The following is a 55,526-nucleotide window of genomic DNA, read 5'->3' on the forward strand; positions in this document are numbered from 1 at the left end:
CGAGTGCGGTGCCGCGCTCGCCGGGCGCGGTCCGGGCGATCAGCAGGAGCAGAGCGTTGAGGTCCCGGCGCAGGGTGCGGACCGCGTCGTCCTCGGTCCGGATGCGGGTGCCCGTGGCGGGCACCGGCGCATGCGGCAGATGCATGGTGAGGGTGTCCGCGCGCCCGGCGCTGCGGGCGTTGAGCAGCAGCATGCCCAGCCGCTCGGCGGCGATCTCGGCCTCCGCGACACGGCGCTGCACCAGCCCGGCCGCGGCCTCGTCCCGCGTTCCCTCCTCCAGCAGGCCCTGGATCATCAGCGCCGCCTCGTGCAGCCGGGCGGTGTGCCGCCGCAGGTCGTCGAGGACCTTTTCCAGCTCGTCGGGCTCCACGTCCAGCAGCAGCTGCTGGGTGGCCAGCAGCTGGGCGAGGCGGGCCCGGAAGGCCTCGCGCAGCCGGCCCAGGGTGCGTTGCGGAGTCTGCGGGACGACGGCGAAGCGGACGAGGGCGCTGCACCCGAAGGCCACGGCCAGCGTCAGATACAGCACCGGCAGGGTGGCGACGCTCGCGTGCACGAACAGCGAGATGAAGTAGACCTGGAATCCGATCAGGCCGAGTGCGGTGCCGCGGTCGCCGAATCGGCGGGAGTAGACGGCGCCGAAGATCAGCAGCACGAAGAACACATCGCCGGCGACGACCAGGGCGTGCAGCAGCGCGCCCAGCGACATCGCGGCGAGCGCGACCGGAAGTCCGAGCGCCAGCGTGACCGCCTGACCGCGGACCTCCTTCTCCTTGATCGCGAAGGTGGACACCATGGACACCATGGCGCCCGCGACCATCAAGGGGACGCCGGTGCCGAGCAGTGCGAGGACCAGGAGGGTGAGCACGATCGCGCCGACCGTCCGCAGTCCCGCCATCAGCCGCAGCAGCCCCGGGTCGGACGCCGCGAAGCGGTCCCAGGTGTTCGTACCAGCCCGTCGTATCGCTGCCACCACGCTGCCGTACGCTCCCACTTCTTGCCATGATCCCCGGTGCCCCAGCATCGCACGTCCGTCCGGACCGGCTTCAGCCGCCTCGTGCCCGGCCACCGGCGCACCACACCGCACACCACCTGCGAAATCCCGTGCCGGCAGCCGTTCTGCCGCTCCCCGGCCCGCTCGGCCCCTTTGTGCGTTTCGGGCGTTAGTGAGGCGTTAGTGAGGCATCAGTGGGAGCGCCCAGGGTGGGTGGCGCGGAATCGAACAACCCACCGCCGGGACCGACGGTCCTGTGGTGGCGCCCGCGGGGCACCCTGCCCGGTGCTCCGCGAGCGCACCGCGGCGCCGTGCGGGACCGGGTGGGCGAGAACACCACCATCTCCGGATACCGGAGAAGAGGGAGTTGATGACTGATGACCATCCGTGGTCTGCGTACCGCTGTCACCACCACCGCCGCTGTCGTCCTCGCAGCGGGGGCGAGTGCGGGCATCGCCGCCGCGGCAGGCACCGGCGGACCGGGTGCGGCGGCCGCCGGCGCGTGCGCTCCGGGGACGCTGAAGGTCACGACCACCACCGCGGGTTCGGGCCAGGCCGGGATGAACCACGAGGGCACCTACCTGCGGGTGACCAACACCGGCACGGGCACCTGCGCGATATCCGGCTACCCGGGACTGGCGCTGGAGGCCGCCGGGCACTCGGCGATCAAGACCACGGTGCACCGCGGTGACACCTACTTCGCCAAGGACCCGGGCGCCCACCGCGTCACCCTCAAGCCGGGCAAGAGCGCTTACGCCGACCTCGTCTGGTCCCATGCCGGACCGTCCGTGAAGGCCAAGTACCTCCAGGTCTCGCCGACGGGCGGCAACGCCCACGGCATCCTGCCCTTCGCCAAGGACGTCGACGGCGGGTCCCTGTCCGTGACCGCCTGGTCGGCGACCCCGCCCAGCGCCTCCTGACCGCTGACGCACCGACCGGGGGCCGGCGCATCGTGCGCCGGCCCCCGGTTCCCGTGCGTGCGTCCGCCCGGGGACCGCAACCTCCCCTCGCACCCGCTCAGTTCCGCGTGCCCGCCAGCAGCGCGCGGTACCAGTCGAGTGTGGTGTCGAGCGTGGACTCCAGCGGAGTCGGGCGGATGCCGAAGGTCCGGGCGAAGGCCGAGGAGTCCACGATCTGCGGTTCGGTGTGCTGGTAGAACATCTCCGCGTACTCGTGCATGAAGGTCTCGTCGAACGGGCCGAAGGGGCGGGGCTCGGTGAGGATCACCCGCTCCAGGGGGCGGCCCACCCGCTCCTCGATCATCGAGTGGATCTCGCGGGTGGTGCGGGCGGGGGCGGTGGGCAGATGCCACACCCGGCCGTCGCCCGACGGGTCCTCGCCGAGGGTGGCCAGTCCCCTCGCCACGTCCTGGATGGCCGTGTAGCTGTGCGGAAGGTCGATGTCGCCCAGCCCGAGGACCTCGTCACCGGTCAGTGCGGGCGGGAACACCGTGCCGCCGAGCGTCGAGTTGAGCACGCCGGGCCCGACGAAGTCGGCCGCGCGGCCGAGGACGACCCGGGCCCGCCCGGCGCGGTGCGCGGCGAGATAGGCCTCGTCCAGCCGCGCCCGCATCACGCCCTTGCGGCTCGTCGCCTGCCAGGGGCTGCCCTCCGTCATCACCTCGCCGTGCGTGCGGCCGTAGGGGTAGAGCGTGTCCAGGACGACCAGCCGCGCGCCGGTGGTCCCGACGGCGGCCAGCACCGCCTCCTGGACCCGGGGCATCACCTCGACCTGCAGGTGATAGGCGACGTTCACGCAGTGGTAGACGACCTCGCCGCCCTCGACGGCGGCCAGTGCCCCCTCGGGGGTGCTCACATCGGCGGCCCGGCACTCCACGCCTTCGGCGGCGCGCTCCGGCACCGAGCGGCTGACCAGCCGGACGGCGTGCCCCCGGCGGACGAGTTCGGCGGCGAGCGTGGTGCCGGCCGGACCGGCACCCAGGACGACGTGGAGCGAGCGTGCGGCAGCAGACATGGCGATTCCTTCTCTGTGGAGCGGCGGGATGGCGCCGGGCGAGGAGCGGATGAAGGCGGGTGAGGGGCGGTGCGGCGGGTTCCCGTTGCTCCCTCTCGCTTCTGTTAGAGACCATAACTCTAGTGATGATGCATCGCAAGAGGGGTGGTGGATACGATGCGCGAGGGCGGCTCACACTCGCCGTCCCGCCCCGCCGCGACGCAGGAGGAGAACATGGCCGCCGAGGTACGAAGCCCCCGGGCGCGCTACCGCGAGCAGAACCGTGCGGAGATCAAGGCGGCCGCACTGCAGCAGCTCGCCGAGGGCGGCGTGCAGGCCGTGGCGCTCACCCGGATCGCCAAGGACATGGGGCTCTCCGGGCCGGCCCTCTACCGCTACTTCGCGGGCCGGGACGATCTGCTGGGCGAGCTGATCCGGGACGCCTACGACGACGTCGCGCAGGTCACCGAGGAGGCCGGCGGCGCGGCGTCCGCCGGGGACGCGCGAGCCGCCCTGCACGCCCTGGCCGAGGCCTACCGGGGCTGGGCCGTCGCGCAGCCGCACCGCTACCTCCTGATCCAGGGCGCCCCGCTCCCCGGGTACGTCGCTCCGCCCGACACCCTGCTGCGTGCCCGGGCCGCCCTGGGGCCTTTCCTCACGGTGTTCGCGGCGGGCGCGCCCGCCGAGGCGATGCGGCCGGTCGTCGCCGAAATGGCCGCCTGGGTGCGTGAGGGCGACGGCATCGCCGACTGGGTGGCGCGGCACACCGGGCTGTCGCCGCGGGACGAGGCGGCGGGTGTCGCCCTCGCCGGCGCGGTGCTGGCCTGGTCGCAGCTGCATGGCACGGTCGGCTTGGAGGTGTCCGGTCAGTACGCCGGGATGGGTCACCGGGCGTCGACGCTGCTCGTCGCGCAGATCGACACCCTGGCGGACTCTTTCGGACTCCGGGGGGCGGGCGCCCGCACGGCCTGACCGCCCGCCAGGAGGTGTGCGGCTTGGTCGAGTTGCCTCCGCCGTGCAGTGCCCGGCGGCGCTTCCGGGGCTTCGGTCCCGCAGGGGGGCGCGGCGTCCTGAGGGCGCCCCGCGGGCATTACGTGCGTGGCGCACGCTACTCTGGAGGTATGGACAACGAGATGGGGCACGCGGTCGCCGAAGCCCTGGGCGACCTGCTCAAGCGCACCCTGCGGGCCAACCTGTACCAGGCCCTGACCGAGAACATCGGCGAGGGCGTCGACGAGGTCACCTATCCGGTGCTGAGCGGACTGGCCAGGACGGGGCCCCGCAGCGCCGCCGATCTGGCCGGTGAGGTGGGACTCGACCGGTCCGGCGTCAGCCGGCGCGCCTCACGTCTGGAGGCGGCCGGTCTCGTGCGGCGCGCACCGGACCCCGCCGACCGGCGGGCCGTGTTGCTGACGCTCACCGATCAGGGCGCCGAGACGGTGGCGGTGATGCGCGAGCGCCTCGCCGCGCGTATCGAGGAGTCCCTCAACTCCTGGCCGGAGGGGGAGGCGCGGTCCTTCGCCCGGAATCTGCGCAGGTTCCTCGACGAGGGGCCCTTCAAGGACGTGCAGTAGCGCCCGGCGGTGTGCCCGTGGACCCGGCTCAGTATCCGGACGGGCGTATCAGCCCCGTCTCGTAGGCGAACACGGCGGCCTGGGTCCGGTCGCGCAGACCCAGCTTGACCAGGATGCGGCCGACATGGCTCTTCACGGTCTGCTCCGCCACCACCAGCCGCTCCGCGATCTCCCCGTTCGACAGGCCCTGGGCGATCAGTGACAGGACCTCGGTCTCCCGTTCCGTCAGGGTGCCCACCCGGTCCTTGAGCGGCGTGCGCGGGGCGCTGGTCACCCGGGAGAACTCGGCTATCAGGCGCTTGGTGATGTGCGGCGCGAGCAGGGCGTCGCCGGCCGCCACCACCCGTACCGCCTGGGCGAGTTCGGCCGCCGAGGCGTCCTTGAGCAGAAAGCCGGACGCGCCCGCCCGCAGTGCCTCGTACACGTACTCGTCGAGGTCGAAGGTGGTCAGGACCAGGATCTTGACGGCGGCGCCGGCCGGCCCGGTGAGGCGGCGGGTGGCCTCGATGCCGCCGAGCCGCGGCATCCGGACGTCCATCAGGACGACGTCCGGGGCGAGTTCGGCGGTCTTGGCGAGGGCGTCGAGGCCGTCCACGGCCTGGCCGACGACCTCGATCCCGGGTTCGGCGTTGAGCAGCACGGTGAACCCCTGACGGACCATCATCTGGTCGTCGGCGATCAGCACGCGGATGGTCGTCATGGGGTGTCCTCGCCGGTCTCGGCCGGTTGTCTCGCGGGGGCGGGCAGGAGGGCGGCCACCTCGTAGCCGCCGTCCGGGGTGGGACCGGCGGCCAGTTCGCCGCCGAGCATCGCGGTGCGTTCGCGCATGCCCAGCAGCCCGTGTCCGGAGCCGGGGGAGGGTGGGGCGGGCCCGTCCGGCGCGGTGTTGGTGACGTGGAGGGTGAGGCCGTCGGGAGCGTAGCCGAGCCGCACCCGCACCGTCGCGCCGGGCGCGTGCCGCATCGCGTTGCTCAGCGCCTCCTGGACGATGCGGAACGCCGACAGTTCGGCCCCCGGCGACAGTGCGTGCGGCTCGCCGGTGGTCTCGGTGGTGACGGTCAGTCCGGCCGTCCGCACGTTGTCGAGCAGTTCGTCCAGCCGGTCCAGGGTGGGTTGCGGGGCGTGCCGCACGCCCTCCGCCGCGAGGTCTTCGGAGCGCAGCACGCCGAGCACGCGGCGGAGTTCGCGCAGCGCGTCGACGGCGTTCGCGCGGATGCCCGCGAGGTTCTCCGTCAGCTCGTCGGTGGGATTCGGGACGAGATGGGGGGCGACCTGCGCCTGGATGGAGATCACCGACATGTGGTGGGCGACCACGTCGTGCAGCTCCCGGGCGATCCGGTGGCGCTCCTCCAGCAGGGTGCGCCGGGCCCGCTCCTCGGCGGTCAGCTCCTCCTGCTCGACGAGCTGGGTACGGGCCACCCGGCGGCCGCGCAGGGCGGCCCCCAGCACCGTCGCGATGAGCAGCAGCGGGACCGCCTGCGTCACGTTCTGGTGGTGCTCCGGGCCGAGGAACGTCAGACAGCACAACCCGGCCAGGACGTGGAGCCCCAGTGCCTCGGCCGCCACCCGCGGGCGTACCCGCAGCGCCAGCAGGAACACCGTCGCGGCCTGCGCGAGGAGACCCGGTTCGGTCCACGGGAAGCCCTCCGACCCGGGGAACCCGTCGCCCGCGGCCCGCGCCGCGACCACCATCGCCGCCGTCGACACCCACCAGGCCGGTATCGGACGGAACATGGCCGCGAACAGCCCGAGGGACTGGCACAGCGCCAGCAGCAGCGCCAGGCCCGTCCCCAGCCCGTAGAGATGGATGAGGTAGTCCGTGTTGAGGATCGCCGTCGCGTAGACGAGGACGCCGATCACCACATGCGGCAGCCGGGCCAGCAGGCGCGGCCCCCGCATCCTCGGCAGCGGATCGGCCGCCACGGTCCACAGATCGTCGCGCAGCGTACGCGGCACCGCCAACAGCACCGCCCGCAACCGCGGTTCCCCACCCGCCCCGCCCCCCGTGACCATGCGCACCACCCTAGACACGACGGGTCGCCCCCGGCAGGGCGGGGCGCCGCCGGGAGCGCCCGCGCCGCCCCGCGCGGCCCTGTTCGTAGGCGCGGAAGGCGGCCAGGCACACCAGCAGCGCCAGCCCGAACACCGGCAGCCAGGCCAGCCGGGCGAGTACCCATTCCGCGCCGTCGGGGGCGGTGTGCAGCCCGGGGAGCGGCCGGCCCGCGAGCAGGCCGAGCGCGGTGACCGCCACCATCGCCGTCTGGTGCCACAGGAAGACCGTCATCGCCGCGAGGTTCAGCAGCGCCACCGGCGCCCAGACCAGGGGGCGCCGCAGTACCCGCCGCAGCGGACCGAGCAGCAGCAGGGCCGCCCCGCACTGGGCCAGACCGAAGGTGACGGCGGCGAGGGTGGGCGGGTTGAGATTGGATATCGCGGCGCCCGGCACCCCGACCATGGAAGCCGGATATCCGGCCCACCCGACGAGTACGGCGGTGGCGGCGCCGCCACCGAGCAGCAGCGCCCAGCCGGTCGAGCGGCCGGCCAGCCGTCCGCGCGCCCAGGCCGCGCCCAGGCAGTACGGAACCAGCCAGCCCGCCGGCACATTGAGCCAGCCGAGCCACGCCGGACCCCCCAACCCGAAGCGGAACAGGTCGACATGGAGGACGACGGCCAGCGGCCACAGCGGGTGCAGCCGGGCGACCAGCGGGGTCGCCGCCGTCAGCGCGGTGAACACCAGCAGGAACCAGAGCGGTGAGCACACCAGGGTGCCCAGGGTGGCGACGGTCCCCACCCCGGCCCCGGAGGCGAGCAGGGCGAGGGCCACCACTCCCCAGAGCACCAACACCGCCGCGACCGGGCGCGAAAGCCGGGCCGTACGGTCACCGAGCCACCGCCGGTAGCTCTCCCCCCTGGCGCGCGACGAGGCATGACCGCGCGCCGCCACCCGGCCACCGACCAGGAAGAAGACCGCCAGGGTCTGGAAGACCCAGGAGACCGGCGTCAGCTGCGGCAGGAAGTGCAGCGGGCTGGCGCCGTGCACCGCACCGCTGTCCGTGACCAGGGCGGTGACCAGCCAGTGCCCGAGCACCACCCCCAGGATGGCGAGCGCGCGCAGGGCGTCGACGCCGCGGTCGCGGCCCTGCGGGGTGGCGGCGGCGATCCGCCGGGCGAGTTCACGCATCACGGTGCCCCTCGGCCGGGGTCCGTCCGGAGACGATCCGGGCGATGTTGCGCAGGGCGACGGAGCCGGGCGCGAGATAGTCGCTGTGGCCGCCGGCCCCGGCCGCGAAGACGCGCGCCCCGAACGCGTCCGACATCGGATCGGTGCCCAACCCGACGGTCACGAAGGGCAGCCGCAGCCGGCCGTGCGGCACGTGGGCGATCCAGTCGTCCGCGCCCCGGCCGGCCCAGACCGCCGCCCGGGTGTGCAGGGCGGAGGCGCTGTCGGCCCCCGCGCCGGGGCTGCCGTACAGCACGAGGTTCGCCACCGACAGCCCCGGCGCGGCGCGGCCGCAGACCACCGACCCGTAGGAGTGGCACAGCACGGAGATCCGGGCCGCGGGCCGCAGCGCCGCCATGTCGCCCAGGTACGAACGGAGTTGTGGCGCGGCCGAGTCGGCGAGCCCGGTCGTCAGCACGTCGGGGCTCACCGTGCCCGGCGTCGGGTACCCGAGCCAGGCGACCACGACGGTGCGCGCGTCCAGCGTCCGGCGCAGCGCCGTCGCGCCCTTCAGGAACCGCCCGTAGGTGTCGAGGTTGGTGTCCGAGCCCGGTACCAGGACGGCGATCCGCGCGGCCCGTGCCAGATCGCCGAGGACCTCGACGGTGCGGCCCCCGCCGCGGCCGTCGAAGGACAGGAACTGCCGGTTCGGGCCGGCCATCCGGCGCAGCGCCCGGGCCCGTGCCCGGTCGCCGTGGCCCTCGGCCATCCGGGCCGCCGCGCGGATGCCGGCACGGTTGAGGGCGTAGCGCCCGGCGAGGGCACCGGGCCCGGCGGCGGTCCGCAACGGGGCGAGGGCCACCGGCGCGGGCGCCGGGACGGCCGCGGGGCGGGCCGCGCCGGACACGGGCACGGCCACCGAGACGGCGACGAGCGCGGCGAGCAGGGTACGCAGCGGTCGGCCGCTGCGCGGGCGGGACACCATGGGGATCGGTCCTTCCGTCACGGAAGCCGTCGTGCTTCCGTGACGCACGCTATGAAGCGCACCGGTTGGTCCACGTCCCGCCCCGGAGCGCACTTCCCGCCTGGCTCTCAGGTACTGGGGGTAGGGGGCGGCGGCCCCCGAACGGACTGCGCACGGCGACCCGGTACGCCCCGGCCGCGCCCCGGGACCGGTACCCGCGGACGGAGGCGGCTGCCGCCGTTGGTGTCAGACGGGCCCGGCGCCTTGCGTGGTGTGTGGAGTGAGCGGGCGGGGGAGTGCAGGGTCGGCGTGGGCATCGGTGCGGTGCCCGGCCGGAACACCACGGCCGTCCCCGGCGCCGCCGGGACGGACGACGGGGCCGGGGCGGGACGGCGAACGGCGGAGCGCGAGGCGAAGGGCGTAAGCATGGGTGTCGGATCCCCGCAGGAGACGGCCTCGGTGCCGGCCGCGGCGTCGGCGGTGCCGGAACGCGTGGTGCTGGCCGCCCGCCCGCAGGCGTCGCTGCGGCTCTACGCCCTGCCGCCCGCCGGAGCGGGTCCGGAGTGCTATCTGCGGTGGGCGCCGCTGCTGCCGCCCTGGGTCGAGCTGTGTTCCGTGGCGCTGCCCGGCCGCGGCACCCGCGCCGGGGAACCGTCGCTGACCGACCCCGCCTATCTGAGCGCCCGGCTGGCCGCGGTGCTCGACGACTGGACCGACCCCCGGCCGTTCGCGGTCTTCGGCCACAGCGCGGGCGCGCTGCTGGCCTACGAGGCGATCCGCCATCTGCGGCGCACCCACGGCCGTCCGCCCGCGCTGCTGGCGGTCTCCTCCCTGTCGGCGCCGCACCTCGACGCCTACACCGCTGACCTGCCGCCGCGTCTGACGGCCGGTCTCGCGGGCCTCGACGAACTCGTCGGCCCGATCCCCGAGCAACTGCTCGCCGACGCCCGCCTGATGGCCGCGGCCTGCACCCCGCTGCTGGCCGATCTGCTGCTGCTCCTGCACTACCGGCACCACCCGGAGCCGCCCCTCGACGTGCCCCTGGTGCTCTACGGCGGCGAGCACGACCCCGTCACCGGTCCACGTCAGCTCCAGGCCTGGAACGACCTGGTCACCACCCCCGCCGACGTACATCTCTTCCCCGGCGGCCACAACTACCCGCAGACGGCGGCCAAGGAGCTGATCGGGCACCTCACCGGCGTCCTCGGCACGCTCACCCGGCACCCGGTGGCCACGGCATGACGGCCACCGGGCGGGCCGGCGCCGCCCGGCGTACGGGCGCGGCCGCCGTGGTGTGCCTCGGGCTGTTCATGCTCGGCCTGGATCTGACCGTCCTCAACGTCGCCGTCCCCGGCCTCCAGGGCGACCTCGACACCTCCACCGCGCAGGTGCAGTGGATCGTGGACGGCTATGCCGTCGTCCTCGGCGGAACGGTGCTGGCCGTGGGCGCCTTCACCGACGCCTGGGGCCGGCGCCGCTCCTTCGTCTGCGGAGTGGCGGTCTGCGCGGGCGCCTCACTGGGTGGCGCGCTGGCCGCCCACCCCGGGCAGGTGATCGCCGCCCGCTGCGTCATGGGGGCCGGGGCCGCGCTGCTGATGCCGGCGACCCTGGCGGTCCTCCACCACCTGTTCCCCGAACCCCGGCTGCGCGGCCGGGCGATCGCCGCGTGGGCCGCGGTCGGCGGCATGGGCGGCCTGTGCGGGCCGGTCATCGGGGGCTGGCTGGTGGAGCACTACTCCTGGCGCGCCGCGTTCTGGATCAATCTCCCGCCGGCCGGCGTCCTCGTCGTCCTCGCCCTGCTGCTGGTGCCGGAGTCCTGTACGAAGCGGCGCGCAGGCTTCGACGTGCCCGGTGCCGTCCTGTCCGCCGCGGGGCTGCTGGCGCTGGTGTGGTCCCTCACCGAGAGCCCGCACCGCGGCTGGACCAGCCCGGCGGTCCTGACCGGATTCGCCGCCGCCGTGCTGCTGCTGGCCGCCTTCGTCGTCCGGCAGCAGCGCACGCCCGCCCCCATGCTGCCGCTGTCCCTGCTGGGGGTGCCGGGCATCGGTGTGGCGGCTGCGGCCCTGGCGCTGATGTCCTTCGCCATGTTCGGGGCGCTGTTCGTACTGACCCTCTATCTGCAGGGAGTGCTCGGCTTCAGCCCGTGGCAGGCCGGTCTGCGGACGCTGCCGCTGCCGGGCGGACTGGCCCTCGGCGCCGGGTGCGCCGTGCCCCTGCGGAACCTGCTGGGCGGACGCGTCCCCGTCGTCGCCGGACTGACCCTGGTCTCGGCCGGCTTCGCCGTCCTGGCCACCACCACCTCCGACTCCGGCTATCCGCACTGCGCGGCCTTCCAGCTGGTCGCGGGCGTCGGCGCGGGGCTCGTCGCGGCGGCGGCCACCGAGTCGGTGATGGGCTCGGTCGCCACCGAACGGGCCGGACTGGGCTCGGCCATCAACGATGCGACCCGCCAGGTCGGCTCCGCCCTCGGCGTGGCCGTCCAGGGCTCCCTGCTCGCGGCCGTCTTCACCGCCCGGTTCCGTACGTCCCTGACGGACCTGCACGCCCCCGCGGGTGTGACGGCGGCGGCCGAGCACAGCATGCTGTCCGTCCCCGCACAGGCGCGGCGGCTTCCCCCGGCACTGCGCGATGGCGTGCTGTCCGCCGCCCGCGGCGCCTTCACCGACGCGATGACGCTCACCGCCGTCGTCGCCGGAGCCGTCACCCTGCTCACCGCCGTGGCGGCAGCCCGCTGGCTCGGCCGGCCGCCCCGCCCCCGTGACACGGACGCGGCCACACCGGCAGCCGCCCCGCCCGCCCTGGCCGCGGACCGGTGACGCACACCCGCGCCACCGGGCGCGGCGCCACTCGTTCGGCGGTGCCTTCACGCCCGGCGCCCGGGGGCACGGTCGGCGACAGTGGAAGGCGCGCTGCCCGACCCCCGCGCACCGCCCGCGGTGCCGCCCGCCCGTCCGGAGCCGTGATGCCGCACCCCGTCCGCATCCCCCCGGCCCCCCGCGCCTGCGCACGGACACCGGAGGCCGGCCCGCACCGGCGTCCCGCGCCCGGCGGCACCGCGGACGGGACCCGCGGCCGGCCCCACCCCGTCCACCGAAGGAGTCACCCGTGCCCACCAGTACCGAGCTGATCACCACCACCCTCACCGAGACCTTCGACCTCGACCCGTCCGACGTCACCCCCGAGCGCACCTTCGAGGAACTGGGCCTGGACTCCCTCGCCCTGGTCGAGATGGGGCTGATGCTCCAGGAGCGCACCGGCGTCGCGCTGGAGGACGTGCCGCTGCACACGACCATCGGCGGGCTGGCGGCCCTGCTGGACCGCGCCGGCGCCGACGGGGCTCTGACGGCCGCACCGCACCGCACCCGCTGATGTCCGGCCCCTGCCGCGAGGTCGCCGTCACCGGGCTCGGCGTCGTCAGCCCGGCCGGCATCGGCGCCCGGGCCACCTGGGACGAGCTGCTCACCGGCCGGTCCACCGCCGCCCGGGACCCGGAGCTGGCGGGGCTGCCGGTGGACCTCTCGTGCCGGGTGCCGGACTTCGACACCGCGCGGCTGGTCGGCCGGAAGTCCGGCTGGCGGCTGGACCGCTTCGTCGCCATGGCCCTCCTCGCCGCCCGGCACGCCGTCGCCGACGCCGGCCTGGTCCCCGGCGAGTGGGACGCCGCCCGCGTCGGCGTGGTCATCGGGACGGGAACGGCCAGCATGGAGCGCTACGTCGGCGAGTTCGCCAAGCTCGCGGCCGGCCGGCCGCTGGACATCTCGCCGCTCGCCGTCACCCGCAGCGTGCCCAACATGGCCGCCGCCGAGATCGCCCTCGACCTGACGGCCAGGGGCCCCAACTTCGCGGTGTCCACCGCCTGCGCCTCCGGCAGCAGCGCCCTCGGAGTGGCCCGCGATCTGCTGCGCGCCGGGAGCTGCGACCTCGTGCTGGCCGGCGGCGCGGAGTCGGCCCGTCACCCCATCCCCGCCGCCTGCTTCCACCGCATGGGCGCCCTGTCCGCACGCCTCGCCGACCCCGCGGGCGCCTGCCGCCCGTTCGACGCCGCCCGCGACGGCTTCGTGCTCTCCGAGGGCGCCGCCGTCCTGGTCCTGGAACGCCCCGAGTACGCCCGGGCCCGCGGCGCCCGCCCGCGGGCACACCTCGCCGGCTACGGGGCGACCTGCGACGCCTACCACTACGCCGCCCCCGACCCGGACGGCCGGGGCGCCGCCGCGGCCCTCACCGCCGCCCTGGCGGACGCCGGTCTGACGCCGGGGGACATCGACCACGTCAACGCGCACGGCACCGGCACCCGGCTGAACGACCTGGCCGAGGCCAGGGCGCTGCGCACGGTCTTCCCCGCGCCGCCCGCCGTCACCTCCCTCAAGGGCGCCCTGGGTCACGCCATCGGCGCGGCCGGCGCCATCGAGGCGGCCGTCACCGTCATGAGCCTGCAGGAGTCCTGCATCCCGCCCACCGCCAACCACGAGGACCGCGACCTCGACATCGATCTGGACATCGTGACCAAGGCCCCGCGCCGCACCCCGCTGTCCGCCGCGGCCAGTACGTCCTTCGGCTTCGGCGGCCAGAACGCCGCACTCGTCTTCCGGGCCGTCTGACCACCGCTCAACCCCGCCGCACTGCCCCGCTGTTCCGCCCCTCCGACCTACCCGCCGCACCCGAAGGGAGCGTCGCATGAGAGCCGTCCCGGGCCGCACCGACCACGTGGTGGTGGTCGGAGCCGGGCTCTCCGGGCTGTCCGCCGCCCTGCATCTGCTCGGCGCCGGCCGCCGGGTGACCGTCGTCGAGTGCGCGGAGCGGCCCGGGGGACGGGCCGGCCGGATCGAGCGCAACGGCTACCGCATCGACACCGGCCCCACCGTGCTGACCATGCCCGACCTCCTCGACGAGGCGTTCGCCGCGGTCGGCGAACGCCTCACCGACCGGGTCACCCTGCGGGCACTGCACCCCGCCTACCTCGCCCGCTTCGCCGACGGCAGCGAACTGGCGGTGCACACCGACCCGGAGGCCATGGAGGCCGAGGTCGAACGGTTCGCCGGCGCCCGGGCGGCCCACGGCTACCGCCGGCTGCGCCACTGGCTCCGGCAGATGTACGACGTCCAGCGGCACCGCTTCATCGACACCAACTTCGACTCGCCGCTCCAGCTGCTCCACCCCGACCTGGTGCGGCTCGCCGCCCTCGGCGGATTCGGCCGCCTCGACGCGCGGATCGGCCGCTTCCTGCCCGACCCGCGGCTGCGCCGGGTCTTCTCCTTCCAGGCGCTGTACGCCGGGGTGCCGCCCGCCCGCGCCCTCGCCGCCTACGCCGTCATCGCCTACATGGACACCGTCGCCGGGGTGTACTTCCCCCAGGGCGGCATGCACGCCGTGCCCGAGGCCATGGCCGGGGCCGCCACGGACGCCGGCGCCGCCTTCCGCTACGGGCAGCGGGTAACGCGCCTGGAGCGCGCCGGCGACCGGATCACGGCGGTGGTCACCGCGCACGAGCGGATCCCGTGCGACGCGGTGGTGCTCACCCCCGATCTGCCCGTCGTCCACCGCCTCCTCGGCCGGCGGCCGCGGCGCCCGCTGCCGCTGCGCCACGCGCCGTCCGCGGTGATCCTGCACGCCGGCACCGACCGGACCTGGCCGCAGCTGGCGCACCACACGCTCTCCTTCGGCGCGGCCTGGGAGCGCACCTTCGACGAACTCACCCGCACCGGCCGGCTGATGAGCGACCCCTCCCTACTGCTCAGCCGCCCCACCGCCACCGACCCGCAACTCGCCCCGCCCGGACGCCACTTGCACTACATCCTGGCGCCCTGCCCCAACACCGAGACCGGCCCCGGCGCCCGCACCTGGCACGACCTGGCCCCCCGCTACCGCGACAGTCTGCTCGCCGTCCTGGAGCGCCGGGGGCTCACCGGCATCGGCGCCGCCATCGAGGAGCAGCACCTGGTCACCCCGGCCGACTGGACCGCCCAGGGTCTCGCCGCCGGCACCCCGTTCTCCGTCGCCCACACCTTCGCGCAGACGGGGCCCTTCCGCCCCCGCAACCTCGTGCGCGGCACCGAGAACGCCGTGCTCGCGGGCTGCGGCACGACCCCGGGCGTCGGCATCCCCACCGTCGTGCTCTCCGGCAAGCTCGCCGCGGCCCGCATCACCGGACTCCGGCCGCCCCGCCGCGCCACCGGCCCGTTTCGCCCCGCGAAGAGAGGCATCCCGGTATGACCGACCGCGAACTGGACGCCGCAGGTATCACCGACCCCCTCCTGCGCGACGCCTACGCGCACTGCCGCCGGCTCAACGCCCGGCACGGCAAGACCTACTTCCTCGCCACCCGGCTGCTGCCCGTGGCCCGCCGCCCGGCCGTCCACGCCCTGTACGGCTTCGCCCGCTGGGCCGACGACCTCGTCGACGAGCCCGCGGCCGGCCGCACCACCGCCGGCCGCGCCGCCGCGCTCGACGCCCTGCGGCAGTGTCTTCAGGACGGCCTGCGCGGCGCGCCGACCACCGAACCCGTGGTGCGCGCGGTGGCGCACACCGCCGCCCGGTACGGCATCGACCACCGCCACTTCCTGGACTTCATGGCGTCCATGCGCAGCGATCTGACGGTGACGGACTACCCGACCTACGCCGACCTGCGCCGCTATATGCACGGCTCGGCCGCGGTGATGGGGCTGCAGATGCTGCCGGTGCTCGGCACGGTCGTCCCGCAGGAGGAAGCGGCGCCGCACGCCGCGGCCCTCGGCATCGCCTTCCAGCTCACCAACTTCCTGCGCGACGTGGGCGAGGACCTCGACCGGGGCCGGATCTATCTGCCCGCGGACCTGCTCGCGGCACACGGCGTCGACCGCCACCTGCTGCGCTGGAGCCGGGACACCGGCGCACGCGACCCGCGCATCACCGCGGCCCTGATGGCCGCCGCCGACCTCACCCACGGCGTCTACCGCGAGGCGGCGCCGGGCCTCGCCCTGCTCGAACCGTCCGCCCGCCCGTGCATCCGCACCGCGTTCGTCCTCTACCGCGCCATCCTCGACGCCGTACGCGACGACGGCTACGCCGTGCTGCACCGCCGCGCGGTCGTCCCCCGCCGGCGCCGGGTGGCCACCGCCGCGGGCGGTCTGGCCCGCCTGGCCGCGACCCGCCTCACCGCCGGGCGGCCCGCCGCGCAGCCCGGCGGAGCACCGCGGCCCGCTCCGGCGCACGCGTCGGTGCCGGTGCCCGGGGAGACCCGGTGAGCCGGGCACCCCGCCCCCGTCCACGCCTCCCGCTGCGGCTGCGACGGCCGCAGCCCTGGGCACAGCAGCGCCCCACCTGGCGGGACGCCCGGCCCGCGGTCATCGCCGACGCCGTGCAGGCCGCGCTCGCCCGCCCCTCCGGCAACTGGTTCGTCCTCGGTGCGGCCCGCGACATCACCGCCGGCCGCGCCGTCGGCCGCACCGTCGCCGGCGTCGAGGTCGTCGCCTGGCGCGACGCCGCAGGGCGCCTGCTCGCCGGCCCCGGCGCGTGCCCCCACCTGGGCGCGCCGCTCGCGCTCGGCCCGGTGCACTGCGGCATCCTGCGCTGCCGGTGGCACGGACTCGCCCTGGACGGCGCCCCGTTCGCCGGCTGGGAGCCGTTCCCCGCCCACGACGACGGACTCCTGGCCTGGGTGCGGCTGGACGAGGCGGGCGGCGAACTCCCGCTGCCGGAGCCGGTCCGCCCCGTCCGGCCGCGCCCGGCGGGAACCGTCGCCGCCGTCCACACCACCACCGGCGTCTGCGAGCCCGAGGACGTGGTGGCCAACCGCCTCGACCCGTGGCACGGCGCGTGGTTCCACCCCTACTCCTTCGCCGACCTCACCGTGGCCGGCTCCCCGGCCGGCGGTGAGCCGTCCGAAGGCTTCACCGTCGAGGTCTCGTTCCGGGTCGCCGGCCGGGCCGTCGTGCCGGTCACCGCGCGGTTCACCGCCCCCGAGCCGCGCACCGTGGTGATGCACATCGTGGCCGGTGAAGGGCGCGGCTCGGTGGTGGAGACCCATGCCACGCCGCTGGGCCCGGACGACCGGGGGCGCCCGCGCACCGCCGTCGTCGAGGCGATCGTCGCCACCTCCCGCCGCCCCGGATTCGCCCTGGCCCGCGCGGCCGCGCCCGCCCTGCGGCCGCTGATACGCGCCGCCTCGGCCCGGCTGTGGCGCGACGACCTGGCCTACGCCGAGCGCCGCTGGGAGCTGCGCAGCAGCGGACGCTTCCCGGGCTGAGGCGCCGCCCGCCCGGCGCGCGACGGCCTGCCCGGTTCACCGTCCGGACTGCCGGGCCGCCCACCGCAGCACCGCCGAACGCCCCCTGCCCGGCACGGTCCACAGCGTCTGGCCGCGCACGCCCCAGCGCGCCAGCAGGGCGTTGGCCGCGAGGAACCCGGTCGTCGCGGCGCGCTCCATCAGTGCCACCGGCAGCGTGGTGCGCACCGCGTCGCCCGCCACCACCAGCCGCGGGTCGGGGGTGTGCACGGTGGGCCGGTCGCCGTAGCCGCCCACCGGGAACAGCGGGCAGTCCGCCCGCCACTCGTGGCGACCGTCCACGATCCGGGTGTCGCGGGTCTCCGGGTAGAGGGCGTGCAACTGGCCTACCAGGAGGCGTTGTTCGCGGTCCCGGTCGGCGTCCGGGGACACCGCGTAGGCGTGCAGTTCGAGCACCGAGCCGCCGGTACGGGCGGACCAGCGGGCCGCCTCCCCCTCCCAGCGCTCCAGCACGCTGACGTTGTCCAGGGAGCCGTAGCCGCTGGTCCCCAGGAAGCCGGGCCGGTCGGCGTACACCCGCCGCTCCAGCCACAGCCGGGACACCAGGAAGGGCGGCGCGGTCCGCAGCCGCCCGATCCGCGCCCGCCAGGCGGCGTTCCCCAGCCGGGGCGAGGCGGCGACGAGCCGGCGCAGCCCACCGGGGTCCAGCGCGAGGACCACCGCCTCGAACCGGCGCTCCGCGGGCTCCCCACCGCCGGCGACGCACAGCCCGCCGTCCGCCGCCGGCTCCACGCCCGCCACTTCCGTGTCCGTGTGCAGGGCCACCCCGTGCCCGGTGAGATACCGGCCGAGGGGCTCCCACAGGGCCTGCGGGAAGGGCTCGCCCGGCACATCGAACAGCAGGCCCTCGCTGGAGCCGAGGAAGTAGATGTGGAACATCAACGCCAGCTCCGCGGCGGACAGTTCCCGCGGGTCGGCGAAGAAGCTCCGCGAGAACACCTCGAACGCGAGGTGCCGGGCGGCTTCGGGGAACCGGATGCCGTCGAGGAAGTCCCAGGCGCTGGTGCGGTCCAGCCGCTCGTAGACCTGTGGCACCCGCACATCCAGCAGCGGCAGCGCCGCCCCCGGGGACATCCGCGCCAGATCCCGCCAGCCGAAGCTGGGGCTGAGCGCGGCGAAGCCCAGCGCGCTCCAGGGCGGCGTGCGCGGCACCCGCGCGAAGCTGTCCCGCAGGCCCGAACGGTGGTGCAGCGGATAGTCCGGCAGCCGCCGGAGCGTCTCCAGTCCCGGGTCGGCCCGCCGCAACAGCCCCCGCAGGTTGTAGTACTGGGGGAAGAAGGCGTGGAACCCGCGGCTCATGGTCGCCCGCGAGCCGTCGGCCAGCCGCACCGGCCAGCCCGCCAGCCGGCCGCCCAGGCTCCGCTCCCGCTCGTACAGGGTCACCCGCACACCCCGTTCGGCCAGCGCCGTCGCGGCGGCGAGGCCCGCGATGCCACCGCCGATCACCGCGACGCGCGGCCCCGCGGGCGCGGCCCGGTCCCGTCCCGGCGGCCCCGGCAGCCGGTGCGCCCGCCGGTCACGTCCGCGCCGCGCGGCCCCGTCGTGCCGCTGTCGAGGTGTCACGGGTCCTCCTCAAGGGTCGGTACGAGGGGCGGCCGGCGCCCGGTGCGGGGGGAAGGCACCGGTCACCAGGGCGCGGCGCGGCGGGGCAGCAGCGGCAGTTCGGCGACGGTGCGGAGCATCGGCAGCACGGGGGTGCGCAGGCCGATGGTGAGGTCCTCCCACAGCCGCGAGCGGCCGTCGAGGAACCGCAGCAGCCGCGCCGTCGGCACCGTGCGGAACAGCCCGTCGAAGAACTCGGCACCGTCCACCCGCCCGCTGTCCAGCGCCCGCAGCAGCACCGCGTCCAGCGCCCGGTGCCACGAGGTGTGCGCGGGCGGCGGCAGCGGTGTCCGGCCCGCCCGCAGGGCCGCCGCGATCAGCGCGCTCTGCCGCTGCACGGCGGCGAAGGTGTACCCGGTCGAGGGGCGGGTGGCGCCGCCCGCGGTCCCGATGCGGAACACCGCGCGTCCGCCCCGCCGCGGAAAGCGCCCGTCGGTCATCGGGATCACGCCCTGTTCGGTCCCGGTGATCCGGAACGCGCCCAGGCGCAGCACCTGTCCGGTGTAGTGGCGCAGGGCCCGCTCGTAGGCGGCGGTGTCCAGGGCGCGGCGGGAGAACTCCGTGTACTCCACCAGCGCGGCACACTCGTCCAGCGGCAGCACGTAGCCGAACGACAGGCCGTGGGCGGGCTGCGGGGTACGGAAGTCCATCAGGTCCGCCGTCGTGGGGTCGAACGCGGGGTGCCGGGTCCGCACGAACCACCCGCGGAAGTGCTGCCGGAGCGTGGTGCGGGCCGACGGCAGGCTCCCGGCCGGCCGGGAGTCGAAGGCCCAGCGCGCCCGCAGCAGTACCGGCCGCCCCGCCGCGTCCCGCCCCCGTACCTCGGCCCCGCCGGGCGCGTCCCGCACGCGGTCCACCGTCGCCTCGACCCGTTCGACGCCGTCCGCACCGGCGAGCCGGCCGCCGACCAGGGCCTCGAAGTCACGCGAGCGCAGCATCTTGTACCGGAAGGGCGCGGGGCTGCCCACGGTCGCCGCCCCGCCGGGCCCGTGGACCCGCAGCCGTTCCCACGAGGCGGTCAGCGCGCCGTCGAAGGCGCCGCCGGGTGCCTCCCAGTAGCACCAGGTGCGCTCCGGCGGGGTGCGGGGGCCGGGCGGTGCGTCGACCAGCAGCACCCGCGGCCCGCGGCCCGCCGCCGGGGCGCACAGCCGGTGGGCGAGCGAGAGTCCGGCCGCTCCCGCGCCGACGATGACGGCATCCGCGTCCCGCACACCCGGTCCTCTCCTCGGTGCCCCGACGGCGATCCTTGCGCAGTTCCCGGGCGCCCGGCCGGGTGCGACGCGCGGGAATTCCGGCGGATCCGGGCGGGCGCCCCGGCGGGACGGTACGAAGAGCCCACAGCGGCGCACCGGCCCCGCCGGCCCGAGGCGTGCGGACACGGTGCCCGAGGCGAAAGGCGGTGCCCCATGACGGCAGCCGGCAGTGCGGTCGATGTCCTGGTCGTCGGCGCGGGAGCGGCCGGGCTCGCCTGCGCCGGTGATCTGCGGTCGGCCGGACTGGCCGTCCAGGTCCTCGAAGGCTCCGACGGGGTCGGCGGGCGGATGCGGTCGGACCGGGTGGACGGGTTCGTCATCGACCGCGGATTCCAGGTGTTCAACACCGCCTACCCCCAGGTCAAGAGGCGCATCCAGCGGCGGGCGCTCCGGCTCCACCCCTTCTCGCCGGCCGTGCTCGTGCACACCGGGAGCGGGCGGCTGCGCTTCGCCGACCCCAGCCGCGAGCCGCGCCGGGCGGCCGATCTGCTGCCGGGCCGGCTGGCCGGGACCCGGGATCTGCTGGCTCTCGGCGCGCTGTCGGCCCGCGACGCGCTGGCGCCGGCCGTCCTCCTCAAATGCGGCACGGAGCGCACCACCCGCACCGCGCTCGCCGCGGCGGGCGTCTCCGAGGAGTTCGTCGCCCGGTTCTTCCGGCCGTTCCTGTCGGGGATCTTCCTGGAGGACGAACTGGAGACCTCCAGCCGCTTCTTCCACCTGGTGTGGCGCAGCATGCTGCGCGGCACCCTGTGCCTGCCCGGCGACGGCATCGGCGCGGTGCCCCGGCAGCTCGCCGGCGCCCTGCCGCCGGACGCGGTGCGGCTGGACTGCCCGGTCGCCCGGCTCACCGACGACGGGGTGATGACCGCCGGCGGTGAGCACCTTGCGGCCCGCACCGTCGTGGTCGCCACCGGAGCGGCCGCGGCCGCCTCCCTGCTGCCCGGGCTGTACATCCCGCCGCACCGCGAGGTCACGACCTACTACCACGTGGCGACGGCGACACCCCTGGCCGAGCCGACCCTGCTCGTCGACGTCCGCCGGCGGTTCCTGAACACCTGCGTCCTGAGCGAGGTGGTCCCCGGCTACGCGCCGGACGGCTACAGCCTGGTGGCCACCTCGGTGCTCGGCGCGGACACCCCCGGCCGGGAGGACAGCGTGCGTACGGCGCTCGCCGAGGCCTACGACGCCGACGCCGCCGCGTGGGAGCTGCTCACCGTCCGCACGGTCCATGACGCGCTGCCCGCGATGCTGCCGCCGCAGCCGCTGAGCCGGCCCTCGCGCATCGGCCCCGGCCGCTACGCGTGCGGGGATCACCGGGCGACCGGCTCCGTCCAGGGGGCGCTGGCCTCCGGCACCCGCGCGGCCCGCGAGGTCCTGCGCGATCTGGGCCGGCGGCCGTCGTAGGGCGTCCCGGGGCGGCGCCCCGGCGGGGGGCGCGTGCGGCGCGCGCCGGGCCATCGGCAAGAATCCCCCCGTCCACCAATCCAGGTGTCGCCCGGCGCCGAATCAGCTGTGACCACGTCACAGTCCGGAGGTGTCCATGCCCGTCGCAGCCCGCCGCGGCGACCGCTCCTCAGCACCGCACAGCGGTGCCCTGGAGTCCCTGCTCGACCGCGTCTCGCGGGGCGATCAGCAGGCGTTCGAGAGTCTCTACACGGCGGTGGCCGGGACCGTGCTGGGTCTGGTGCGCCGGGTCGTGCGGGACCCGGCGCAGTCCGAGGAGGTCGCGCAGGAGGTGCTCATCGAGGTGTGGCGGACCGCGGCCCGCTTCGACCCGCGGCAGGGGAGCGCGATGGCCTGGATCATGACGCTGACGCACCGCCGCGCGGTGGACCGGGTGCGCTCGGCCCAGGCCGCGGCCGACCGGGACCACAGGGCCGCGGTGCACGACTACACCGCGGCGTTCGACGAGGTCAGCGAGCAGGTGGAACGACGGCTGGAGCGTGAACAGGTCCGTCGCTGCCTGGGACAGCTGACCGAGCTCCAGCGGGAGTCGGTGACGCTCGCCTACTACCGCGGGTACACCTACCGCGAGACCGCCGACCTGCTCGGCACGGCACTGGGAACGGTCAAGACACGGCTGCGGGACGGGCTGATCCGGCTCCGCGACTGCCTGGGGGTATCGGCATGAGCACCGTCGAACTGCACACCCTGACCGGCGCCTACGCCCTGGGCGCGCTGACCGGCCGGGAGGCCGCGGAGTTCGCCCGCCATCTCGACCGGTGCGAGGCCTGCACCCAGGAGGTGCGCGAGCTCCAGGAGACCGCCGCCCGGCTGGCCCTGGCGGTGGCCGAGGTCCCCCCGGCCGCCCTGCGCACCCGGGTGATGGCCGCCCTGCCCGAGGTCAGACAGCTGCCGCCGGCCGAGCACGCGGCGAGCGTGGTCCCGATGCGCCGCCGGATGCGGCACCGGCTGCCCTATCTGGCGGCCGCGGCCTGTCTGGTGGCCGCCGCCGTCGCCGGCGGGTACGCCGTCCAGGCCCGGCACGACGCCGACGCGCAGCGGGACCGCGGCGTGCGCGCCGAGCAACAGGCGGCCGCGGTCAGCGCGTTGCTGGCCGCCCCGGACGCCACCTTCCACACCACGGCGCTCAAGGGCGGCGGCAGCGGCACGGTCGTGGCCTCCGAACAGCAGGGACGCACCGCGTTCCTCTACCACGGCCTGCCGGCGCTGCCCGGCCACCGGGTCTACGAACTCTGGTACAGCCGCAACGGCTCGATGGTCCCCGCCGGACTCGTCGAGACCGGCCGCTCCAGCGGCGCGATGCTGCTGACCGGCGGACCGCGGGGCGCCGACGGCGTCGGCATCACCGCGGAACCGCCGGGCGGCTCCAGCCGGCCCACCAGCCCGCCCCTGGGCCTGCTCGGCGTGTGACCGCCGCGCACCACCGGCCCCCCCGCGCACGGCTGACGGCCCCGCCGCCGGTCCGTCGCGGCGGGGCCGGCCGGGCTGCCCGCGTACCGCCCGCGACCGCCCGCGAGATCGTGCGCATCGCCACCAATCCGCGCCGCCACCGGCTCCGAATCCCCGGGTGAGCAGGGCGCCGCGACAAGGCAGCGGCCCCGCCCCGACAGGAGGAGGCAGCCGGCTGTGGAGCGTCGACGGATAGCGGTGGTGGGCGGCGGGGTCGCGGGGCTCACCGCGGCCCATGTGCTGGAGCGAGGCGGGTGCGAGGTGACGCTGTACGAGGCGGAGGACCGGCTCGGCGGCCACGCCCACACGCACGACCGGCCCACGGCTGACGGCCGGACGGTGCGCGTCGACACCGGGTTCATCGTCCACAACGCGCGCACCTACCCGCTGTTGCTGCGGCTCTTCCGCGAACTCGGGGTGGCCACACAGGACTCCGAGATGAGCATGTCGGTGCGGTGCGAGGGCTGCGGACTGGAGTACGCCGGCGCGCGGGGCCCGGCCGGGGTGTTCGCCCAGCCGCGCAACGTCCTGCGGGGCCGCTATCTGCGGATGCTGACCGAGATCCGGGCCTTCCACCGTGCGGCGCGCGGCACGCTCGCCCTCGACCCCGGCGACACCCTGACCCTGGGCCGGTTCCTCACCGCGCACCGCTTCTCGCGCTACTTCGTCCACCACTTCGTGATGCCGCTGGTCTCCGCGGTGTGGTCCTGCGCCCCCACCACCGCCGTGCGCTACCCCGCCGTCTACCTCTTCCGCTTCCTGGAGCATCACGGGCTGCTGTCGGTCGGCGGCTCCCCGCGGTGGAGGACGGTGACCGGCGGCTCGGTGGAGTACGTCAGCCGGGTCGGCAAGCAGCTCACCGCGGTACGCACCGGCACCCCGGTCCGCGCCGTCCACCGCACCCCCGACGGGGCCCGGATCGTCACCGAGGACGACACCACGCACGCCCATGACGCGGTGGTGCTGGCCACCCACCCCGACCAGGCGTTGCGGATGCTCGCCCGGCCCACCGAAGACGAGCGGGAGACCCTCGGCGCGTTCCGCTACTCACGCAACCCCACCGTGCTGCACGGCGACACCTCGCTGTTGCCCCGCGCCCGCGGGGCCCGCGCCTCGTGGAACTACCTGATGGCCTCGTGCACCACGCCCGCCGACGAGGTGCAGGTCAGCTACGACATGAACCGGCTGCAACGGCTGGATGCCGCCGAGGACTTCATCGTCACCCTCAACGCCGGCGACCGCGTCCCCACCGACCGGATCCTGGCCCGCATGGTCTACGCCCACCCCCAGTACACCCCCGAGTCGCTCGCCGCCCAGCAGCGGCTGCCACAACTGAACACGGCGGTCACCGCGTTCGCCGGTGCCTACCACGGCTGGGGCTTCCACGAGGACGGCTGCCGCTCCGGCGTGCAGGCGGCCGCTGCCCTGGGGGTGCGCTGGTGACCACCCCCGCGGCCGCCCCGGCCGTCCCCGACACCGGGGCGAGCACTCCGGCGCTCTACGAGTGCGTGGTCTCCCACACCCGTACGGCCCCGGTGCGCCACTCCCTGCGCCACCGCACCTACCTCTGGCTGATCGACCTCGACCACCCGCCCCGGCTCCCGGCCGCCCTGCGCCCGCTGGCCCGGTTCGATTCCCGCGACCACTTCGGCGGCACCGCGCCGACTCTCCGTGCGGGTCTGGAACGGTTCCTGACGAGCCGTGGCGTGGACCTCGACGGCGGGCGGGTGCTGATGCTCGCGCACGCCCGCGTCCTGGGCCACGTCTTCAATCCGCTGACCCTGTACTGGTGTCACGACCGGCACGGCCGCCAGCTCTGCGTCGTTGCCGAGGTGCACAACACCTACGGCGAGCGCCACTGCTATCTGCTGCGCACCGACGCACAGGACCGCGCGGAGAGTGCCAAGGAGTTCTATGTCTCCCCGTTCTTCCCCGTCGACGGCGCCTACCGGATGCGCCTGCCCGAGCCCGCCGGCCGCCTCGATCTGACCGTCCAGCTGCGCCGCGGGCAGCGCACGCCGTTCACCGCGACCGTACGCGGCACCCGGCGGCCCGCCACCGTCCGGCAGCTGCTGGCCACGGCGCGGCGCCACCCCTGGTCGACCGCCGCGGTCTCGGCCGCGATCCGCCGGCACGGCATCCGCCTGTTCCTGCGCGGGCTCCCCGTACAGCCCCGTACCCGCCACCGCCTTCAGGAGGGCATGAAGTGAACACCTCCGTCTCGGACCGCACCGCAACCGGTGCCGCCGCCCCGGCTCCCGTTGTCGCGACGGCTCCGGCGCGGCCGGACGCGGCAGCCTGGCCGGACGTGGCGCGCGGCCCACGCGCCTCGGCCCTCCGCACCGGAGTGACCCGCCGAATCGTCCAACGGGCCCTGGCCGCACTGCCGTTGAGAGTGCTCTACGGTGACGCGCCGGTCACCGGCGACGAGGGCCCGCTGCTGCGGGTGCACGACCCGGAGGCGTTCTTCGGCCGGATCGGTGCCGACGGGCTGATCGGCTTCGGCGAGTCCTACATGGCGGGGGAGTGGGACGCCGACGACCTGGTCGGCGTGCTCACCGTGCTCGCCTCCCGGCTGACCTCGCTGGTGCCCCGCCCACTGCAGTCGCTCCGGGGCGTCTGGACGCGCCGCCGGCCCGGCGCGCAGCGCAACACCCTGGACGGCGCACGGCAGAACATCCACCGCCACTACGACCTGTCCAACGGCCTCTTCGCGCTCTTCCTCGACCGCAGCATGACCTACTCCTCCGCCGTCTTCCGCAGGCGTCCCGCCGCGTGGGACGACCTGCCCGACGCCCAGCACCGCAAGATCGACCGGCTGCTGGACCTGGCCGGTGTCGGCGAGGGCACCCGGCTGCTGGAGATCGGCACCGGCTGGGGCGAACTGGCCCTGCGCGCCGCCGCCCGCGGCGCCCGGGTGGTCTCCGTGACCCTCTCGCAGGAGCAGCGGGAGCTGGCCGTCGAGCGGATCGCCCGGGCCGGCCACGCGGACCGGGTCTCGGTCGAGCTGTGCGACTACCGGCAGGTGACCGGGGTTTACGACGCCGTGGTGAGCGTGGAGATGATCGAGGCGGTCGGCGAGGAATACTGGCCCGTCTACTTCGAGGCCCTGGCCCGCCTCGTGGCACCCGGCGGCCGGATCGCCCTCCAGGCCATCACCATGCCGGACGCGCGGATGCGCGCCACCCGCACCACCTACACCTGGATCCACAAGTACATCTTCCCCGGCGGCATCGTCCCCTCCGCCGAGGCCATCGACCGGTGCGCGGCATCCGCCGGTCTCCGGGTGCGGGAGAGCGACGGATACGGCGGCCACTACGCCGAGACGCTGCGGCTGTGGCGCGAGCGCTTCACCGCACGCTCCGCCGAGGTCGCCGCGTTGGGCTTCGACCCGGTCTTCCGCCGGATGTGGGAGTTCTATCTCGCCTACTCCGAAGCCGGATTCCGGGCCGGCTACCTCGACGTCCGCCAGCTGCTCCTGACCCCCGCGACCCCGACGCAGGACGGAGAGCGCCGATGACGCCCGTCGCACACCGACTCGCCGCACTCCTCGACGACCACTTCCCGGGCGGCCTGCCGGTGCGGCTGCGCGCCTGGGACGGCAGCGAGGCCGGGCCGCCGGACGCGCCGGTCGTCGTACTGCGCACCCGGCGCGCACTGCGCCGACTGCTGTGGCAGCCGGGCGAACTGGGCCTGGCCCAGGCCTACATCGCCGGAGAGCTGGAGGTGGAGGGCGACCTCGCGGACGCGCTGAGCGGAGTGTGGCGCGCGGTACGTGACGGCGGCCCGGCCCCGGCCGCTCCCGGCCCGCGGCAGCTGGCCGCGCTGGCCGTCACCGCCCTGCGCCTGGGGGCGCTGGGCCCGCGCCCGCCCGCCCCCGGCGCCCCGCAGGCCCGGCTGCGCGGCGCGCTCCACAGCACCGGCCGCGACCGGGCCGCCATCAGCCACCACTACGACCTGTCCAACGACTGGTACGCGCTGCTGCTGGACGAGACCATGGCCTACTCCTGCGGCTACTGGAGGCGCCCCGACGACCCGTCCTACGGGCCGGCCGACGCGCAGCGCGACAAACTGGAGCTGATCTGCCGCAAGCTGGGGCTGTTCCCCGGTGCCCGGCTGCTGGACATCGGCTGTGGCTGGGGGAGCCTGTCGCTGTACGCGGCACGGGAGTTCAAGGCCCACGTCACCGCGGTGACCCTGTCGCGGGAGCAGCACGACCACGTGGCCGCCCGGGTCGCCCGGGAGGGGCTGGGCGAGCTGGTCGACGTCCAGCGCAGGCACTACCGGGACATCACCGAGGCCCACCACGACGCGGTGTGCGCCGTCGAGATGGGCGAGCACGTCGGCGACGCCCAGTACCCGGCCTTCGCCGCCCGCCTGCACACGCTGCTGCGTCCCGGCGGACGGCTGCTGGTCCAGCAGATGTCCCGCGGCGCCGGAGCCCGGGGCGGCGGCGCGTTCATCGAGTCCTACATCGCCCCCGACATGCACATGCGCCCGCTCGGCGAGACGGTCGGTCTGCTGGAGTCCGCCGGGCTGGAGGTGCGGTCCGTCGAGTCGCTGCGGGAACACTACGTACGGACCATCGCCGCCTGGCAGCACACCCTGGAGACCCGCTGGGCGGAGTTCGTGGCGCTGGCCGGGGAGCCGACCGCCCGGGTGTGGCGGCTGTACATGGCCGGCAGCGGACTGGCGTTCCGCGAGCGCCGGATGGGCGTCGACCAGATCCTCGCGGTACGCCCCACCCCGGACGGAGAGGCCGCCATGCCGCCCACGCCGTTCGACTGGTACGCGCCGGGAGGACGGGGATGACCGGACTGCCCTGGGCGGCCCTCGCCGTGGGCGCCGCGGCGTCGGCCGGGGCCGCCCTCACGGTGCTGCTGGTCACCTTCGCCGCCGCCCGCGCCAGGGGGCTGCACCGGCTGGTGGACATCGCCTGGGGCGTGGCCTTCGCGGTGGTGGCCCTGGTCGGCTGGGTGCTGTCGGCCGGCCACGGCGACGACGGCCGGCGGCTCGTGGTCACCGTCCTGACGGTGGTGTGGGGGCTGCGGCTGGCCGCCCACATCGCCCGCCGCGGCCGCGGGCACGGCGAGGACCCGCGCTACGAGCGGATGCTCGCCAGGGCCCCCGGCAGCCGCGACGCCTACGCCCTGCGCATGGTCTATCTGCTCCAGGCCGCCTTGGTGTGGCTGGTGTCCCTCCCGGTGCAGGTGGCCCAGTACGTTCCGGTGCCGCTGGGGCCCGGGGCCGTCGCCGCCGGACTGCTGTGGGCCGCCGGCTTCGTCTTCGAGAGCGTGGGGGACCATCAGCTCGCCCGGTTCAAGTCCGACCCGGCCCACCGGGGCAGGGTCATGGACCGCGGCCTGTGGAGCTGGACCCGGCACCCCAATTACTTCGGCGACTTCCTCGTCTGGTGGGGGCTGTTCGGACTGGCCTGCGGCACCTGGCAGGCGGCGGCCGTCAGCGTCGTCTCGCCGCTGGTGATGTCCTTCCTGCTGACCCTCGGCAGCGGCAAGCGACTGCTGGAGAAGCAGCTCGCCGACCGTCCCGGATACGCCGCCTACACGGCCCGCACCAGCGGATTCCTCCCCCTGCCACCGCGCCGCCACCCCGACCCGGAGGCCCCCCGCCCATGACGACAGGCACGACCCGGCCCCCGGAGCCCGACCACGGGCGGCCGCACCGGCCGCTGGTGGTGCACCACGGCCCGGACACCGCGCAGGCGGCCGTGCTGTTGCTGCACGGAGGGCGGCCCGACGACCGCACCCCGCCCACCCGGCTCGACCTCCCCGCGCTGCGGATGCGGCCGTTCGGCTCCGCGATCTCCCGCACCCCGCGCGGCCGGGAGGTGCTGCTGGCCTCCGTGCGCTACCGCTACCGGGGGTGGAACGGCCCGCGGGCCGATGCCGCCCGGGACGCGCGCGCCGCGCTGGACGAACTGGTCGCGCGGGTCCCGGACGCGCCGGTGGTGCTCGTCGGCCACTCCATGGGCGGCCGGGCCGCCCTGCGCACCGGCGGGCACCCCGCGGTGCGGGGCGTGGTCGCACTCGCTCCCTGGTGCCCGCCGGGGGAGCCCGTCACCCATCTGCGGGAGCGGACGCTGGTGCTGCTGCACGACGTGCGCGACCGGATCACCGACGCGGAGGCCTCCTGGCACTTCGCCGACCGTGCCCGGCGGTCCGGGGCCCGCGTCCACACGGTCGCCATGCCGCGCGGCGGACACACCATGCTCCGGGGCGCCCGCCACTGGCACCGGTTGACCGTGGACCTCGTCGCCGCCCTTCTGGACGGCACACCCGTGCGGGACGCGGTCGGCGGGGTGCCTCCGGAGTAGGCTCACCGTTCACTGACGAACCGTCAGCCCCGCCTGTCCTGGCGGGGCTTTCCGGCGTGCACGGGGCCCGGCGCCTACACGGCGACACAAAGGGAGGACAGTGAGTACGCGTTCGCCGCTTTTCAGTCAAGGGGAACGCTGGAAACGAGCAAAAGAAGCAACTAAACGGCCAGATTGTCGCGTCTTCCGTGCAGAGTCATAAGGCGGGGCCTTCCACCTCTGCCCCGTGGCTAAGGCTCGGAAACCGTTTTTTGAAGGAGATGGCATGCGACCGTTTGCGTTGAGTTACGCCCGGCCGGCGGTGAAGTCGCCGACCAGCACCCCCTACAGCTACGACGCCACGCGGCAACTCAACGTCCTGCCGGACGGACGCCCGGCCACCTGCAGCCGCGCCGTGCTGCTGGCCACCGGCACCACCGCCTCCACCGCCGGTTCCAAGACCCACTTCGACGACTGAGCACCGATGACCGTCCTGGTCCTCACCTGTGAGGAAGACCTGACCGCGGACATCGTGGTCGCGACGCTGCACGACCTCGGGGTGCCGCTCGTCCGTCTCGACCCCGCCGACCTCCCCGGGCGCGTCTCCCTGTCGGCCGAGTACACCGACCACGACTTCCACGGCTACCTGAAGTCGGGCGAGCGCATGGTGAGCCTGGACAGCCTGCGCTCGGTGTGGGTCCGCCGGCCCGGCGCCCCCGGAGCGCGCTCGGCCGAACAGTCCGCCTGGATCACGGCCGAGGCCGAACAGGCGCTGTACGGCATGCTCAGCTGCACCCGGGCACGCTGGATGAACCACCCCACCGCGGCCGCACAGGCCCGCTACAAGCCCTGGCAGCTCCACGTCGCCCACCGCAGCGGCTTCCTCGTACCCCCCACCCTGCTCACCTCCTTCCCGTCCGCCGCCCGCCAGTTCGCCGCCGCCCAGCGGGACCTCGTGGTGAAGTCGGTCAGCGGAAAGCACCCCGGCGACCCGCCGATGGTGCTGCCCACCACCCGCATCAGCCCGGACACGGACTTCTCCGGCGTGGCGGCCGGCCCGACCCTGCTCCAGCGGCATGTCCCCAAGGCCGCCGACATCCGGCTGACCTGCGTCGGCGAACAGCTCTTCGCCGCCCGGAAGAAGGCCGACCCCGACGAGGTGGACAGCCGCTTCACCCACCACGGCACCTGGGAGCCAGCCGAGGTCCCGGACGCCATCCACCGGGCGGTGCTCTCCTACCTGGACATCGCCCAACTCGCCTACGGGGCATTCGACTTCGCCGAGGACCCCGAAGGCGCCTGGTGGTTCCTGGAGTGCAACCAGGGCGGGCAGTTCGGCTTCGTCCAGCTGGAGACCGACCAGCCCATCGCCCGGGCCATCGCCGACTGGCTGGCGGTGAAGGCGCCGCACTGACCCGGGGGCGGCGCATGCCCCGAAGGGCCGCGATCCGGCCCGGGCCCGCCGCCGTCCGGCTACTTGCTCACCACGTTCGCGATCACGATGAACAAGCCGATCAGCACGTCCACACCACCGACGCGCAGAGACGCCGGCCACCCCCGCTGCGCCACCCGGGCCGCCCACACGCCCCAGCCGAACAGCGCCACCATGTTGACGCCCAGGGCGACTTCGACCGCGCTCTCCTCGCTCCACCAGAGCGCGTAGGAGCCGAGCAGGGCGGCCACCGTCGGCAGCACCGCGACCACCAGCGGCCATTCGGTGAGCATGGAGCGCACCGCGCTCGCGGTGACCTGGGTGTCCTCCTCGGTGCGGTGCGCGATGGAGTGCGCGTAACCGTGGGCCGCGGCCGACGCGATCGCCGCCAGCGTCACCCACAGCGCGTCATACCCGGGGTCCGCCGGCCGGCCCTCGTGGTCCAGGGCCGCCGCCAGGGCGCTGGCGAGCACCGAGCCGTACACCCCGCCGAACAGCAGCCGCTGGAGGGGCTCCTCCCGTCTGCGTGGCCGGTGTACCGGAGCACTGCTGCTTTCTGACAAGGCGCCACCTCACAGGACCGACGGGCTTCCCCGCTCGGGGAGGCACACACGAGATGTAGCAGCCCCCGGTGCCGATCCGTTCGAAGCTGCGCCGACGGCCCGGCGATTTGACCCCTCACCGCGCGACGCGCCCCGTCAGGCGCGCAGGGTCAACGGCGGGTGCGTGCCGTTCAGATAGTGGTCGCCGATGTCCCGGAGCCGGTGCGCGGGGGTGGTCCGCGCCGTGAGGACGCGGGCGTTGCGCCAGAACCGGTCGAGGCCCAGGGGGTCGGCGGCGCCCCCGGTGAGTTCCAGGACGCGTGTGGTGATCCGCATCGCCGAGCGGCCGGTGACGGCCTCCGCCGCGGCCACCCGCACCGCGATGTCGGCCCGTTCCTCGACCCCGAACCCGCGCCCGGCCGCCAGCCCCCGCGCCAGTGCCTCGGTGGCCGACTCCACCACCACGGCCGCGGTATGAGCCGCCGTCACCAGCTCCCCGTACGCGAGCAGGAGATAGGGATCCCCGTCGGCGCGGTCCGGGCAGGCACCCTCGTCCGGTGGCGCCCCCGGCCGTCGGCCCGGTGCGGCGCGGTCGGCGTCCCGCGCCTCGGCCAGCGCGCCTTCGGCGGTGCCCAGCGTGACGTGGGCCAGGGCGAGCCGGAGCGCCAGCGGGGCGAGCGTGGCGAACGGGGAGACGGCGTGCTCGTCGCGGGGGACGGTGCCGAGCACCTCGTCCACGGGGACCGGGACGCCGTCGAAGGTGAGACTGCCGGCTCCCGTCAGCCGCTGGCCGAGACGGTCGTGCGCGGCGTCGGCGCTCACCCCGGGGCGCTCCGGGTCGAGACACACCATCAGCCAGTCGCCGGTGGCGGTGTCCACCCCGCCGAGCACCAGCCGGTCGGAGACCTGCACCCCCGCGGCGAGGGCGGCGTGCCCGTCGAGGAGGTATCCGCCGCCGGCCGGTGTGAGCGTGAGGCCGGGCCCCGTGGCCGGCTCGGCGCCCGGGAGGTCGGTGCTCCCGCCCCACAGCCACCGCTCGGCCACCGCCCGGCGCTCCAGCTCGTCGGCCCGTTCCGGGGTGGCGAAGAAGCGGGGACTCCACGACAGCGCGTAGTGCCGGCCCAGCAGTTCGCCGATGGAGCTGTCCGCCGCCGCGATCTCCCGGAGGGCCGCGCAGGCGGTGCGCCAGTCGGTGCCCCGGCCGTCCGGCCCGGGCGGGGTCAGCAGCGCGGGCAGCCCCGCCTCGCGCAGCCGCGCGGCCTCGTCGAACGGCGGTTTGCCCGCCCGGTCGCGCGGCAGGGCGTCCACCGCCAGGTCGTCCGCGACCTCACGGGTCAGCCGCGGCCGGAGCGCTTCGCCGGCGCCCGGGGCGGACGGCGCGGGACCGGGCCGTGCTGCGGACTTCTTCGGCATGGCGCGGTGCACCGTCCTGTCGGGTGTGTCGGGCGCGGCGCCGGCGGCCGCGCCACCGGCCGGAGAGACGGAAACCGTGCCGTGGGCACACCCGTCCCCTCTTCCCTGGTTTTCCCACTGGATTGATAGGAATAGCGGAGAGGCAAGAATGCGGCGCCGACTGCGCGCGGAGCAAGGACCGTTCACAGCATGGACAAGGCGGTCTTGGGATACGAGATCAACGCACAGGGGAAGCCGGCCGGGCGGGGGTGCCCTTACGGGTTGGCCCAGGAGGCCGGGTCCTCCGTCAGCGCGGACACCTCCGCCGGGAGCCCGGCCGAGGCGACATCGGCCAGCGACACCCCGTCGAGGATCTCCCGGACATTGGCCCGCAGGGCGATCCACAACGGCAGCAGGGACTCGGCGGGACCGGAGTAGGACAGCTCCGGCGGACGCACGCCGCGGACCGAGACCAGCGGCCCGTCCACGACACGGATCACATCGGCGATGCTGATCGCCTCCGCGGGCCTGGCCAGCCGGTAGCCGCCGTTGCCGCCGCGCCGACTGTGCACCAGCCCGCCCCGGCGCATGTCGTTCAGGATGCCTTCGAGGAACTTGTGCGGAATGTCCTGGGCGTGTGCGAGGGCCTCCGCCTTGAGCGGGCCCGCCTCCCGGGCGGCGGCGAGTTCCAGCGCGGCACGCACGGCATAGTCCGCCCTGGCTGAGATCCGCATGCCCCGCATTATCCCGCACGGGACGCGGTGCGAGCCCTCCGGGGCCCTCGCGTCCCCGTGCGGACGGCCGCGTCCCCGTCCTGACCGCCGCCCCGCCCGGTTGCGTGCTCCGGCGACCGGACGGACGCTCGACGTACGGCATCGACTCCGAGGTGAGTGTCGTGGCAGACAAAGGCGCGTCCGTATCCGTCGCCCAGCCCTCCGCCGTGGAGACCCGCGGGCCCGACGGCGTGCGGATGGACCTCGTCGTCAACGGCGTCCCGCGCGCCCTGTCCCTGGAACCACGGGTGAGTCTGCTGGACGCGCTGCGTGAACACATGGCGCTGACCGGTACCAAAAAGGGCTGTGACCAGGGCACCTGCGGAGCGTGCACGGTATGGGTCGACGGGCGCAGAGTGCTGGCCTGCCTGACCCTGGCCGTCACCTGCGAGGGCCGCGAGGTCACCACCATCGAAGGGCTCGCCGAGGGCGACGAGCTGCACCCGATGCAGCGCGCGTTCCTCGCACACGACGCCCTGCAATGCGGCTACTGCACCCCCGGCCAGATCATGTCCGCCGTCGCGCTGCTGGAGGAGGGGCATGCCGAGACCGACCGTGAGATCGCCGAGTGGATGAGCGGCAACATCTGCCGGTGCGCCGCCTATCCCCATATCCGCTCCGCCATACGCGAGATGCGGGACCGGAAGGCAGGACAGTGACGTGCGTGCCCTCAGCTACACCCGTGCCACCGACGTCCCCGGCGCGGTCGCCGCGGTGACGAACGACCCCGGCAGCTCCTTCCTCGCGGGCGGCACCACGGAGGTCGATCTGATCCGGCTGGACGTGCTGCGCCCGAACCGGCTGGTGGACATCAACCGGCTCCCGCTGGCCGACATCGAGGACCGCCCCGACGGGGGACTGGTCATCGGGGCGCTGGCCCGCATGAGCGAGGTGGCCCAGGCGCCGGGTGTCGTGGAGCGGTACCCGATGCTGGCCCAGTCGCTGCTCCTGGGAGCCTCGGCCCAACTGCGGAACATGGCGTCCATGGGCGGAAATCTGATGCAGCGGGTGCGGTGCTCCTACTACCGCGACGCCGAATCCGCCTGCAACAAACGCGTTCCCGGTAGCGGCTGTTCGGCGCTGGAGGGCGTCCACCGCGGTCACGCGATCCTCGGGACCAGCGAGCACTGCATCGCCACCCACCCCTCCGACATGGCGGTGGCACTCGTCGCACTCGACGCCGTCGTGCACGTGGAGGGCGTCCGAGGAGCCCGCGCCCTCCCCGTTGACGACTTCTTCCTGCTCCCGGAGGACACCCCCGAACGGGAACACCCCCTCACCCCGGGCGAGCTGATCACCGCGATCGAGGTCCCGGAGCTCCCCATGGCGCGCGGCTCGCTCTACCTCAAGGTGCGTGACCGCGAGTCCTACGAGTTCGCCCTCGCCTCGGCGGCGGTGGCGCTGGACGTGGCGGAGGGGAGGATCCGCGGGGTCCGGCTGGCGCTGGGCGGGGTCGCGACCAAGCCGTGGCGGGCGCACCGGGCCGAGGAGACGCTCCTGGGGCAGCCCGCCGACGAGGACACCTTCGTGCGGGCCGCGGCCGCGGAGCTGGCACCCGCCGTCACCCGCCCGATGAACGCCTTCAAGGCCGAACTCGCCCGCCGCACCGTCGTGCGCGCGCTGCGGACCGCCACCAGCCCGCGGGGCGAGCCGGCATGACCACGGGCAGCACTCTCGAAGCCGTCGGCCGGCCCCTGGACCGGGTCGACGGCCCCGCCAAAGTCACCGGACGCGGCCGCTACGCGGCGGAGTTCACCTTCCCCGGCACCGCCTACGCGGCCCTCGTCGGCGCCCGTACGGCCCAGGGGCGGATCACCGGCATCGACACGCGCGCGGCACAGGACGCCGACGGGGTGCTCGCCGTGCTGACGCACCGCAACCTGCCGCGGGTCGCCGCGCCGCCGCGTCTGCTGCCGTCCCTGGCCGGCCACGCGGCCCCCGGGGAGAGCTTCTTCCCGATGCAGGACGACGTCGTGCACTACTTCGGTCAGCCCGTGGCCATGGTGATCGCCGACTCCCACGAACGCGCCCAGTTCGCGGCCCGGCAGGTCCACGTCGACTACGCGCGCGGCGCCTCCGTCACCACCCTGGACGAGGGCCGGGACCAGGCCTACGAACCCGAGGCGATCTTCGCGGGGTTTCTCCCCGCCCGCAGCGTGCGCGGGGACGTCGAGGCCGGCTTCGCGGCGGCGGCCCACCACCTGGACGCCACCTACTCCTTCGCCGCGAACCATCACCACCCCATCGAACCCTCGGCCACCACGGCGGTCTGGGACGGTGACCGGCTCACCCTCTACGACGCCACCCAGGGCATCGCGGCCAGCCAGAACACCGTCGCGGCGCTGCTGGGCATCTCCCCGTCGCAGGTGCGGGTGCGGGCCTCGTTCGTCGGCGGCGGATTCGGCTGCAAGGCCATGATCTGGCCGCATGTGACCCTGGCGGCGATGGCCGCACGCTGGGTGCGGCGCCCGGTCAAACTGGCGCTCACCCGCGAGCAGATGTCCACCTCCTGCGGCCACCGCGAGGAGCAGGAACAGCGCATCGAACTGGGGGCGACGGACGACGGCCGGCTCACCGCGCTGCGCCACCACAAGCTCTCGCTGACCTCGCCGTTCGACGACTGGGCGGAGCCCTCGCTCGGCATGGCCGCGCAGGCATACGACTGCCCCCACTACGAGGGCGTCTACCGACTGATCCGCAGCAACACCATGACGCCCACCTTCACCCGCGGCCCCGGTGAGACCACGGGGATGTTCGCCCTCGAATGCACCATGGACGAACTGGCCCACCGCATCGGCGTCGACCCGGTGCAACTGCGGCTGCGCAACCACGCCGAGGCCGACCCGCAGACCGGCCGCCCCTGGTCGAGCGACGGCGCGGCGGAGTGCTACCGCCGCGGCGCGGCCCGCTTCGACTGGCAGTCCCGCGACCCCGCGCCCCGCTCCGAACGGGACGGCAACTGGCTGATCGGCAAGGGCATGGCCACCGCCGGATACCCGGTGTTCTTCCCCCTGCAGCCGCAGCGCGCCCGGGCCCGTCTCTGCGCCGACGGCCGGGCCGTCGTGCAGGCCGGGACCCAGGAGTTCGGTACCGGAGTGGCCACCGTGATGACCCAGGTCGCCGCGGACGGCCTCGGCGTCGCCGTGGACCGGGTCCGCTTCGAGTACGGCGACACCGATCTGCCGAACGTCGCGGCCACGGTCGGCTCGGCGGGCGCCGGCATGATCAGCGCCGCGGTGCAGACCGCGGTCACCACCCTGCGCGACCAGCTGATCGAGCAGGCCGTCGCCGACCCCGCCTCCCCGCTGCACGGGGCCGACCCCGCGACCGTCGCCGTCCGGCAGGGACGGATGGAGCTGCGGGGCGACCCCGGAGCCGGCGAGACCTACCGCCAGCTGATGGAGCGTCATTTCATGACCGACATGGACGCGCTCGGCAGCTGGAGCCCGCCCGCCCCCGACACCCCCTACGGGCTCGCCACCTTCGGCGCCCAGTTCGCCGAGGTCGCCGTCGACCGGGACCTCGGGCTGGTGCGGGTGCGCCGGATGGTCGGCGCCTTCGCCCCCGGCCGGGTCCTCAACGCCAAGACGGCCCGCAGCCAGGCCATGGGCGGGATGCTGTGGGGCATCGGCCAGGCGCTGCTGGAGGGCACGGTCGTCGACCCCCGCGACGGCCGCTGGGCGAACGCCGGCCTGGGGGAGTACCTGCTGCCGGTCAATGCCGACGCCCCCGATGTCGACGTCGAGTTCGTGGAGGTGCCGGACGAGGTGGTCAACCCGCTGGGCGTCAAGGGGCTCGGCGAGGTCGGCATGGTCGGTGCCGCGGCGGCCATCGCCAACGCCGTCTTCCACGCGACCGGATACCGGGCCCGGGAACTGCCGATCAGGATCGAGCACCTGCTGTAGGGCGACCGGCGGCCCGGTTGTCCCGCAGCCCGTCCCTCCCGCCCACCGCTCCCGCCGACGCACCCCGGACGAAGGCCCCGCAAAGGCATCTTCAGGGAAAATTCCGCCGAACGCCCGGCATCCCGGAACAATCCCCTCCCACCCCGTCCGCCTTCCACGACCGCGGTCGTGGCGCCGCCGAGACCATGCCGCATGCTTTCGGCAGGCTGCCGTCACCACGGAGGGGTGCATGTACGGACAAAGCGGTACCGGACGGGTCCTGCTGGTGGACGATGACGCCGCGATCCGCCGCTCGCTGGGCCGCGGGCTGCGGCTGAACGGCTTCACCGTCGGACTGGCGGAGGGCGGCAGGGCCGCGCTGGAGCGGCTGGCGCAGTCACCCCCGGACGTCATGGTCCTCGACATCTCGATGCCGGACCTCGACGGCATCACCGTGTGCCGGCGGCTGCGGGAGAGCGGCAACGACATACCGGTCCTGATGCTGTCCGCGCTCGACGAGGTCGCCGACCGGGTCGCCGGGCTCCAGGCCGGCGGCGACGACTACCTCGTCAAGCCGTTCGCCCTGGACGAGCTGGTGCTGCGCCTGCACGCGCTGCTGCGCCGCCGGCCGCCCGCCGACACCGACACCGTGCACGTCGGCGGCCTGGCCCTCGACACGGCGGCACACCGCGCGCGCCTCGACGACCGGGAGCTGACCCTGACCCGGCGGGAGTTCTCCCTGCTGGAGGTCCTGGCCCGCAACGCCGGGCAGGTGCTGACCCGTGACCAGCTGCTGGAGCGCGTCTGGGGCTACGACTTCGAGGTCCGCACCGACGCCGTGGACACCTTCGTCAGCTATCTGCGCCGCAAGCTGGAGGCGGGCGGCCGCAGCCGGATCGTGCACACGGTGCGCGGCGTGGGGTTCGTCCTGCGGGACGACGAGAGCGGGGCGGCGCGATGAGGCTGTCCACCCGGATCGCGCTGGTGGCCGGGACCGTGGTGCCGCTGCTGGTGGTGGCGTCCGGCTGGGTCCTGGTGACCCTGGTGGGCAAGGACCTGCGCGCCCAGGCCGACCAGCGGCTCACCGCACGGGCGCAGAGCGTGGCGGTGGCGGCCCGCGGACTGCTGCGCGCCACCTCGCACGACCGCCCGCGCGCCGAACAGGCCCGCCAGCGCAAGCTGTTCACCGCCGCCCTGGACGTCGGGGTGCGGCTCACCGGCCCCGGCGGCACCCTGCGGGACGGCCCGCAGCCCGCCGGTTCGGTGCCGCTGCCCGGGGAGCGCACCCGCCCGGCCACCGTGCGGTCGCACGGCCAGAGCTGGCGGGTGCTCGCCGTACCCGTGAACGGCGGCGGCCCCGGGGCGAGCGGGATGCTGTGGCTGTTCTCCCCGGACACGGCGCGCGAGGCGCAACTCGGGCTGGTACGCCGCAGGGTGCTCACGGTGGCCCTGCTGGCCGCCCCGCTCGCCGGCGGCATCGGCTGGCTGCTCGCGGCCCGCGCGGCCCGGCCGCTGCGCCGGCTGCAACAGACGGCCGGCGGCCTGGATCCGTACACCAGCGCCGCCCGGCTGGAGCACGCCCCCACCGGCATCACCGAGGTCGACGACCTCGCCCGCACGCTCCAGACGTTTCTGAGCCGCTACGACGAACAGGCGGCCCGCACCGTCGAGGCGCTGGCGTCCGCCCGCTCGTTCTCCGCCGCCGCCTCCCACGAACTGCGCACGCCCCTGATGAGCATGCAGACCAACCTCGACATCCTGGAGGCGTTCCAGGATCTCGACGCCGCCGACCGGGCGGAGACCGTGCACGACCTGCGGCACGAACACGCCCGGCTGCTGGGCCTGTTGGTGATGCTGCGCGCCCTGGCGCAGGGCGATCTGGTGGAGGCGGAATCGTTCGAGGCCATCGACCTGGCCGAGCTCGCCGACGAGGCGGCCGCCGGACTGCGGCGCGGACATCCCGCGGCCGAGGTCGTGGTCGACAGCAGCCCGGGGCTGACGGTCCACGGATGGCGGCCCGGCCTGCGGTCGCTGCTCGACAACCTGCTGACCAACGCGCTGGTCCACGGCCGGTCCACCGGCGCCGGAGGGTATGTCGCCCTCTCCCTGCGCACCACCGGCGAGGCCGCCGCGCCCCGCATCGTCCTCGGCGTCGACGACCGCGGCCCTGGCGTGCCCCCGCAGCGGCGGGCGGAGGTCTTCCGGCGCTTCCACCGCCGCCCGGACAGCCCCGGCTCCGGCCTCGGGCTCACCCTGGTCGCCCAGCAGGCCGCCCTGCACCGGGCCGAGCTGCGGGTCCTGGACGGCCCCGGCGGCCAAGGAGCCCGCTTCCAGGTGACGTTCCCCGCCGAGCGGCCCGGTCTCCCCGGACACCCGGCGCTGCCCGCGCACCGGGACTGGCTGGCGGACCCCGCGGAGCGGCCACAAGGTTTCCACAAGGAACACCCCTAATTTCTCCGCACATGCGGGCACCGTGCCCGCCTTCCTGTGAGGAGGACCCTTCATGCGCACCCGCAACCTCGCCCTCTCCTCGGTGGCCGCCTGCACCGCGCTGCTCGGCGTCGTGGGCACCGCGGCCGCCGCGGACAGCAGCAGCACCCCGGCACCCTCCGCGTCCGCCAAGCACGGCCCGGGCGACGGGTCGCGGGGGCTCTGCAAGCGCGCCCCCAAGATCGACAAGCGGCTGACCAAGGCACTGCACCGGCTCCAGGGCAACGCCGGGGTCCGCGGCTCCGTCGCCCGCCTGGAGAAGCGGGTGGCGAAGGCCAAGGCCGCCGGACACAACGAGGTCGAGACCTTCCTCAGCCACAAGCTCACCCACCGCAAGTCCCTGATCCCCACGCTCCAGCAGCGGCAGAAGGACCTCGCCAAGGTCGCCTCCTGGTGCCGTACCCAGCACAACGCGGCCTCCTCGTGACCCGCATCGGACAGTGCGCGGTGCTCGTGGTGACCACCCTGGTGTGCGGACTGCTCGTCGCCGGATGCGGCAACGGGGTACGGACCGAGGGCAACGCTCCCGCCGCGACCCCGTCGTCCGCCGCCCCGTCCTCCGCGGCACCGTCACCCACCGACGCCGCGGAGATGCAGAAGCTGGTGGACGACGCCGCGAGCGCGGCCGCCGCCGCGGATTCCGACGCGGCCGCGGACCGCTGACGGCCGCCTGCGTACGTCCCGTCACGGGGCGGGGCGTACGCAGGCGGAGCACACACCGCCGCGCTCAGGGCGGGCTGCTCAGTCCTCCGCCCGCTGGGTCACCGGGGCCCCGGTGCGATCGCCGAGGAACTCGTACCAGCGGCGCTGCAGACAGACATAGCGGGCGTCGGCCTCGACGAGGTGGAGGAACGCCGTGACCGTCTCCTGCAGGCGCCGCTGGAGCGCGGGGTCGGTCAGCTGCCCGTCCTCGGTGAAGCCCTGGTGCGCCCCGGCGAGGCTGAACATGTCCGGGTAGACCCGGGTACCGAGGTGTTCCAGCGGCACCCGCAGCGCCCACAGCCCCCGGTTGCCGCCGACCAGGGACGGGGAGGCGGAGAGCAGCAGCGCGTGCTTGGTCTTGAACGGCTGTGGCCGGATGCGGGAGACCCAGTCGATCGCGTTCTTCACCACACCGGAAACGGAGGCGTTGTACTCGGGGGAGGCGAGAACGAAGGCGTCGGACCGCTCGAGCCGGTCGCGCAGCGCGAGCGCGCCGGCCGGCACGCCGTCCGCGGCCTCCGCGTCACCGTCGTACAGCGGCATGTCGAAATCCCGCATCGCGGCCAGGTCGACGTCGGCGCCGGCCTCGGTCATCATCCGCGCCACCAGCGAAGCCAGCCGGGCATTGGTCGATCCGGTGCGCAGCGCGGCGCCGAGCACGAGGACGCGCAGCGCGCCGGGGTGGCCCTCGGTGGTCATGGCGACGTCCTTCCGGAACCGTGCCCCGGGAGCCCGCCGCCGCATGCGCCGGGTCGGTGTCCGGGGGTGACGGCAGGCTACCGGCGCCGGGCCGGCAATCCGGGTATCCCTCGCGCCGCGCCCGTCACCTGGCCCACGGGCGCGGTAAACCCACCCTGTGCGGGCACGACGGCGGGGCGGTGGCGGATCGTGCTCCGCCACCGCCGCCGGCGGTTCGGGACGGTGGGGCCGGGGTGCCGCCTCGCGGTACCGGACCCGGCAGCCGGGGACACGTCACACGGCGGCACTGCGCGCCCGGTTGCGTGCGGCCCGACGGCGCATGGCCCGCCGTTCGTCCTCGCTCATCCCGCCGCAGACCCCCGACTCCTGACGGGACTCCAGCGCCCACTGCAGGCACTGCCCCATCACCGGGCAGCGGCGGCAGACGGCCTTGGCCTCCTCGATCTGCAACAGCGCGGGGCCGGTGTTGCCGACCGGAAAGAACAGCTCCGGGTCCTCCTCACGGCACACGGCGTCATGGCGCCAGTCCATGGATTCCCTCCCTTTCTCCGCGGGGAACGCGGTCCACAAGGCAATGCGGCGAGGCGCCGGAACCGCTGATTGCCTCACCCGTCCTGCGACGGCGCCTCGCTGTCCTCGCGTGCCCGATCCTGCGCGCGCAATGCGTCGTCCCTTCGGGGTATACGGATTCGCCCGCTCGTTCACCCACGACGGCCCGGGGGAGCGGCGGAAGGCACGGTGCGGCCCCCGGTCAGGGAGCCGCACCGTGCCTCGCCGTGCCCGGCGGGCTCAGTGCCTGCAGGAGTAGTAGCCCTTGTGCCAGGTCTTCACCCAGTAGCCGGGGTGCCAGTACTTGCTCCAGTACCCCTTGTGCCAGTGGTGGTGACCGTCGTACCAGCCCCCGTGCCACCTGTACTCCCAGTGCCCCGGGTGCCACACCTTGGTCCAGTAACCGGCGTGCCAGACGCACTTGGAGTGCAGGGCCTGGCCGACCGTGGACGTGGTGGCCGGCGCGGCGGGAGCCGCGGCAGTGGCCATGCCCGCGGTCCCCATGGCCGCTGCGCCGGCCAGCACCGCGCCGGCCGCGGCGACCGCGAAGGAGCGCCTCACCTGCTGTGCTCGCATGGAACTACACCTCCTGTTGAGCCCACGGGGCTCGGGAAGGGACGCTCGGGGCACTGTCCTCACGAGCCGTGCGGCAGGGGCCCAGAATTCATCGGCGTCCGAACCGCCCGCGACTCCGTGTGCGGGGTCCGTGCCCGTCGTCCGGCTTCCGGCCTCTCGGCCTGCCGGGCACCCGGCTCGCATAAAAGCGGCATAAAGAGAATTTACCCCAGATCGGGCATTGGTGAGAGGGTTGCGCAGGGTCGCGAACGGTGACCCGGCGCAGTCGGAACCGTGGCTGCCCGCGGCGGCCTCACACGACGTCACAGCCGCCCGAGGGGGCGCGCACCCGCCACCCCTCGCCCCTCACCTCCCCGCACTTGTCAACCGTCCCCGGCCGCGGGTTACGGTCGGCAACCCGGCCCGGTGGGACGCCGGCCGGTACGCGGTGAGCGGGAGGATGCGACGCATGCTGGTTCTCGGACGTGCGCAGGTCGAGGCGCTGATCGACATCGATGCGCTGATCGACGCCCTGGCGTCGGCCATGACGGACCTCAGCGCGGGGCGCGCCGCGGCCCCGGACCGGGTGGCCGTGCGGGTGGCCGAACGGGACGGCTTCCTGGCCGCGATGCCGGGCCATGTGCCGTCGGCCGACACCCTCATGACCAAGCTGGTCTCCGTCTTCCCGCACAACGGCGGCACCGGCCTGCCGACCCATCAGGCGCTGATCGTCGCCTTCGATCCGCACACCGGGGAGCCCATCGCGCTGCTGGACGGAACGGCGATCACCGCGGCCCGTACCGCCGCGGGGTCGGCGCTCTCGGCCCGTCTGCTGGCCCGTGACGACGCCTCGGTGCTGGCGATCCTGGGCACCGGCGCACAGGCCCGGGCGCACGCCGCCGCCATGTGCCGGGTCCGCCCGATCGGGCAGATCCGTGTCGCGGGCCGGGACCGCGCGAAGGCGGCCGCGCTGGCCGGGACACTCTCGGCCGAACTCGGGCTCCCCGTCACGGCGTGCGCGGGTTACGCCGAGGCGCTCGACGGCGCGGACATCGCCGCCGCGACGACCCATGCCGTCGACCCGGTGATCCGCCGTCCCTTGCTCACTCCGGGCGTCCATGTGACGTCGGTGGGCTTCAACCCGGAAGGCCGCGAGATCGACGATGCCACGATCGCGGAGGCACTGGTGTGCGTGGAATCGCGGCAGGCGGCCCTGGCCCCGTTCCCCGCGGGCAGCAACGACCTGCTGGAGCCGCTGCGCGCAGGCCTCATCACGGAGGAACACGTACACGCCGAGCTGGGCGAACTCCTCACCGGCGGCGCGGCGGGCCGCACCTCGCCGGACCAGATCACCCTCTACAAGTCCGTCGGCGTCGCCGTGCAGGACGCCGCGGCCGCGGCGCTGGTGGTCGCGGCCGCCCGGGAGCGGTCGGTGGGCACGGAGATCAGCCTGGGCTGACACCCGGGCGCCGACGGCCGGGGCGCGGGACCGGGCCGCCGGCCGGCCTCAGCGTCCGTACGCACTGCGGCACAGCTGCACCAGGTCCGGGCGGACCCGGCCGGACGCCATCCGGCACATCACCCCCGGGTCGACCGACGACCCGTGCCGCCCCGATCCGGGATCCGCCCGCCGCCGCTCACCCCCGGCGTGCCGCTGCCGTGACCACCTGCGCACCGGGGGCTGGACACGCTCCCCGGGCGGCACGACGCGCGGCGGGTCCGCGACGGCCCGACTCCCGCTCCGCTCCTCCCCGTTGACCGCCGCGGCCTGTTCTCGCGCGGCGTCCTTCTCGTGCGCCTTCTTCTTGTGCACTTTCGGCCGGCGTCCGGGCTTGTGCCGTGCGGAGGCCACGTCCACCAGCCGCTCCCGCGAGGACCCCTTGCTGGGAACGACCACCGGTGAGGGCCGGGCCGGAGCGACCGTACGGCCGCCCGGTGCGGGACCGGGCCCGTGTACGGAGCCACCGGCCGGCAGGGAGACGCAGCCGCTGGTGGCCAGGAGGACGGCGGTCGCTGTGACGAGACGAAGAAAGAGAGGGCGCACCCTCTCACGGTGTCGGAGGCGCGTGGGCTGTCCAAACGACGCGCCGAAGGCTCCACGCGGACGAAGGACGGATGCGAACTCCCGTAGGACTCCCGCGCCGACACGGCGGTTCGAACATCTCTGTGCCGCTCACATGGGCAGCGACCGCAGCCGCACCGGCCCCTACGGGTCCGCCACCTCCCCGAGGATCTCGTTCAACTCCTGCTGGGTGTAGCGCGCGAGGGGGACGACGGTGCGAGACGCGGACGGTGAGGTGGCAGCCATGACGGCATCATGCGGTGTGCTCCGGCCCTCGGCAACGGACATCGGGCGGGGTGTGCCTACAGGCCGAGATCCGGGCCGAAGACCTCGTAGTGGATCCGCTCGGCGGGCAGCCCCGAGGCCAGTAGTTGGGTGCGTACCGCCTTCATGAACGGCACCGGCCCGCAGAGGTACGCGGTGGTCCCGCAGGGGATGGCGAGCCGGGTCAGATCCATCAGGCCGGTGTGCACGCTCACCGCCCCGTTCGGGCCCTCGTCGCCGGCTCCCTCCTCGTACCAGAGTTCCGCCGTCGCGTCGGAGAGCTTGTCGGTGAGCCGGCGCAGATCCGTGCGGAACGGGTGGGCGGCCGGCGACCGGTCGGCGTGGGCGGTGATGATCCGGCGCCGGGAGCCGGCGGCGGCGAGATGCGCGAGCATGCCGATCATCGGGGTGCAGCCGATGCCCGCCGAGGCGAAGAGCAGCGGGCCCGCGCCGCCCTCGGAGAGCACCACCTCGCCGAACGGCGGGCTCACGTAGAGGATTTCCCCGTCGTGGACGTGTGCGTGCAGATGGCCGGAGACCTCGCCCGCGGGGTCGTGGGACGGCTCCCCGGTCCGGCTGCCGGCGGCCACCCGCTTCACGGAGATCTGCAGTCCGCCGTCCAGCTGTCCGGACAGGCTGTACTGGCGTATCTGCCGTGCGCCGTCGGGGAGTTGGACCTGCACGGAGACGTACTGGCCGGGGCGCGACGGCGGGACGGGGGCGCCGTCGGCCGGCCGCAGGAGGAAGGTCGTGACCTCCGCCGTCTCCTGGATGCGGCCGGCGACTCGATAGGGCCGCCACGCACCGCCGTCCCGGCCGCCGGCCTCGTCGGTGAGCCGCTTTTCCAGGGCGATAAGGGCATGGGCCATCAGCCAGTACACCTCGTCCCAGGCCCGCACCACCTCGTCCGTCACCGCGTCGCCGAGCACCTCGGCGATGGCCGCGAAGAGATGCTCCCGCACGATCGGGTACTGGTCCGCGCGCACGCCGAGCGAGGCGTGCTTGTGCGCGATCCGCGCCAGCACGGCGTCCGGCCGGCCGTCCGGGTGTGCGACGAGATGGCCCGCGAAGGCGGCGATCGATCCCGCGAGGGCCTGCCGCTGACTGCCGTTGGCCTGGTTGCCGCGGTTGAAGAGGTCGCGCAGCAGCTGGGGGTGGGCGGCGAAGAGCTTCTCGTAGAAGAGCGCCGTGATCTCGCCGAGGGCACCCCGTACGGCGGGGAGGGTGGCGGTGATGGTCCTGGCGGACTCGGTCGACAGCATCAACTGCTCCTGGTTCTCGAGGGGAGGGGAGGAAGGGAGAGGGGGAGGGCGGGGAGGGGTGAAACTTGCATCTGAGATGCGTATTTATGGCCGTGGGGATCGAGGGGGTGGTGTGTGGTACGTGGGGTGTGCGGCGCGGGTGAGGCCGGTGGTGGGCTCAGGTCCCGGGGTGGGGGGTCAGGCTGAGGAGGATCGGGCCGGTCGGGCTCTCGATGAGATCGGCGATCGAGAGCGGATCGAGTGCGGCGTAGAACGCTTCCTGTGCCGCGCGCAGCGCGCCGCGCAGCCGGCAGCCACCGCGCAGTGGGCAGGGCGGGTCGTCCTCGCAGCCCACGACATCGTCGACCCCCTCCAGTTCGCGGACCAGCCGGCCCAGGGAGCCCGTACGGCCCGCGGTCGTGAGGGTCAGTCCGCCGCCGCGGCCGCGCCGGGCCTCGATCGCGCCCAGGCGCTGCAGCTTGCTGACCACCTTGGCGGCGTGGGTGTACGGCACCTCGACGGCGCTCGCCACCTCGCGGGTGGTGGGCGCGTCGTCCTGGTCGCCGAGCACCGCCAGGCGCATGGCGACGCGGAGGGCGATGTCGGTGCTCTTGGTCAGTCGCACGCTCGCACTCTACAGAAGTGGTATCCAAGATGCCAATTAAATCAGGTCGCGCCGACCGGTCCGCGGGGGAGGCTCGCCGCCGGCGCGAGGAGGTCGAGAACTCCTCGAGAACCCCCGGCCCGTCTCCGGGTTTCAGTGCCCGCCGGAGGACTGCTGCTGGAGGTAGGCGGCGATGTCGGCCACGTCGTCGCCGATGGTCAGGACGCCATTGATGTCGGCGTCGGGGGTCGAGGCGCCGTTGACCCCGTCGAAGAACACGTCGAAGTGGCCCTTACGGGTCTCCAGATAGCCGGCCGCGGTTTCGGCCCCCACCGCCAGCCGGTCGTTGAGCGTGTCACCGCCCGCGACGGTGCCCGTCTTGGCGAAGACCTTGCCGCGCGAGGGGCAGTGCCGGCAGGAGTCCGCCAGCAGCCCGTCGACGCCCAGGATCGGCAGCGCGGTGCGGAAGCGTGCCGCCTCGGGGGTGCGCTGCCAGTACGTCAGGATCTGGGCCAGGGCGCGCGGTGTGGTGCGGTCGACCGGGTTCCCGCCCCGGCCGTCGGCGAGCTGTACGGCCTTGCGGTCCACGTGCGCACGGTCCAGGAACGCGGCGAGCACGGGGAACCCGTCCTCGCAGTCGGTGCTCTTCGCGGTCGTCGCCATCAGGCACATCCCGAGGTTCGCCCCGAGATTGTGGCTCACCTTGAGGATCAGCTTGGCGTATTGGGCGTAGGGCGGGGAGGTGTACCGGGCCACCGTGGGCGCGCCCTGGTAGGAGTGCGGCAACCGGGCGGCGGGGTTGGGGCCCACGGCCTTCGCCCGGACCCTGACGCCGGCGCGCTGCAGCGCCTCGATCATGGCCGTCCGGCCGAAGGCGTTCGGGTCCTTGATGTCGGACACCCGCAGGACGGGCGCGGATCCGGCCGCGATGGTGCCGGACAGCCGGATGCGGGTGCCGTCGGGGGAGCTGGTCACGTCGATGCCGGTGGGCCGGCCCGGCGCGACGGTGCGCACGGCGGAGGTGACGTGGAAGGGCGCGACCTTCGGGCGCCAGTCCAGCCCGGCCGGGGTGCCCGCCCGGGCGCCGGGAGTGGTCAGCAGATCGATGACGTTGTCGTTGACGATCAGCGGGGTGGGCGTCGGGTCGAGCACCGGGTCCGGACGGAACAGCCGCGCGTCGATGATCACGTCGCCGTCGACCTGCCGGATGCCCGAGGCACGAACCTGCCGGGCCAGCTGGTCGATACCGGCCAGCGGGTCCTCCGGGGTGAGGGTGGCCCCCGGGACGTCGTCGGCGTAGGTGTGGTCGATGGTGGTGTAGGCGACGGTGCCGTCCTTGCGGGTGCGGCCGCCGAGCGTCAGGTCACCCTGCGCGACCAGGTCCAGATTGCCCTTGAGGGTGCTGCCCCGCCGCTTCCCGACGGCGTGCACCGGAGTGACGAAGCGGTGGTCGCCGCCCAGGGTGTGCCAGGTGCCGCTGACGCTGAACAGCTTGGCCGTCGAACCGGGGACGAAGAACTGGTCGGCGTAGCGGGACTGCGTCACCTCGCCGCTGACCGGGTTCTGCTGGAAGAGGCCCCACTGGGCGTGACGGTAGTCCGGCTTCCGCATGACCGCCGTGATGCGCGGGTCGAGGGGCTGCGGGGCGGTGGACGGCGCCGCCTGGACCAGGCCGGTGAGGACCACGCCGAGGGCCAGCAGCACGCTCACGGTGCCGGCGAGGCGCCGTCGGCTCGCCCGGCGTGTGACGGAGGGGGGCATGCGACTCCACCAAGGGTGTTTTCTGACGATATCTCCGGTGATGTTCCTCCTGAAGGTACTGCGCGCCCCGGTGGGCGGCGCGCAGCGCGTCGGCGGGGTCCCCCGGATGACCCGTCACGGTCGAGGTGCGGGGGTGTGCCGTCGGGCTGAGGACGGGTCAGCCGGGTCGCCGCGGCGTGTGCGGACGACGGGGACCCGGCGCGTGACGCTGCCGGTGGCGGCGCGCCCTCGCGGATCGCGTCGGCGGCGCCGGGCAGGCCGGCCGGCTTCCCGTGCCCCGGCGAGAGCCCCACGCCGAGGCCCGCACCGGACGCCACACCGAAGCCCACGGGGACCGTGCGGCCCCTCGGGCCCGGCCGTGCCGCCCACCGACCACTACGCCGAGAGGGTCGGCTTCCTCGTCGCCGCCGCTCCGCTGTGTCTGAAGGGCGCGCTGACCAGCGGGGCCGTCCGGGCGGACGCCTTCGGCGGCTACCGCGACCACTCGGGTGGCGAGGTGCCGTCCGGCGGCCACCGACCGCACCTCGGCGGGCGGACCCGCCGCGTCACGCCCGGTGGACGAGGAGTTCGGTGTTGCGGTCCGCCGGGCGGCCGGCCATCGCTTCGTGGACGCCGCTGCCCATACCGGCGGCCAGGCCGGGGGCGTTGTAGGACAGTTCGCGGTAGAGGGAGGCGAGGCCGACCGCCGAGAGGTCGTCGAAATCCGTGCGGTGCGGAGCGGCGGACTCGATGAGGGTGGTGAACAGCGACAGCGTGCCGTCGTGGTTGTCGACGAGCTCCAGGATCCGCGCGTGCTGCGGATAGTCCACGTGTGAGGCGGTGTTGACCTCCCAGAAGGAGCGGGCGGCCGTCGGGTGGGCGTGCGGGGTGATGCGATTGACGTGGCTGTGGCCGTTGATCCACGCCACCACGTTGGGGAACCGGCTCAGCAGGGCGATGAGTTCCTCGCCGTCGTGCCGCTTCTCCTCCGAGCGGGCCGCGTCGGGGCGCCGGGTCATGCTCGGGCTGTGGTGATGGCTGAAGATCAGGATGTGCGCGTCATCGGCTCCGGCGTTGCGCACCAGCCGGCCGTCCGCGTCGTAGTGACGGGCGCTGTGGGCGGTCAAGGTCCGCTCCAGCCACTGGAGTTGACCGGTCCCCAGCGATCCTTCGAAGTGGCCGCTGCGGTAGGTGGTGTCGATGCTGATGCCGAGGACCCCTTCCGCGACGGTGAAGGTGTAGTACATCCGGTCGTCGTTGAGGTGGTCCTCGGTGTAGCCGTGCCCGACCGGTCCCGCGCCGGCGAACGCCGGGTTCAGATGCGCCCGCAGAGAGTCGTGCGGGGTGAACATGCGGCGCCGTTCGTCCGCGGTCACGGTCCGGGCCCGGGCGGTGTTGCGCGCGAGGATCTCCTTGAGCACGGTGCTCTTGGGATCGTCACCGGTCTCCAGCACCTTCGCGAACGCGGCCACATCGCTGTCCGGCACGGAGAACAGCTTGCGTGCCCCCGTGACGTACTCCGCCAGCTGCGGGTCCTGCGGGGTCAGACAGCCGCCCGGCAGGTCGTCGTGGTTGCCGGGCGTCGCATACCAGGGAATGCGCAGGCCGGGACTGGTGACGGGGCGCATCGCGGCGTCGAGATAGCCGGGTATCGACGGCAGGCCCCGCTTCTTGTCCTGGTCGCGCAGGCCGTCGGCCGGATGCCAGTACAGCGGGAGTCCGCAGTTCTGCACGCCCTCGTACGCCGCGGGATCACCCGTGTTCGGTGTGATGCGACCACCGCTCATCAGGGTGAGGAACCACTCCAGCTCGACCGTGGAGTGGTTGTCGATGTTGTCGCCCGTGGAGATGACGAAGGCCGGCCGCCGGCCGGTGTGGGGGCCGCCGCCCAGCGCGTTGGCCTGCTCCACCAGCGACACGGCGCCGGCCACCGACAGCGCCTCCTGCGCCCGCCACGACCCCGGCGACCCGGCGCGCAGATACTCGGTGCGCAACGGGCTCTGCACATCGGCCACATGGAGATCGGTGAACTGGACGAAGCAGGCCAGGGCGGTCCGCCGGTCCTGGCGTCCGGTCGTGGCCCCGGCGAGTTCACCGCGGACCACCAGCGGCCATCCGGGCCCGGAGGCCAGGCGGCGGTAGGCGCCGCTGCCGGTGAGGTGTGCGGCGGTCTCCAGCGTCGTGACCCCGTACGGGGCCGGCCGCCGACCACCCGTACGGGCCGGCGTCGTGCGAGTGAGGGGATGCGCGTGCGGGGCCGCGCTGCTGGTGCGCTGACCCGGCAGTGCCCATGTGGCACCGACTCCGGCGACGGCGGCACCGGAGCTGAGAAGGAAGCGACGACGGTTGGTGGGGATGTGGGTTTCGATACCGGCCATCAGGCCCTCCGTGCCGTGGCCGGCAGGGCCTGGCCACAGCGGTGTCACCAAACGGAATGTCTCGTTCCAGAGTTTGGGTGACGTGCGTGACCGCTGGCTGAACGCCCCCGGAACGCGGCGCACCCATTGCCCGTCGGTACGGTCCGCCCCCCGCTTGCGCGACACGGAGTCCCCTGCGCTGCCGGGCATGGCGTGCCACATCCGTGGGGACCGGGAACCGCCCTGCACCTCGACGTCCGCGCCACCGACCGCGACCAGGACGCCGAGCCGGCGCGGCTGCTCGCCCTCGGTGCCCGGCCCGTCGACGTCGGCCGGACCGGTACCGAGAGTCGGTACGTCCTGGCCGACCCGCAAGGCAACGAATTCCGCCTGCTGCGCGCCCGGCTCCGGCCCCTCCGACCGCCCGCGCCGGGCGCCGGGCTTCTAGTCCTCGCGTCGCGCCGGGCGGCGGCTCAGGTTGAGGGCGGTGCGCAGGTCGACGGACGAGTCGAGATGGACGTCGATGCGGGCGTGCAGGAGCGGTCCGCCGGCGGTGAGAATCTTGGTGCCGAGCGCGGCATTGAGCCTGGCGGCGGCGACCGCGGTGACCTTGATGCCCACGTTGATCCGCAGCCTCGCGGTGTCCGTGTCGACGGCGGCTTTCGTGGCGGACCGGGTGAAGGTGCCCACGGTGAGGCCCCGGCCGTGGTTCAGGCCGGCCCGGAGCGCACCCTGGGACAGGTCGGCGACGAAGTCGGAGAGTCGGACGGACTTCCCGGTCTCGGAGTTGAGCAGCGCGAGGCCCGTCTTGGCGAACCGCAGCTCACCGCCCACCTTTCCGCCGCTGTTGCTGACCGCACCGCCCTCGATGTCCAGGCGCACACCCGCATCGGTGGAGCGCTGCCGGCTGATCCTGCCGTCGGCGTCGAGACGTGCGACGGTCACGCCGTGGTCCTTGAAGGCGGCGAGGAGCGCGGGCGGAGCGTCGAAGCGGGCGGTGCCGCCCTCGACGGGGACCTCGGTGTTTCCGGCGCGGCGGCCGGCGGCGGCTGCCGCGCCGGCGACCGCGGAGGGGTCCGCCGGAGCGGGTGCGGCGGCGAGAAGAGCGCTGGTGACCGCCAGGACGGCGGCCGTGGCAAGGAGGCGAGCGCGCATGCGGGTCCCTTTCTCCGGTGCCGCCGCGCACCCGTGGCGCACGGCGAGTGAGGAAAGGTCACTGTACGTGCTGATCGCGGCGTCTCCTGGTTGCGCGGAACCCGGGGGTGGCGGGCGGCGGAGTCGAGGTGGCCGGTGGCCTTGCGTGTCTTGCCACCCGGTCACGTCCTGCGCGGCGACCGTACGGCCGGGCGGGTGTCACCGGACGGGTGCGACCACCCTGATCAGCTGTGATGTCCTTCCAGGCTGATCAGTAGCGTACGCAGCGCATCGTTGAGCCGGCGCTGCTGCTCGTCCGGAAAGGCGGCCAACAGACGGCGCTCGGCCTCGGTCTTGGTGGCGAAGACCCGGTCGGCGCGTGCGCGGCCGGGCTCGGTGAGGGTCACCAGGATGCTGCGGCGGTCGTCCGGGGCGATCTCCCTGCTGACCCACCCCTTGGCCTCCAGGCGCGAGACACGGTTGGTGACCGCTCCGGTGGTGAGCTGCATCTGCGCCATCAGGTCCTTGGCGCTGACGCGGTGGTGCGGTACCGCCCTGTACAGGCAGGCCAGCAGCTCCAGTTCCCACAACTCGATGCCGTGGCCCGCGAGTTCACGCTTGAGCTCGATCTCCATGTGGTGCGCCACCCGCCGCAGCCGGTACACCAGCGCCTTGGATTCCAGGTCGGCGAGGTCGTGTGCGCGGGCGATGACATCGATCATGCCGTCGATGCGGTCGCGGGGGGAACTTTCGGTCACCCGCCGGATCCTAGCAGCGCTTTGACAGGTAGGCGAACGTTCATTAGCTTAACGTTAAGAGATTAGCTCCCGTGTCCGAACAATGGAGGGGACCCCTATGACGCGCACGAGGCGTGAGAACGCCGGCCGAGTCGTCACCCTGACCGGAATGGCGGCGGCCCTGCCCTCGGTATGGCAGACCGTCACCCACCTCACGGACGACAGCTACCGGACGCCCGAGGTGCGGGACGGCGCGGGTCATGTGCAGTACCACATGGCCCGCGAGGCCCTGATCACCGCGGGCAGCCTGGCGGTCGTCGGGATCGGCGTGCTGGCCGGGCCGCGGCGCGGCAGGCAGCTGTGGGGAGCGATGGCCGCCGCCGGGGCCGGCTTCGTGGCGGCGATGTGGTCCGGCGGACCCACGACGGGCGTCTGGGCGCCCCACTCCAAGGCGCTCGCGGTGCACCTCGCCTCCACCACCGGTCTCGCCGCGGGGATCTGGCTGCTGCGCCCCGAGCGGGAGTGCCGATGAGCACCGAGGTGATCGTCGCGGGTGGCGGACCGGTCGGGCTGCTGACCGCCGCGCTCCTGGACGCGGCGGGGGTGAGCGTGGAGGTGCTGGAGAGCAAGTCCGGCCAGAGCGAGTATTCCAAGGCGTCCGCGATGCATCCGCGGACCCTGGAAGTCCTCACCCTCCTGCGGACCGACGGCGGCCGGCGGCTCTCCGATGTCCTGGTCCCGCTCGGGCGCACCCAACGGGCCACCCACTTCGCCGCCCTGCCCGCCCTGCTCGACTACTCCGGGCTCGACACGCCCTATCCGTTCCTGTTGGTGATCCCGCAGGCGACGACGGAGCGGGTGCTGGCGGAGCACCTGCGACGGCGCGGCGTGCCGGTCCGCCACGGTCACGAGGTCACCGGCTTCACCCAGGACGAGCACGGCGTGCGGGTGAGTGTCAACGGCGGTGTGCGCGAGGCCCGTTACCTGGTCGGCGCGGACGGGGCGCGCAGTCTCGTACGGCGGGAGGCGGGCATCGACTTCCCCGGCACCCCGCCCACGACGGTGGGATTCGTCGCCGATGTCACCCTGGCCGATCCGCCGGACCGGGTGCGGCACTTCTGGGACCACCGGGTGGGCCAGGCCAGCATCATCCCGTTCCCGGACGGCTGGTGCCGGGTGTTCGGCACGCTGGCCGAGGACACCGGACTCACCCCCGAACAGGTGCGTACGCGTCAGTCGCAGCCGCTGACCGTGGACGAGGTGCGTGCCGCCCTGGGGCGTGTGGCCGGCACCGATCACGGGCTGCGCGAGGCGCGGTGGCTGTCCAGGGCCGGTGACACGACGCGCCAGGCCGCCCGGTACCGGCGGAACCGGGTCTTCCTGGCCGGCGACGCGGCACATGTCCACTTCCCCGCGGGCGGCCAGGGCATGAACATCGGCATGCAGGACGCGGCGAACCTGGCGTGGAAGCTTGCCGCCGAGATCCAGGGCCGGGCGCCGTCCCTGATCGTCGACGGACCGGCCTCCTACGAGCGTGAGCGGGCCCCCGTCGCCGCCCGCTTGGCCGCCAACACCCTCGCGCAGGGTGCCCTGTTCACCACCTTCACTCCGGCGGGGGCGGCGCTGCGGGACCTGATGAGCGAGCTGATCGCCAAGAGGGGGGAGACCGCCGACGACCTCGCCGCCTGGCTGTCCGGGCTGGGCCACGCCTATCCGCCCGCCGCCACCGGCCACCCCTGGGAAGGCCGCCGCGCACCGGACTTCGCGCTGGCGGACGGCTCCGTGCACCGCCGGCTGGCCGTCGACCGGTTCCTGCTCGCCGACTTCACCCCCGACGCCGCCTACGGACAGCTGCGCCCGCACGGCGTTGAGGTCGTCCGGGCCCGGCCGTGGTCGGGCCTGTCCGCCGCGCTGATCCGGCCGGACGGCCATATCGCCCGCGCCTGGACCGCTCCCGACGTGACGGGGGTGAGCGCGGAGCTGGAAGCCTGGACCACCCGCGCGTGAGGGCCGCGGACCTCGCGGCCGGTGGCGCGGCAGCGCATTCGCATCAACTCTGCGCGCAACGGCCGCAATTCAGCTGACTCCCGGAAGAAGCGAGGGGGAATCAGCCACACGGTATGGCTCCCCTTTCCCCTCCCCGCTACCTTGGCCCTGCCTTCGGCGATCTCCTGGCCGGGGCAGCCCGCCGGACGGCCCCGACGGGTACCCCCGGCGAAACGGGCAGCTGACATGAAGTCTCCGGTACGTGCGGCGTGCGGCGCCCTCGCGGTATGCCTCGTTTTCATGGGCATCACCGCCTCCGGCGCGGGGGCGGCAGCTGTCGCGCCCGCTGCCGTACCGGCCGCCGCCACGCCCGGCACCTCCACCGGATCGTGGACCGCACCGCTGTCCACCCGGGGCCGCTACATCGTCGACGCCGACGGCACCCGCTTCCGGCTGAAAGCGGGCAACTGGGACGGCGCACAGGGCTCCTGGAGCGGCTCGGGCGACAGTGACGAGGCGTCCAGCCACCACAGCGGCCAGAATTCCCACGGCATCCCGCTCGGCCTGGACCGCGTCGCCCTCCCCGCACTGCTGGCGGACTTCCACCGGCTGGGCCTCAACAGCATCCGCCTGCCGTTCTCGAACGAGATGATCCGCGGGACGGCCCCGGTTCCCGATGCCGCGGTCGCCGCGAACCCGCGACTGCGCGGCAAAACACCCCTGCAGATCTTCGACGCGGTGATCGCGGCCCTGACCGCGGACGGATTCGCCGTCATCCTCAACAACCACACCTACACCACCCGGTGGTGCTGCGGCCTCGACGGCAACGAGCGCTGGAACAGCCACCAGAGCACCCGGCAGTGGGCCGACGACTGGGTCTTCATGGCCCGCCGCTACCGCGACAACGCCCGGGTCGTGGGGGCGGATCTCTACAACGAGGTGCGCCGCGACGTCTGGAACGACCCCAACTGGGGACTGGGCGACGACCACGACTGGCAGGCCGCGGCCCAGGAGGCGGCGGACCGGATCCAGACCGAGGCCAACCCCCGCCTCCTCCTCGTCATCGAGGGCATCAACTGGACCGGACTGCCCGTGGACGGCCTGCCGCACGGCCGTCCCACCCTCACCCCCGCCCGTACCCTCTCGCACACCCTCCTGGTCTCCGGCAAACTCGTCTACTCGGCCCACTTCTACGGCTACACGGGCCCGCACCACAGCGGCGCCACGGGACTGGGGGAGACCAGCGACCCGCGCTATCAGGACCTCTCCCGCGAGCAGCTGCGCACCGTGCTGCACGATCAGGCGTTCTTCGTCTCCCAGGAGACCGGACAGCACTTCACCGCACCCCTGTGGATCAGCGAATTCGGGGTCGGCGCCGATGAGCAGGGCGCGGCGGCCCG

General features: G+C 74.4%; 53 protein-coding genes and 1 pseudogene (2 of these 54 only partly in view). 33 read left to right on the top strand and 21 right to left on the bottom strand.

Features of this window, described 5'->3' with window-relative positions; all coding sequences use genetic code 11:
• Window positions 1-895 carry the 5' portion of an FUSC family protein gene (locus ACQP17_RS32975; protein WP_433860069.1) on the bottom strand. 1,289 nt of this gene lie to the left of the window's left edge, so the window shows 895 of its 2,184 coding nt (coding positions 1-895); the start codon lies at window positions 893-895; its stop codon lies off the left edge, out of view.
• 473 nt (window positions 896-1,368) lie between these two features.
• Between ACQP17_RS32975 and ACQP17_RS32980 the strand changes: the two genes are divergently transcribed.
• Window positions 1,369-1,911 (top strand): DUF4232 domain-containing protein, encoded by a 543-nt coding sequence (locus ACQP17_RS32980; protein WP_433859588.1) that lies wholly within the window; start codon window positions 1,369-1,371, stop codon window positions 1,909-1,911.
• Window positions 1,912-2,008: 97 nt separating this feature from the next.
• Here the strand turns inward: ACQP17_RS32980 and ACQP17_RS32985 are convergent, their stop codons facing one another.
• Entirely contained in the window at window positions 2,009-2,965 is a 957-nt protein-coding gene (locus ACQP17_RS32985) for an NAD-dependent epimerase/dehydratase family protein (RefSeq protein ID WP_433859589.1), read from the bottom strand.
• 213 nt (window positions 2,966-3,178) lie between these two features.
• Here ACQP17_RS32985 and ACQP17_RS32990 point away from each other — a divergent pair, with 213 nt between their 5' ends.
• Together ACQP17_RS32990 and ACQP17_RS32995 are read left to right on the top strand one after the other, a co-directional pair.
• Window positions 3,179-3,916 carry a TetR/AcrR family transcriptional regulator gene (locus ACQP17_RS32990; RefSeq protein WP_433860070.1) on the top strand — a complete coding sequence of 246 codons (738 nt, stop codon included), beginning with the start codon at window positions 3,179-3,181 and terminating at the stop codon, window positions 3,914-3,916.
• Between the two features lie 149 nt (window positions 3,917-4,065).
• Window positions 4,066-4,518 carry a MarR family winged helix-turn-helix transcriptional regulator gene (locus tag ACQP17_RS32995; protein ID WP_433859590.1) on the top strand — a complete coding sequence of 151 codons (453 nt, stop codon included), beginning with the start codon at window positions 4,066-4,068 and terminating at the stop codon, window positions 4,516-4,518.
• 28 nt (window positions 4,519-4,546) lie between these two features.
• Here the strand turns inward: ACQP17_RS32995 and ACQP17_RS33000 are convergent, their stop codons facing one another.
• From ACQP17_RS33000 to ACQP17_RS33015, 4 genes are read right to left on the bottom strand one after another with little or no spacing between them, the layout of a single operon-like run.
• Entirely contained in the window at window positions 4,547-5,218 is a 672-nt protein-coding gene (locus ACQP17_RS33000; protein WP_364873984.1) for a response regulator transcription factor, read from the bottom strand.
• Window positions 5,215-6,531 (bottom strand): sensor histidine kinase, encoded by a 1,317-nt coding sequence (locus ACQP17_RS33005; RefSeq protein WP_433859591.1) that lies wholly within the window; start codon window positions 6,529-6,531, stop codon window positions 5,215-5,217. The genes ACQP17_RS33000 and ACQP17_RS33005 overlap by 4 nt, the downstream gene beginning before the upstream one ends.
• Before the next feature lie 10 nt (window positions 6,532-6,541).
• Window positions 6,542-7,699: an acyltransferase family protein gene (locus ACQP17_RS33010; protein WP_433859592.1), complete on the bottom strand. Its 1,158-nt coding sequence runs from the start codon at window positions 7,697-7,699 to the stop codon at window positions 6,542-6,544.
• Window positions 7,692-8,663, bottom strand: a complete 972-nt coding sequence (locus ACQP17_RS33015) for an alpha/beta hydrolase (RefSeq protein WP_433859593.1) — start codon at window positions 8,661-8,663, stop codon at window positions 7,692-7,694. Before ACQP17_RS33015 ends, ACQP17_RS33010 begins: the two co-directional genes overlap by 8 nt.
• 405 nt (window positions 8,664-9,068) lie before the next feature.
• Between ACQP17_RS33015 and ACQP17_RS33020 the strand changes: the two genes are divergently transcribed.
• The 7 genes from ACQP17_RS33020 (at window position 9,069) to ACQP17_RS33050 (ending at window position 16,863) form a co-directional block, all read left to right on the top strand.
• Window positions 9,069-9,884: a thioesterase II family protein gene (locus ACQP17_RS33020; protein ID WP_433859594.1), complete on the top strand. Its 816-nt coding sequence runs from the start codon at window positions 9,069-9,071 to the stop codon at window positions 9,882-9,884.
• Entirely contained in the window at window positions 9,881-11,458 is a 1,578-nt protein-coding gene (locus tag ACQP17_RS33025; protein WP_433859595.1) for an MFS transporter, read from the top strand. The genes ACQP17_RS33020 and ACQP17_RS33025 overlap by 4 nt, the downstream gene beginning before the upstream one ends.
• Before the next feature lie 289 nt (window positions 11,459-11,747).
• Window positions 11,748-12,011, top strand: coding sequence for an acyl carrier protein (locus ACQP17_RS33030; protein ID WP_433859596.1), 264 nt, complete (start codon window positions 11,748-11,750; stop codon window positions 12,009-12,011).
• Window positions 12,011-13,240, top strand: coding sequence for a beta-ketoacyl-[acyl-carrier-protein] synthase family protein (locus ACQP17_RS33035; RefSeq protein WP_433859597.1), 1,230 nt, complete (start codon window positions 12,011-12,013; stop codon window positions 13,238-13,240). Before ACQP17_RS33030 ends, ACQP17_RS33035 begins: the two co-directional genes overlap by 1 nt.
• 76 nt (window positions 13,241-13,316) lie before the next feature.
• A complete protein-coding gene (gene crtI / locus ACQP17_RS33040) occupies window positions 13,317-14,852 on the top strand; it encodes a phytoene desaturase family protein (RefSeq protein WP_433859598.1) in 1,536 nt (511 codons plus the stop codon).
• The gene (locus ACQP17_RS33045; RefSeq protein ID WP_433859599.1) at window positions 14,849-15,862 is read left to right on the top strand and encodes a phytoene/squalene synthase family protein; all 1,014 of its coding nucleotides are present in this window, start codon (window positions 14,849-14,851) and stop codon (window positions 15,860-15,862) included. Before crtI ends, ACQP17_RS33045 begins: the two co-directional genes overlap by 4 nt.
• Window positions 15,859-16,863, top strand: coding sequence for a DUF5914 domain-containing protein (locus ACQP17_RS33050; RefSeq protein ID WP_433859600.1), 1,005 nt, complete (start codon window positions 15,859-15,861; stop codon window positions 16,861-16,863). The genes ACQP17_RS33045 and ACQP17_RS33050 overlap by 4 nt, the downstream gene beginning before the upstream one ends.
• A 36-nt stretch (window positions 16,864-16,899) precedes the next feature.
• Here the strand turns inward: ACQP17_RS33050 and ACQP17_RS33055 are convergent, their stop codons facing one another.
• Both ACQP17_RS33055 and ACQP17_RS33060 read right to left on the bottom strand, forming a co-directional pair.
• Window positions 16,900-18,465 (bottom strand): FAD-dependent oxidoreductase, encoded by a 1,566-nt coding sequence (locus tag ACQP17_RS33055; protein ID WP_433859601.1) that lies wholly within the window; start codon window positions 18,463-18,465, stop codon window positions 16,900-16,902.
• Between the two features lie 62 nt (window positions 18,466-18,527).
• Window positions 18,528-19,715, bottom strand: a complete 1,188-nt coding sequence (locus ACQP17_RS33060; RefSeq protein WP_433859602.1) for a lycopene cyclase family protein — start codon at window positions 19,713-19,715, stop codon at window positions 18,528-18,530.
• 195 nt (window positions 19,716-19,910) lie between these two features.
• Between ACQP17_RS33060 and ACQP17_RS33065 the strand changes: the two genes are divergently transcribed.
• The 11 genes from ACQP17_RS33065 (at window position 19,911) to tgmB (ending at window position 30,397) form a co-directional block, all read left to right on the top strand.
• Window positions 19,911-21,161: an NAD(P)/FAD-dependent oxidoreductase gene (locus tag ACQP17_RS33065; RefSeq protein WP_433859603.1), complete on the top strand. Its 1,251-nt coding sequence runs from the start codon at window positions 19,911-19,913 to the stop codon at window positions 21,159-21,161.
• A 136-nt stretch (window positions 21,162-21,297) separates the two neighbouring features.
• Window positions 21,298-21,888, top strand: a complete 591-nt coding sequence (gene sigK, locus ACQP17_RS33070) for an ECF RNA polymerase sigma factor SigK (protein ID WP_433859604.1) — start codon at window positions 21,298-21,300, stop codon at window positions 21,886-21,888.
• On the top strand, window positions 21,885-22,631 hold the full coding sequence (locus ACQP17_RS33075) for an anti-sigma factor (protein ID WP_433859605.1): 747 nt from the start codon (window positions 21,885-21,887) through the stop codon (window positions 22,629-22,631). The genes sigK and ACQP17_RS33075 overlap by 4 nt, the downstream gene beginning before the upstream one ends.
• Window positions 22,632-22,847: 216 nt before the next feature.
• Window positions 22,848-24,113 carry an NAD(P)/FAD-dependent oxidoreductase gene (locus ACQP17_RS33080; protein ID WP_433859606.1) on the top strand — a complete coding sequence of 422 codons (1,266 nt, stop codon included), beginning with the start codon at window positions 22,848-22,850 and terminating at the stop codon, window positions 24,111-24,113.
• Entirely contained in the window at window positions 24,110-24,880 is a 771-nt protein-coding gene (locus ACQP17_RS33085; RefSeq protein ID WP_433859607.1) for a DUF1365 domain-containing protein, read from the top strand. Before ACQP17_RS33080 ends, ACQP17_RS33085 begins: the two co-directional genes overlap by 4 nt.
• Window positions 24,877-26,190 carry a class I SAM-dependent methyltransferase gene (locus ACQP17_RS33090; protein ID WP_433859608.1) on the top strand — a complete coding sequence of 438 codons (1,314 nt, stop codon included), beginning with the start codon at window positions 24,877-24,879 and terminating at the stop codon, window positions 26,188-26,190. The genes ACQP17_RS33085 and ACQP17_RS33090 overlap by 4 nt, the downstream gene beginning before the upstream one ends.
• Window positions 26,187-27,482, top strand: coding sequence for a class I SAM-dependent methyltransferase (locus ACQP17_RS33095; RefSeq protein ID WP_433859609.1), 1,296 nt, complete (start codon window positions 26,187-26,189; stop codon window positions 27,480-27,482). The genes ACQP17_RS33090 and ACQP17_RS33095 overlap by 4 nt, the downstream gene beginning before the upstream one ends.
• Entirely contained in the window at window positions 27,479-28,306 is an 828-nt protein-coding gene (locus ACQP17_RS33100) for a DUF1295 domain-containing protein (protein WP_433859610.1), read from the top strand. The genes ACQP17_RS33095 and ACQP17_RS33100 overlap by 4 nt, the downstream gene beginning before the upstream one ends.
• A complete protein-coding gene (locus ACQP17_RS33105) occupies window positions 28,303-29,004 on the top strand; it encodes an alpha/beta hydrolase (RefSeq protein WP_433859611.1) in 702 nt (233 codons plus the stop codon). The genes ACQP17_RS33100 and ACQP17_RS33105 overlap by 4 nt, the downstream gene beginning before the upstream one ends.
• Before the next feature lie 265 nt (window positions 29,005-29,269).
• Window positions 29,270-29,461 carry a putative ATP-grasp-modified RiPP gene (gene tgmA, locus ACQP17_RS33110; RefSeq protein ID WP_364873945.1) on the top strand — a complete coding sequence of 64 codons (192 nt, stop codon included), beginning with the start codon at window positions 29,270-29,272 and terminating at the stop codon, window positions 29,459-29,461.
• A gap of 6 nt (window positions 29,462-29,467) precedes the next feature.
• Window positions 29,468-30,397 (top strand): ATP-grasp ribosomal peptide maturase, encoded by a 930-nt coding sequence (gene tgmB, locus ACQP17_RS33115; RefSeq protein WP_433859612.1) that lies wholly within the window; start codon window positions 29,468-29,470, stop codon window positions 30,395-30,397.
• Window positions 30,398-30,456: 59 nt separating this feature from the next.
• On the opposite strand, the gene ACQP17_RS33120 is transcribed toward tgmB, so the two are convergent.
• The 3 genes from ACQP17_RS33120 to ACQP17_RS33130 all read right to left on the bottom strand — a co-directional run bounded on the left by ACQP17_RS33120 (window position 30,457) and on the right by ACQP17_RS33130 (window position 33,083).
• Window positions 30,457-30,978: a hypothetical protein gene (locus ACQP17_RS33120; RefSeq protein WP_433859613.1), complete on the bottom strand. Its 522-nt coding sequence runs from the start codon at window positions 30,976-30,978 to the stop codon at window positions 30,457-30,459.
• 135 nt (window positions 30,979-31,113) lie between these two features.
• A complete protein-coding gene (locus tag ACQP17_RS33125; RefSeq protein WP_433859614.1) occupies window positions 31,114-32,370 on the bottom strand; it encodes an acyl-CoA dehydrogenase family protein in 1,257 nt (418 codons plus the stop codon).
• A 254-nt stretch (window positions 32,371-32,624) separates the two neighbouring features.
• Entirely contained in the window at window positions 32,625-33,083 is a 459-nt protein-coding gene (locus tag ACQP17_RS33130; RefSeq protein ID WP_433859615.1) for an RrF2 family transcriptional regulator, read from the bottom strand.
• Window positions 33,084-33,244: 161 nt separating this feature from the next.
• On the opposite strand from ACQP17_RS33130, the gene ACQP17_RS33135 reads away from it, so the two are divergent.
• The 7 genes from ACQP17_RS33135 to ACQP17_RS33165 all read left to right on the top strand — a co-directional run bounded on the left by ACQP17_RS33135 (window position 33,245) and on the right by ACQP17_RS33165 (window position 40,159).
• On the top strand, window positions 33,245-33,781 hold the full coding sequence (locus ACQP17_RS33135; protein ID WP_433859616.1) for a (2Fe-2S)-binding protein: 537 nt from the start codon (window positions 33,245-33,247) through the stop codon (window positions 33,779-33,781).
• Between the two features lies 1 nt (window position 33,782).
• The gene (locus ACQP17_RS33140) at window positions 33,783-34,781 is read left to right on the top strand and encodes an FAD binding domain-containing protein (protein WP_433859617.1); all 999 of its coding nucleotides are present in this window, start codon (window positions 33,783-33,785) and stop codon (window positions 34,779-34,781) included.
• A complete protein-coding gene (locus tag ACQP17_RS33145; RefSeq protein WP_433859618.1) occupies window positions 34,778-37,027 on the top strand; it encodes a xanthine dehydrogenase family protein molybdopterin-binding subunit in 2,250 nt (749 codons plus the stop codon). Before ACQP17_RS33140 ends, ACQP17_RS33145 begins: the two co-directional genes overlap by 4 nt.
• 229 nt (window positions 37,028-37,256) lie before the next feature.
• Entirely contained in the window at window positions 37,257-37,967 is a 711-nt protein-coding gene (locus ACQP17_RS33150) for a response regulator transcription factor (protein ID WP_433859619.1), read from the top strand.
• Window positions 37,964-39,457, top strand: a complete 1,494-nt coding sequence (locus ACQP17_RS33155; protein ID WP_433859620.1) for a sensor histidine kinase — start codon at window positions 37,964-37,966, stop codon at window positions 39,455-39,457. Before ACQP17_RS33150 ends, ACQP17_RS33155 begins: the two co-directional genes overlap by 4 nt.
• Window positions 39,458-39,509: 52 nt before the next feature.
• A complete protein-coding gene (locus tag ACQP17_RS33160) occupies window positions 39,510-39,923 on the top strand; it encodes a hypothetical protein (protein WP_433859621.1) in 414 nt (137 codons plus the stop codon).
• On the top strand, window positions 39,920-40,159 hold the full coding sequence (locus ACQP17_RS33165) for a hypothetical protein (protein WP_433859622.1): 240 nt from the start codon (window positions 39,920-39,922) through the stop codon (window positions 40,157-40,159). Before ACQP17_RS33160 ends, ACQP17_RS33165 begins: the two co-directional genes overlap by 4 nt.
• 78 nt (window positions 40,160-40,237) lie before the next feature.
• Here ACQP17_RS33165 and ACQP17_RS33170 read toward each other — a convergent pair whose 3' ends face one another.
• The 3 genes from ACQP17_RS33170 to ACQP17_RS33180 all read right to left on the bottom strand — a co-directional run bounded on the left by ACQP17_RS33170 (window position 40,238) and on the right by ACQP17_RS33180 (window position 42,022).
• Window positions 40,238-40,897, bottom strand: a complete 660-nt coding sequence (locus ACQP17_RS33170) for an NADPH-dependent FMN reductase (RefSeq protein WP_433859623.1) — start codon at window positions 40,895-40,897, stop codon at window positions 40,238-40,240.
• Window positions 40,898-41,170: 273 nt separating this feature from the next.
• On the bottom strand, window positions 41,171-41,428 hold the full coding sequence (locus ACQP17_RS33175; RefSeq protein WP_189098067.1) for a WhiB family transcriptional regulator: 258 nt from the start codon (window positions 41,426-41,428) through the stop codon (window positions 41,171-41,173).
• A gap of 258 nt (window positions 41,429-41,686) precedes the next feature.
• Window positions 41,687-42,022 (bottom strand): hypothetical protein, encoded by a 336-nt coding sequence (locus ACQP17_RS33180; RefSeq protein WP_433859624.1) that lies wholly within the window; start codon window positions 42,020-42,022, stop codon window positions 41,687-41,689.
• Between the two features lie 448 nt (window positions 42,023-42,470).
• On the opposite strand from ACQP17_RS33180, the gene ACQP17_RS33185 reads away from it, so the two are divergent.
• Window positions 42,471-43,460 (top strand): ornithine cyclodeaminase family protein, encoded by a 990-nt coding sequence (locus tag ACQP17_RS33185; RefSeq protein ID WP_433859625.1) that lies wholly within the window; start codon window positions 42,471-42,473, stop codon window positions 43,458-43,460.
• Window positions 43,461-43,508: 48 nt separating this feature from the next.
• On the opposite strand, the gene ACQP17_RS33190 is transcribed toward ACQP17_RS33185, so the two are convergent.
• The 5 genes from ACQP17_RS33190 to ACQP17_RS33210 form a co-directional block, all read right to left on the bottom strand.
• Window positions 43,509-44,045 carry a hypothetical protein gene (locus tag ACQP17_RS33190; RefSeq protein WP_433859626.1) on the bottom strand — a complete coding sequence of 179 codons (537 nt, stop codon included), beginning with the start codon at window positions 44,043-44,045 and terminating at the stop codon, window positions 43,509-43,511.
• A 320-nt stretch (window positions 44,046-44,365) separates the two neighbouring features.
• A complete protein-coding gene (locus ACQP17_RS33195) occupies window positions 44,366-45,589 on the bottom strand; it encodes a globin domain-containing protein (protein ID WP_433859627.1) in 1,224 nt (407 codons plus the stop codon).
• A 157-nt stretch (window positions 45,590-45,746) separates the two neighbouring features.
• Window positions 45,747-46,193 carry an RrF2 family transcriptional regulator gene (locus ACQP17_RS33200; protein ID WP_433859628.1) on the bottom strand — a complete coding sequence of 149 codons (447 nt, stop codon included), beginning with the start codon at window positions 46,191-46,193 and terminating at the stop codon, window positions 45,747-45,749.
• 132 nt (window positions 46,194-46,325) lie between these two features.
• Window positions 46,326-47,933 carry a D-alanyl-D-alanine carboxypeptidase/D-alanyl-D-alanine endopeptidase gene (dacB, locus tag ACQP17_RS33205; protein WP_433859629.1) on the bottom strand — a complete coding sequence of 536 codons (1,608 nt, stop codon included), beginning with the start codon at window positions 47,931-47,933 and terminating at the stop codon, window positions 46,326-46,328.
• A 545-nt stretch (window positions 47,934-48,478) separates the two neighbouring features.
• Window positions 48,479-50,290, bottom strand: a complete 1,812-nt coding sequence (locus tag ACQP17_RS33210; protein WP_433859630.1) for a TIGR03767 family metallophosphoesterase — start codon at window positions 50,288-50,290, stop codon at window positions 48,479-48,481.
• Between the two features lie 219 nt (window positions 50,291-50,509).
• Between ACQP17_RS33210 and ACQP17_RS33215 the strand changes: the two are divergent.
• A pseudogene (locus ACQP17_RS33215) lies at window positions 50,510-50,686 on the top strand (VOC family protein); the annotation flags it as partial.
• A gap of 27 nt (window positions 50,687-50,713) precedes the next feature.
• Here the strand turns inward: ACQP17_RS33215 and ACQP17_RS33220 are convergent.
• Both ACQP17_RS33220 and ACQP17_RS33225 read right to left on the bottom strand, forming a co-directional pair.
• Entirely contained in the window at window positions 50,714-51,424 is a 711-nt protein-coding gene (locus ACQP17_RS33220; RefSeq protein ID WP_433859631.1) for a hypothetical protein, read from the bottom strand.
• Between the two features lie 224 nt (window positions 51,425-51,648).
• Window positions 51,649-52,161: a MarR family winged helix-turn-helix transcriptional regulator gene (locus ACQP17_RS33225; protein ID WP_433859632.1), complete on the bottom strand. Its 513-nt coding sequence runs from the start codon at window positions 52,159-52,161 to the stop codon at window positions 51,649-51,651.
• A gap of 97 nt (window positions 52,162-52,258) precedes the next feature.
• On the opposite strand from ACQP17_RS33225, the gene ACQP17_RS33230 reads away from it, so the two are divergent.
• From ACQP17_RS33230 to ACQP17_RS33240, 3 genes are all read left to right on the top strand, one after another.
• A complete protein-coding gene (locus ACQP17_RS33230; protein ID WP_433859633.1) occupies window positions 52,259-52,672 on the top strand; it encodes a hypothetical protein in 414 nt (137 codons plus the stop codon).
• Window positions 52,669-54,147, top strand: coding sequence for an FAD-dependent monooxygenase (locus tag ACQP17_RS33235; protein WP_433859634.1), 1,479 nt, complete (start codon window positions 52,669-52,671; stop codon window positions 54,145-54,147). The genes ACQP17_RS33230 and ACQP17_RS33235 overlap by 4 nt, the downstream gene beginning before the upstream one ends.
• A 279-nt stretch (window positions 54,148-54,426) precedes the next feature.
• Window positions 54,427-55,526 carry the 5' portion of a cellulase family glycosylhydrolase gene (locus ACQP17_RS33240; RefSeq protein ID WP_433859635.1) on the top strand. The gene runs 790 nt beyond the window's last position, so only the first 1,100 of its 1,890 coding nucleotides appear in the window; its start codon is at window positions 54,427-54,429; its stop codon lies beyond the right edge, outside the window.

Source organism: Streptomyces kronopolitis (genome assembly GCF_050953795.1).
GTDB classification, from domain to species: domain Bacteria; phylum Actinomycetota; class Actinomycetes; order Streptomycetales; family Streptomycetaceae; genus Streptomyces; species Streptomyces kronopolitis_A.

What these genes read in the sequence shown, in the direction of transcription:
- ACQP17_RS32980 (WP_433859588.1), top strand. Translation starts at nt 1,369, where the DNA reads ATGACCATCCGTGGTCTGCGTACCGCTGTCACCACCACCGCCGCTGTC.
- ACQP17_RS32985 (WP_433859589.1), bottom strand. Translation starts at nt 2,965, where the DNA reads ATGTCTGCTGCCGCACGCTCGCTCCACGTCGTCCTGGGTGCCGGTCCG.
- ACQP17_RS32990 (WP_433860070.1), top strand. Translation starts at nt 3,179, where the DNA reads ATGGCCGCCGAGGTACGAAGCCCCCGGGCGCGCTACCGCGAGCAGAAC.
- ACQP17_RS32995 (WP_433859590.1), top strand. Translation starts at nt 4,066, where the DNA reads ATGGACAACGAGATGGGGCACGCGGTCGCCGAAGCCCTGGGCGACCTG.
- ACQP17_RS33000 (WP_364873984.1), bottom strand. Translation starts at nt 5,218, where the DNA reads ATGACGACCATCCGCGTGCTGATCGCCGACGACCAGATGATGGTCCGT.
- ACQP17_RS33005 (WP_433859591.1), bottom strand. Translation starts at nt 6,531, where the DNA reads ATGGTCACGGGGGGCGGGGCGGGTGGGGAACCGCGGTTGCGGGCGGTG.
- ACQP17_RS33010 (WP_433859592.1), bottom strand. Translation starts at nt 7,699, where the DNA reads ATGCGTGAACTCGCCCGGCGGATCGCCGCCGCCACCCCGCAGGGCCGC.
- ACQP17_RS33015 (WP_433859593.1), bottom strand. Translation starts at nt 8,663, where the DNA reads ATGGTGTCCCGCCCGCGCAGCGGCCGACCGCTGCGTACCCTGCTCGCC.
- ACQP17_RS33020 (WP_433859594.1), top strand. Translation starts at nt 9,069, where the DNA reads ATGGGTGTCGGATCCCCGCAGGAGACGGCCTCGGTGCCGGCCGCGGCG.
- ACQP17_RS33025 (WP_433859595.1), top strand. Translation starts at nt 9,881, where the DNA reads ATGACGGCCACCGGGCGGGCCGGCGCCGCCCGGCGTACGGGCGCGGCC.
- ACQP17_RS33035 (WP_433859597.1), top strand. Translation starts at nt 12,011, where the DNA reads ATGTCCGGCCCCTGCCGCGAGGTCGCCGTCACCGGGCTCGGCGTCGTC.
- crtI (WP_433859598.1), top strand. Translation starts at nt 13,317, where the DNA reads ATGAGAGCCGTCCCGGGCCGCACCGACCACGTGGTGGTGGTCGGAGCC.
- ACQP17_RS33045 (WP_433859599.1), top strand. Translation starts at nt 14,849, where the DNA reads ATGACCGACCGCGAACTGGACGCCGCAGGTATCACCGACCCCCTCCTG.
- ACQP17_RS33065 (WP_433859603.1), top strand. Translation starts at nt 19,911, where the DNA reads ATGACGGCAGCCGGCAGTGCGGTCGATGTCCTGGTCGTCGGCGCGGGA.
- sigK (WP_433859604.1), top strand. Translation starts at nt 21,298, where the DNA reads ATGCCCGTCGCAGCCCGCCGCGGCGACCGCTCCTCAGCACCGCACAGC.
- ACQP17_RS33075 (WP_433859605.1), top strand. Translation starts at nt 21,885, where the DNA reads ATGAGCACCGTCGAACTGCACACCCTGACCGGCGCCTACGCCCTGGGC.
- ACQP17_RS33095 (WP_433859609.1), top strand. Translation starts at nt 26,187, where the DNA reads ATGACGCCCGTCGCACACCGACTCGCCGCACTCCTCGACGACCACTTC.
- ACQP17_RS33100 (WP_433859610.1), top strand. Translation starts at nt 27,479, where the DNA reads ATGACCGGACTGCCCTGGGCGGCCCTCGCCGTGGGCGCCGCGGCGTCG.
- ACQP17_RS33105 (WP_433859611.1), top strand. Translation starts at nt 28,303, where the DNA reads ATGACGACAGGCACGACCCGGCCCCCGGAGCCCGACCACGGGCGGCCG.
- tgmA (WP_364873945.1), top strand. Translation starts at nt 29,270, where the DNA reads ATGCGACCGTTTGCGTTGAGTTACGCCCGGCCGGCGGTGAAGTCGCCG.
- tgmB (WP_433859612.1), top strand. Translation starts at nt 29,468, where the DNA reads ATGACCGTCCTGGTCCTCACCTGTGAGGAAGACCTGACCGCGGACATC.
- ACQP17_RS33125 (WP_433859614.1), bottom strand. Translation starts at nt 32,370, where the DNA reads ATGCCGAAGAAGTCCGCAGCACGGCCCGGTCCCGCGCCGTCCGCCCCG.
- ACQP17_RS33130 (WP_433859615.1), bottom strand. Translation starts at nt 33,083, where the DNA reads ATGCGGATCTCAGCCAGGGCGGACTATGCCGTGCGTGCCGCGCTGGAA.
- ACQP17_RS33145 (WP_433859618.1), top strand. Translation starts at nt 34,778, where the DNA reads ATGACCACGGGCAGCACTCTCGAAGCCGTCGGCCGGCCCCTGGACCGG.
- ACQP17_RS33150 (WP_433859619.1), top strand. Translation starts at nt 37,257, where the DNA reads ATGTACGGACAAAGCGGTACCGGACGGGTCCTGCTGGTGGACGATGAC.
- ACQP17_RS33155 (WP_433859620.1), top strand. Translation starts at nt 37,964, where the DNA reads ATGAGGCTGTCCACCCGGATCGCGCTGGTGGCCGGGACCGTGGTGCCG.
- ACQP17_RS33160 (WP_433859621.1), top strand. Translation starts at nt 39,510, where the DNA reads ATGCGCACCCGCAACCTCGCCCTCTCCTCGGTGGCCGCCTGCACCGCG.
- ACQP17_RS33170 (WP_433859623.1), bottom strand. Translation starts at nt 40,897, where the DNA reads ATGACCACCGAGGGCCACCCCGGCGCGCTGCGCGTCCTCGTGCTCGGC.
- ACQP17_RS33175 (WP_189098067.1), bottom strand. Translation starts at nt 41,428, where the DNA reads ATGGACTGGCGCCATGACGCCGTGTGCCGTGAGGAGGACCCGGAGCTG.
- ACQP17_RS33180 (WP_433859624.1), bottom strand. Translation starts at nt 42,022, where the DNA reads ATGCGAGCACAGCAGGTGAGGCGCTCCTTCGCGGTCGCCGCGGCCGGC.
- ACQP17_RS33185 (WP_433859625.1), top strand. Translation starts at nt 42,471, where the DNA reads ATGCTGGTTCTCGGACGTGCGCAGGTCGAGGCGCTGATCGACATCGAT.
- ACQP17_RS33195 (WP_433859627.1), bottom strand. Translation starts at nt 45,589, where the DNA reads ATGCTGTCGACCGAGTCCGCCAGGACCATCACCGCCACCCTCCCCGCC.
- dacB (WP_433859629.1), bottom strand. Translation starts at nt 47,933, where the DNA reads ATGCCCCCCTCCGTCACACGCCGGGCGAGCCGACGGCGCCTCGCCGGC.
- ACQP17_RS33210 (WP_433859630.1), bottom strand. Translation starts at nt 50,290, where the DNA reads ATGGCCGGTATCGAAACCCACATCCCCACCAACCGTCGTCGCTTCCTT.
- ACQP17_RS33220 (WP_433859631.1), bottom strand. Translation starts at nt 51,424, where the DNA reads ATGCGCGCTCGCCTCCTTGCCACGGCCGCCGTCCTGGCGGTCACCAGC.
- ACQP17_RS33230 (WP_433859633.1), top strand. Translation starts at nt 52,259, where the DNA reads ATGACGCGCACGAGGCGTGAGAACGCCGGCCGAGTCGTCACCCTGACC.
- ACQP17_RS33235 (WP_433859634.1), top strand. Translation starts at nt 52,669, where the DNA reads ATGAGCACCGAGGTGATCGTCGCGGGTGGCGGACCGGTCGGGCTGCTG.